49 protein-coding genes, 1 tRNA gene and 1 riboswitch (2 of these 51 running past the window's edge) are annotated in these 57671 nt (G+C 59.8%); of the genes, 10 read left to right on the top strand and 40 right to left on the bottom strand.

The window, feature by feature from the left end; all coding sequences use genetic code 11:
• From GMET_RS07425 to GMET_RS07415, 4 genes are all read right to left on the bottom strand, one after another.
• Positions 1 to 113: the 5' portion of an RHS repeat-associated core domain-containing protein gene (locus GMET_RS07425; RefSeq protein WP_004511593.1), read on the bottom strand. 6772 nt of this gene lie to the left of the window's left edge; the window shows 113 of its 6885 coding nt (coding positions 1–113); its start codon is at positions 111 to 113; its stop codon lies off the left edge, out of view.
• 261 nt (positions 114 to 374) lie between these two features.
• Positions 375 to 1136, bottom strand: coding sequence for a hypothetical protein (locus tag GMET_RS07420; protein ID WP_004511594.1), 762 nt, complete (start codon positions 1134 to 1136; stop codon positions 375 to 377).
• On the bottom strand, positions 1133 to 1273 hold the full coding sequence (locus GMET_RS19285; RefSeq protein WP_081431786.1) for an IS1/IS1595 family N-terminal zinc-binding domain-containing protein: 141 nt from the start codon (positions 1271 to 1273) through the stop codon (positions 1133 to 1135). Before GMET_RS19285 ends, GMET_RS07420 begins: the two co-directional genes overlap by 4 nt.
• A gap of 321 nt (positions 1274 to 1594) precedes the next feature.
• A complete protein-coding gene (locus GMET_RS07415) occupies positions 1595 to 2119 on the bottom strand; it encodes a helix-hairpin-helix domain-containing protein (RefSeq protein ID WP_004511595.1) in 525 nt (174 codons plus the stop codon).
• 363 nt (positions 2120 to 2482) lie between these two features.
• On the opposite strand from GMET_RS07415, the gene GMET_RS07410 reads away from it, so the two are divergent.
• The 4 genes from GMET_RS07410 to GMET_RS18780 all read left to right on the top strand — a co-directional run bounded on the left by GMET_RS07410 (position 2483) and on the right by GMET_RS18780 (position 5219).
• Positions 2483 to 3697, top strand: a complete 1215-nt coding sequence (locus GMET_RS07410) for a PP2C family protein-serine/threonine phosphatase (protein ID WP_004511596.1) — start codon at positions 2483 to 2485, stop codon at positions 3695 to 3697.
• Positions 3694 to 4668: an ATP-binding protein gene (locus tag GMET_RS07405; RefSeq protein WP_238378990.1), complete on the top strand. Its 975-nt coding sequence runs from the start codon at positions 3694 to 3696 to the stop codon at positions 4666 to 4668. Before GMET_RS07410 ends, GMET_RS07405 begins: the two co-directional genes overlap by 4 nt.
• Positions 4669 to 4733: 65 nt before the next feature.
• On the top strand, positions 4734 to 5045 hold the full coding sequence (locus tag GMET_RS07400) for an STAS domain-containing protein (RefSeq protein ID WP_004511598.1): 312 nt from the start codon (positions 4734 to 4736) through the stop codon (positions 5043 to 5045).
• Positions 5046 to 5072: 27 nt separating this feature from the next.
• The gene (locus GMET_RS18780; RefSeq protein WP_004511599.1) at positions 5073 to 5219 is read left to right on the top strand and encodes a hypothetical protein; all 147 of its coding nucleotides are present in this window, start codon (positions 5073 to 5075) and stop codon (positions 5217 to 5219) included.
• A 47-nt stretch (positions 5220 to 5266) separates the two neighbouring features.
• Here the strand turns inward: GMET_RS18780 and GMET_RS07395 are convergent, their stop codons facing one another.
• The 5 genes from GMET_RS07395 to GMET_RS07380 form a co-directional block, all read right to left on the bottom strand.
• Entirely contained in the window at positions 5267 to 7084 is a 1818-nt protein-coding gene (locus GMET_RS07395; RefSeq protein ID WP_004511600.1) for an AMP-dependent synthetase/ligase, read from the bottom strand.
• A gap of 163 nt (positions 7085 to 7247) precedes the next feature.
• Positions 7248 to 8288: an alpha/beta fold hydrolase gene (locus tag GMET_RS07390; RefSeq protein WP_004511601.1), complete on the bottom strand. Its 1041-nt coding sequence runs from the start codon at positions 8286 to 8288 to the stop codon at positions 7248 to 7250.
• Between the two features lie 151 nt (positions 8289 to 8439).
• The gene (locus tag GMET_RS07385; protein WP_004511602.1) at positions 8440 to 9357 is read right to left on the bottom strand and encodes a M28 family peptidase; all 918 of its coding nucleotides are present in this window, start codon (positions 9355 to 9357) and stop codon (positions 8440 to 8442) included.
• A 30-nt stretch (positions 9358 to 9387) separates the two neighbouring features.
• Positions 9388 to 9540: a hypothetical protein gene (locus GMET_RS18775; protein ID WP_004511603.1), complete on the bottom strand. Its 153-nt coding sequence runs from the start codon at positions 9538 to 9540 to the stop codon at positions 9388 to 9390.
• An 84-nt stretch (positions 9541 to 9624) separates the two neighbouring features.
• Complete coding sequence (locus GMET_RS07380) at positions 9625 to 10005, bottom strand: hypothetical protein (protein ID WP_004511604.1); 381 nt, start codon at positions 10003 to 10005, stop codon at positions 9625 to 9627.
• A gap of 282 nt (positions 10006 to 10287) precedes the next feature.
• On the opposite strand from GMET_RS07380, the gene GMET_RS07375 reads away from it, so the two are divergent.
• Positions 10288 to 12078 carry a hypothetical protein gene (locus tag GMET_RS07375; protein WP_004511605.1) on the top strand — a complete coding sequence of 597 codons (1791 nt, stop codon included), beginning with the start codon at positions 10288 to 10290 and terminating at the stop codon, positions 12076 to 12078.
• Between the two features lie 517 nt (positions 12079 to 12595).
• Here GMET_RS07375 and GMET_RS07370 read toward each other — a convergent pair.
• From GMET_RS07370 to GMET_RS07325, 10 genes are read right to left on the bottom strand one after another with little or no spacing between them, the layout of a single operon-like run.
• Positions 12596 to 13549, bottom strand: a complete 954-nt coding sequence (locus GMET_RS07370) for a hypothetical protein (protein WP_004511606.1) — start codon at positions 13547 to 13549, stop codon at positions 12596 to 12598.
• Positions 13546 to 14826 carry a sensor histidine kinase gene (locus GMET_RS07365; RefSeq protein ID WP_004511607.1) on the bottom strand — a complete coding sequence of 427 codons (1281 nt, stop codon included), beginning with the start codon at positions 14824 to 14826 and terminating at the stop codon, positions 13546 to 13548. The genes GMET_RS07370 and GMET_RS07365 overlap by 4 nt, the downstream gene beginning before the upstream one ends.
• A 27-nt stretch (positions 14827 to 14853) precedes the next feature.
• A complete protein-coding gene (locus tag GMET_RS07360; protein ID WP_004511608.1) occupies positions 14854 to 16821 on the bottom strand; it encodes a putative porin in 1968 nt (655 codons plus the stop codon).
• 45 nt (positions 16822 to 16866) lie between these two features.
• Positions 16867 to 17595, bottom strand: coding sequence for a TonB C-terminal domain-containing protein (locus tag GMET_RS07355; protein WP_004511609.1), 729 nt, complete (start codon positions 17593 to 17595; stop codon positions 16867 to 16869).
• A 13-nt stretch (positions 17596 to 17608) separates the two neighbouring features.
• On the bottom strand, positions 17609 to 18016 hold the full coding sequence (locus tag GMET_RS07350) for an ExbD/TolR family protein (protein ID WP_004511610.1): 408 nt from the start codon (positions 18014 to 18016) through the stop codon (positions 17609 to 17611).
• Positions 18013 to 19824: a DUF2341 domain-containing protein gene (locus GMET_RS07345; protein WP_004511611.1), complete on the bottom strand. Its 1812-nt coding sequence runs from the start codon at positions 19822 to 19824 to the stop codon at positions 18013 to 18015. Before GMET_RS07345 ends, GMET_RS07350 begins: the two co-directional genes overlap by 4 nt.
• On the bottom strand, positions 19824 to 29723 hold the full coding sequence (locus tag GMET_RS07340; RefSeq protein WP_004511612.1) for a filamentous haemagglutinin family protein: 9900 nt from the start codon (positions 29721 to 29723) through the stop codon (positions 19824 to 19826). Before GMET_RS07340 ends, GMET_RS07345 begins: the two co-directional genes overlap by 1 nt.
• Before the next feature lie 15 nt (positions 29724 to 29738).
• Entirely contained in the window at positions 29739 to 31406 is a 1668-nt protein-coding gene (locus GMET_RS07335; RefSeq protein WP_004511613.1) for a ShlB/FhaC/HecB family hemolysin secretion/activation protein, read from the bottom strand.
• Between the two features lie 48 nt (positions 31407 to 31454).
• The gene (locus GMET_RS07330; protein ID WP_004511614.1) at positions 31455 to 32675 is read right to left on the bottom strand and encodes a thioredoxin family protein; all 1221 of its coding nucleotides are present in this window, start codon (positions 32673 to 32675) and stop codon (positions 31455 to 31457) included.
• Between the two features lie 20 nt (positions 32676 to 32695).
• Positions 32696 to 33505: a hypothetical protein gene (locus tag GMET_RS07325; RefSeq protein ID WP_004511615.1), complete on the bottom strand. Its 810-nt coding sequence runs from the start codon at positions 33503 to 33505 to the stop codon at positions 32696 to 32698.
• 384 nt (positions 33506 to 33889) lie between these two features.
• Here GMET_RS07325 and GMET_RS07320 point away from each other — a divergent pair, with 384 nt between their 5' ends.
• The 5 genes from GMET_RS07320 (at position 33890) to GMET_RS07300 (ending at position 38878) form a co-directional block, all read left to right on the top strand.
• Positions 33890 to 34132 (top strand): hypothetical protein, encoded by a 243-nt coding sequence (locus tag GMET_RS07320; protein WP_004511616.1) that lies wholly within the window; start codon positions 33890 to 33892, stop codon positions 34130 to 34132.
• 245 nt (positions 34133 to 34377) lie between these two features.
• Positions 34378 to 34578, top strand: a riboswitch (cyclic di-GMP riboswitch).
• An 86-nt stretch (positions 34579 to 34664) separates the two neighbouring features.
• Entirely contained in the window at positions 34665 to 35402 is a 738-nt protein-coding gene (locus GMET_RS07315) for a PEP-CTERM sorting domain-containing protein (RefSeq protein ID WP_004511617.1), read from the top strand.
• A 61-nt stretch (positions 35403 to 35463) separates the two neighbouring features.
• On the top strand, positions 35464 to 36768 hold the full coding sequence (locus tag GMET_RS07310; RefSeq protein WP_004511618.1) for a hypothetical protein: 1305 nt from the start codon (positions 35464 to 35466) through the stop codon (positions 36766 to 36768).
• 78 nt (positions 36769 to 36846) lie between these two features.
• Positions 36847 to 37392 (top strand): PEP-CTERM sorting domain-containing protein, encoded by a 546-nt coding sequence (locus GMET_RS07305; protein WP_004511619.1) that lies wholly within the window; start codon positions 36847 to 36849, stop codon positions 37390 to 37392.
• 145 nt (positions 37393 to 37537) lie between these two features.
• Positions 37538 to 38878: an IPTL-CTERM sorting domain-containing protein gene (locus tag GMET_RS07300; RefSeq protein WP_004511620.1), complete on the top strand. Its 1341-nt coding sequence runs from the start codon at positions 37538 to 37540 to the stop codon at positions 38876 to 38878.
• Here GMET_RS07300 and xrtH read toward each other — a convergent pair.
• The 21 genes from xrtH to GMET_RS07210 form a co-directional block, all read right to left on the bottom strand.
• Positions 38810 to 39793, bottom strand: coding sequence for an exosortase H (gene xrtH / locus GMET_RS07295; protein ID WP_004511621.1), 984 nt, complete (start codon positions 39791 to 39793; stop codon positions 38810 to 38812). The genes GMET_RS07300 and xrtH overlap by 69 nt on opposite strands.
• Before the next feature lie 7 nt (positions 39794 to 39800).
• On the bottom strand, positions 39801 to 40979 hold the full coding sequence (locus GMET_RS07290) for an AAA family ATPase (RefSeq protein WP_004511622.1): 1179 nt from the start codon (positions 40977 to 40979) through the stop codon (positions 39801 to 39803).
• 44 nt (positions 40980 to 41023) lie between these two features.
• A complete protein-coding gene (locus tag GMET_RS07285) occupies positions 41024 to 42583 on the bottom strand; it encodes a GumC family protein (protein WP_004511623.1) in 1560 nt (519 codons plus the stop codon).
• A 22-nt stretch (positions 42584 to 42605) separates the two neighbouring features.
• Positions 42606 to 43838: an outer membrane beta-barrel protein gene (locus tag GMET_RS07280; protein ID WP_004511624.1), complete on the bottom strand. Its 1233-nt coding sequence runs from the start codon at positions 43836 to 43838 to the stop codon at positions 42606 to 42608.
• 25 nt (positions 43839 to 43863) lie between these two features.
• Entirely contained in the window at positions 43864 to 44622 is a 759-nt protein-coding gene (locus GMET_RS07275) for a polysaccharide biosynthesis/export family protein (protein WP_238378989.1), read from the bottom strand.
• Positions 44623 to 45701: 1079 nt separating this feature from the next.
• Positions 45702 to 46271 (bottom strand): flavin reductase family protein, encoded by a 570-nt coding sequence (locus tag GMET_RS07270; protein WP_004511626.1) that lies wholly within the window; start codon positions 46269 to 46271, stop codon positions 45702 to 45704.
• A gap of 26 nt (positions 46272 to 46297) precedes the next feature.
• Entirely contained in the window at positions 46298 to 46951 is a 654-nt protein-coding gene (locus GMET_RS07265; RefSeq protein WP_004511627.1) for a flavodoxin family protein, read from the bottom strand.
• A 233-nt stretch (positions 46952 to 47184) separates the two neighbouring features.
• Positions 47185 to 48426, bottom strand: coding sequence for a DNA polymerase IV (dinB, locus tag GMET_RS07260; protein WP_004511628.1), 1242 nt, complete (start codon positions 48424 to 48426; stop codon positions 47185 to 47187).
• On the bottom strand, positions 48423 to 48677 hold the full coding sequence (locus tag GMET_RS07255) for a hypothetical protein (protein WP_004511629.1): 255 nt from the start codon (positions 48675 to 48677) through the stop codon (positions 48423 to 48425). The genes dinB and GMET_RS07255 overlap by 4 nt, the downstream gene beginning before the upstream one ends.
• Positions 48678 to 48680: 3 nt before the next feature.
• Positions 48681 to 49286: a transcriptional repressor LexA gene (gene lexA, locus GMET_RS07250; protein WP_004511630.1), complete on the bottom strand. Its 606-nt coding sequence runs from the start codon at positions 49284 to 49286 to the stop codon at positions 48681 to 48683.
• 242 nt (positions 49287 to 49528) lie between these two features.
• Positions 49529 to 49789 carry a GIY-YIG nuclease family protein gene (locus GMET_RS18305; RefSeq protein ID WP_011365827.1) on the bottom strand — a complete coding sequence of 87 codons (261 nt, stop codon included), beginning with the start codon at positions 49787 to 49789 and terminating at the stop codon, positions 49529 to 49531.
• A 138-nt stretch (positions 49790 to 49927) separates the two neighbouring features.
• On the bottom strand, positions 49928 to 50467 hold the full coding sequence (locus tag GMET_RS07245; RefSeq protein ID WP_337998866.1) for a hypothetical protein: 540 nt from the start codon (positions 50465 to 50467) through the stop codon (positions 49928 to 49930).
• A gap of 51 nt (positions 50468 to 50518) precedes the next feature.
• Entirely contained in the window at positions 50519 to 50665 is a 147-nt protein-coding gene (locus GMET_RS19280) for a DUF456 family protein (protein WP_420794819.1), read from the bottom strand.
• 131 nt (positions 50666 to 50796) lie between these two features.
• Complete coding sequence (locus GMET_RS07240) at positions 50797 to 52143, bottom strand: DUF6880 family protein (RefSeq protein ID WP_004511632.1); 1347 nt, start codon at positions 52141 to 52143, stop codon at positions 50797 to 50799.
• 201 nt (positions 52144 to 52344) lie between these two features.
• Positions 52345 to 52421 (bottom strand) — tRNA-Met (locus GMET_RS07235).
• Positions 52422 to 52481: 60 nt separating this feature from the next.
• Positions 52482 to 53285 carry an SPOR domain-containing protein gene (locus GMET_RS07230; protein ID WP_004511633.1) on the bottom strand — a complete coding sequence of 268 codons (804 nt, stop codon included), beginning with the start codon at positions 53283 to 53285 and terminating at the stop codon, positions 52482 to 52484.
• A 12-nt stretch (positions 53286 to 53297) separates the two neighbouring features.
• Positions 53298 to 54986, bottom strand: a complete 1689-nt coding sequence (gene argS / locus GMET_RS07225) for an arginine--tRNA ligase (RefSeq protein ID WP_004511634.1) — start codon at positions 54984 to 54986, stop codon at positions 53298 to 53300.
• Between the two features lie 17 nt (positions 54987 to 55003).
• Positions 55004 to 55159 carry a hypothetical protein gene (locus GMET_RS18770; protein ID WP_004511635.1) on the bottom strand — a complete coding sequence of 52 codons (156 nt, stop codon included), beginning with the start codon at positions 55157 to 55159 and terminating at the stop codon, positions 55004 to 55006.
• 50 nt (positions 55160 to 55209) lie between these two features.
• On the bottom strand, positions 55210 to 55542 hold the full coding sequence (locus GMET_RS07220; RefSeq protein WP_004511636.1) for an FtsB family cell division protein: 333 nt from the start codon (positions 55540 to 55542) through the stop codon (positions 55210 to 55212).
• A 14-nt stretch (positions 55543 to 55556) separates the two neighbouring features.
• Positions 55557 to 56498 (bottom strand): UDP-glucuronic acid decarboxylase family protein, encoded by a 942-nt coding sequence (locus GMET_RS07215; protein WP_004511637.1) that lies wholly within the window; start codon positions 56496 to 56498, stop codon positions 55557 to 55559.
• A gap of 12 nt (positions 56499 to 56510) precedes the next feature.
• Positions 56511 to 57671 carry the 3' portion of a UDP-glucose dehydrogenase family protein gene (locus tag GMET_RS07210; protein ID WP_004511638.1) on the bottom strand. It continues 192 nt past the right edge of the window, so only the last 1161 of its 1353 coding nucleotides appear in the window; its start codon lies off the right edge, out of view; its stop codon occupies positions 56511 to 56513.

Raw genomic sequence — 57671 nt, 5'->3', positions numbered from 1 at the left:
AGGCGTCCGAAATCGTCATAGCCGTACGTCACCGTGTCGGCGAATGACGCCCGGCAGAGGCTCAATACCGCCATGAGCAGTATTCCCACAATGAGATACCTGGTTCCCCCCATGATCCCCCCCTGGAAAAATTCATTCAGAACTGATTGTCTGCAGGCACCAAAGGAAAAAGCCCGCAACGAGAGTATTAATCTCTCGCTGCGGGCTTTCTGGGTCTTGAACAATCAAGTCAGCAAAGTACCCGGTCTACGGATCCGCGGAATATGAAGCGGTCCGGACGGCACCCCGATTCCTGGGTGCATACCCTAAGGCATAATTATTACATCAACATTAAGCTTGATTAAATGTTTTGTAACGATGCCCCCAAATAAGTATCAATCCCCCAGCTTCGTCATCCGCAGCGAATAGGAACCATCCTTCCCCTTGCCGTCCTGCCGGGCGATGATGACGCCCAGGTCGTCGGCCTTGATCCAGCGCCGTCCTTTCTTGTGGGAATCCTCAAAATCGATGACACGGCAGCGGACCGGCTTTCCCTCCACTATGACATCCTCGGTTTTGACCCAGCGGTAGCGGCGGGTAACGATGGAGAGGCTCTCGAAGTCGAGAAGACGAAGCGACATCTCCTCCCCTACCCGGCCCATGAGGGTTTCGGGGCACTCCATCGTTGTGTGGTCATAGCGGCTTTTGTCAAACAGAAGGGTTCGCCGGTTGCCGTTCTCCGTCACATCGAGGATGAACCGATCCCTTTCGAGCCGCCCGGTAGCCTCCAGCTGCTGTCCCTTCCTTCGGTCGCTCCGCGTGTAGGTGACTGTCCCCTCTTCCGTCACCAGGGCCGTTTCGTGGCTTTCATAGGATACGGAATAGACCAGAAGGTTCGCCTTCACCCGGGTGTTGGACTCGAAGCGGAGAGCTCTGCGGTCATTGTACCTGGCGTGGGAGAATGACGTTGTAAGACTGCCGACTCGCAGTCCGCGGGAGAATATCTCGTAACGGGATTCGCGTGCGTCGGGCGATGCTGAACAGTCAATGGCTCCGGATATCATCAGCGAGAGTGTCGACAGCAGCGATGCGGCGATGAAGAGGAATATTCTTGCATGTTTGGGGGTGGATACAGTGACACGGTCGACATCGTTCATCGGGAGCAACGACTCGACGGAGACGGGGAACCGGTTTCGAATTCACGGCCGCAGCTATTGCAGACGAAACGCTGACGTCCCTTCAGGGTTTTGCCGAAAAAGTAGATTACTTCTGCGTTGCATGCGGGACAATGCATGGGGGTTCTCCTCGATATTCAGTCAATTTCAGGTAAATCCGGCACGTGCTGAGGGTGGGGTGGCGGGAAGATCCCGTTGCGGAAAAAATGGGAAGGAGTTTCCTCCTTCCCCAACCAAAAAAGGAGTTACGGGTCAAGCTGAAATTAATGTTCGGACTATAGACGGGGAATGTCACGGATGAAGGACAGGAATGTAAAATCAGCGTCAAGAATCGGCGGTCTGAGCCTGGCAACCCGCAAGGGCCACCCGTGGCGCTCCTCCGATCCGTCCAGCCTTTCAACCGCGATCAGCTTTCCGGGGAACTCATACGTGTAGCAGCGTCAGGCAAGAATCCTCTTGAGGGATTTTCGGGCACGCCGGACACCCTTCTCGACATCCTTCATAGTTCCATCCACAAGGCCGGCCAGCCGTTTCTCGGCCTTGGCCAGTCCCTTGGCGGCCCGCTTCGTGCGCTTTTCCAGCTTTCCTTCAACCCGGTCAAAGGATGTCATGATCTTGGTGAACTGTTTTTCGAGCTTCTTGCCCCCCTGGCCTTGCACCTCGTCGGCAAAACGGTCCCTGACGCTGCGCGCGATCTCCTCCACCTGACCGCGCAGGGTGAGTGCCGCGGAACGGAGTTCCTCGACCCGGCGGGCCCGTTCCTTTCCCTTGGACTCGACCAGTTCGGCGGCCTGGGAGAGAATCGAGCCGATCGCCCGGGGATTGATCCCCTTCACAGCCCGCAGCCCATCCTCGCCGAGGGCTTGAAGCTTCTCATAGGTGTCGTGACCGGCCTCAACCAGACGTTTGGCAAGCACCTCACCGATTCCACGAATCTTTTGCAGATCTTGCAGCGATTTTTTCATGTCGATCCTCCGGATGGATTGCATGTGTAGCGAGCTTCCGACAGGAAGCCCCATAGGGAATAATACAGACTCTCTCAGGATTTCAATTAAAACTAAAGAGATTTGTGTCAATCACAACAAGAATTTACACCACTGTAACAATAATGATCCAGTTACGAGGCACCCAGAGCAGCCATCTCGGACAACAGCACGGAACCAGCAGTGTATGCGGGCAATGACCGCCGTGACGACATTGCTTGCCGGCACTCGAAAATATCATTCAATTGTAACGTGACCATCACATTTGCTGCCGATAGTAATTAATGAGACAGCAGTTGCAGCGCTATGCTCTGATGACCCAGCGGTTTTGAGAACGGATAAATCATGACGGATTATTGTGAGAGCAGTGTACCGATTTTGCGGGACATCGCGGTGCCGAATGCCGGAGTCTCCCCGAACGTAACGGTGCGCGAAGTTGTGGAAATTTTTCAGGGCGATGCAACGCTGCTCACGCTGCCGATTATTGACGAAGGTGAGTTCCTGGGAATCATCAACCGCAAGGTTCTGATTTTCAAACACCTCGGCCGACCTTTTACCATGGAACTCTACGGGAAGAAACCGATCAGGGAACTTCTTGATGAGTGTCCGTTTACCATGAATGCGGGAGTCGACGTAAACAGCGCCCTCGAACGGCTTATCGAGGTGGATCCGAGACTGGAAACCGATTCGTTTCCGGTCATGGATGGAAAATGCTGCATCGGCATCGCCTCGGTGGCGGAACTCATGATGAGCATATCCAGAACCCAGGCTGCTCTCTTGCAGACCCTCAATCGGCTTACCGCCCGCATAAGAGCGGAGGTCGACAATGCGAGGAGTATCCAGCAGGATCTCCTTCCCCTCGATTCAGCGCGGTTCAACAACATTGCAATCTCTGCAAGCATGACCACATCCACAGAGATCGGAGGAGATTTTTACGATTACATCCGACTCCCCGATTCAACGGTCTGCATCGTCATGGGTGATGTGAGCGGCCACGGAATCCAGGCCGGGATGGTAACCACCGCGGCCAAGGCGAGCCTTCACACCCTTATCGCAGCAGGCGCCACCACGCCGGCTCGGCTCTTGTCCGGCATGAACAACGCCATTCTGGCCACTGCCCGTCAAAACCTTCTCATGACGTGCGTCGTTATCAGCATAAATCAGCAGCAGCGGATAGCCACCATCGCAAATGCCGGTCATACCTTTCCCTATCTTTACCGCACAATTCCTACGTACATGGAGCGCATCGAGGTGGTTTCCGGGTTTCCCCTCGGATTTGAACGCGACGGAGGCTACACGGAACTGACCATTCCCTTCCGTGAGGGAGACAGACTCATTGTCTATACCGATGGGATAGTGGAAGCCACCGATAGCGCCGGCCGCCAGTTCGGATATGAACGGTTCGAGGCTGTTTTTCTCGAACATCGGGAACTCTCGTCCGACCAGCTGAAAGAGCAGCTCTTCACGGACATTCACTCGTTTGCCGCCAGCGAAGCCCTCGATGACGATGTCGCACTCCTGATCGCCTCGTTCGACGGTTGTGCCCCTGAGGTACCATGAGCATGAACACCCCATCCCTTGCTTTTTTCAGAAATGATGCCGACGAACGGCTTTGGAAGGCCGACCTGGAAGCCATCCCCGGAATGATCTCTATCGTGACGGGAGAATCTCCCCTTTTGTCGGTGAACAAAGCGTGGGGGTTGGCGCCGAGCCCCCAGTTCATCCTGCTGTCAGCCTCCTTTTATCCCGACAGGGGGGTTGGCATCACAACTCTCATCAGGAGCCTCTTTCCCGGCACGGAGATTCTGCTTATCTCGCCGGCATCCGAGCCGTTCCCCGACATCGGCCCGCTCTTCAGGGACGGGATCGTGAACCTTGTCGTGGCGCCGACACGGCTCTCTCCAAAGAGTTACTGTCCCGTGGAATCCACCCTGAGCATTGCCGTTGCATCCATCGCGGCCGGCAGGAATGAGCGGATGTCCGCCTGTCTCAGACAGGGAACAGAGGTCAGCGAATTTACCCTCACCTCCAGTAGCCAGAAAGAAACCCTCATAGGGCTTCTGGAAAAGGCTGTGAATGGTAAGACGACCGAAGCCGAATTCCTGCGGCAACGGGCAGCGCTCATTGCTGACGAGATGATCGAGAATGCCCTTTACGGAGCACCCCGTGATCACCAGGGCACTCGAATCTTCCGCAAGGGTGAACTCCGTGAGATTCTTCCCGACGAGCGAATTGTGTTTCGCTTTGGCTTCGACGGAGAAAACCTGGCCCTGGAGGTCAGAGACGGTTGGGGCAGCCTCCGGCCGGAAGATATCCTTGACCATCTCAGCAAAAACAGGGCACGGGACGGGATTCCGCCCACTGACGGGGGATTGGGCCTGTTTCTCATCTGGCGCTTCGTCGACCACCTCCATGTCTCCATCACGCCGGGAAGAGAGACCGTCGTACGTGGTCATGTGCGTCTCGCCCGCTGCGAAGATCTGCCCGAGGCGAAGGGATTCCACATAACAGCGTTGCGCGACTGCGCCTGAACACTGACATTACAGTGCATCACTCAGGGAGGAGGGAGGCATACAACTAAAAAGGAGGACTAATTATGGGAACAGATTTCCGAGTTGTGGTTACGCGTGAAGGGCTTACCGATGTCGTCCGTTTTTACGGAAACATCGACGCCAGCGCAGAGCAGTCAGTCCGCGAGTTGTCCGCGAGAGTGAATGGGCCGAACGTCCGGTGCGATTTCAGCGATTCCGGCAGGATCAACTCCATGGGGATTGCCTTTCTCCTCAGATTTCTGAAGGATCTCAGGGATGACAAAGATGCCCGGATTACCATCCGGGGACTTAGCCAGGTAAACGCGATTCTGTTCAAGATGACCGGCATTTTCCTCCTGGCCTCCCTCGAACAATGAATTGCCCCGACTCAAAGGAGCACTCCCATGAAGTTACTGAACTGGAAACTGACCATAGGCGGTCTCTCCGAGTTGGATTGTCAGATCGAAAAGCTGCGGAAGCTCAGGGATTCGTACCGTGAAGCAAACGTGGCATACTACGGAAAGGAAATCGCGGACTTGCTCAACAGCTGACACCCCGGCTGACACGAAAGTGATTGCGACCCATCGCATTACCCTGTTCAAGCGGCCTGCACCGCAAACCGCTTGATCTTGCGGGTCGTGGTTTTCGGGAATTCATCCGTGCGAATGGTGATTCTCTTCACCCGTTTGTAGGGTGCAAGCTTTTCACAGGCGGCTTGCACCTCGGCGCGGACGAGCGCTGCCACCTCTTCCCCCGAAAGGGAATTCTTGCCCTGGCTCCTCCGATAGTCATCAAGGGCATCGCCATCGGGGTAGACCATCGCATGGATTTCTTCGGCCACGGCGCCGACCCGCCGGCCATGGACCACCACCTCCGCAATGTACGGGCTTTTGAGGATTTCGTTTTCCACCTCTTCCGGGTAGACGTTTCTCCCGTTGGCGGTAACGATCAGATTCTTGACCCTGCCACGGATCGAAAGGAATCCATCCCCATCGAGAAAGCCGAGGTCGCCGGTGCGGTACCAGCCGTCGACCAGCACTTCGGCCGTGGCCGGATCATCCCGGTAGTAACCCTGCATGACGTTCGGTCCCTTGACGAGAATCTCCCCCACCATTTCGTCATTGGGATCGGTGATCCTGACTTCAACCCCGGCAAGCACCCGTCCCGCCGTCCCCAGCCGCATGGCACCGGGACACTCGGCCGAAATGACCGGCGACGTTTCGGTTATGCCGTAACCCTGGCAGATCGTCACCCCCAGGCGGACAAGTCCGGCGGCAACATCCGGGTCGAGCGCCGCGCCGCCGCTGACGAAAATGGTCCCTTTCCCCAGGGTTTTCCGGATCTTCGCCTTAATCAGCGGGCGGGTCAGGGAGAACGAATAGAGGAGACGCGAAAGGATTTTCGATTCGATATTCCGGGTGATCCGGTCCAGGATCATCCGGTAGACCGCCGGCACCCCCAGAAGGAAGGTCGGCTTCACCTCGGCCAGGTTGTCGCCGAGTTTTTTCAGGGACTCGACAAAGGAGACCGTCCCCCCCAGCGAGAGCGGGAGGAGGATGCCGCAGACCTGCTCGAACACGTGGTTGATGGGAAGAAACGACAGGGTGTGTACCCGCTCGTCCAGATTGAAATGAGCGCTGGTCGCGAGGATGTTCGAGGTGATGTTGGCGTGGCTCAGCATGGCCCCTTTCGAGCGGCCGGTGGTGCCGGACGTGTACAGGATGATGGCGGTATCCAGGGGACTCGGCCCTTTGGGGGAGATGGCGGTTGTGCCACGGAGCTTCTCGTAGGGGAGGATTTTCACTTGATCGGCAGCTATTCCGGCCCCGGCGCTACCCGTGAGTCCCGCCCCCTGTCCCGACGCATCTCCGGAAGCCTCGGCATCGAGGAGCTCGTTGAATTGCCTGGCCAGGGTTCCCATCATGGGACTCTTCTCGTGATGGAGTTGAAGGCTGTCATCCGGCTGCTCCCCGCTTGTTTCGTCTTCGTCCCCTCCCCTATTTCCGTTCCCCCCGTCAAGCGTTACGATCAGGTCGAGAGCGGGGACGTCCTCCCCCATGGCCAGGACAGTCTCAAGGGAAGAACGTTCCGTAAAGAGCACCCGTGCCCCGCTGTCGGAGAGGATGTGCCGCAGTTCGAGACTCTTGAGCTCCTTGTCCACGGGAACGACGACTCCCCCTGCCTTCAGGATTCCCAGGTAGACCATCATCCACCGGGGGGACGACGGCGCCAGAAGCGCCGCATGGTCGCCGGCCCTGAAACCGCTATTCACGAGGCCCGTGGCAATCCTGTCGGAAGCGATCCTGAAATCTCTGTACGAAACATCCTGCCACCTCCCCCCATTCTTGCAACGAAGAGCCGTCTTGTCCGGAAACCTGCGGCAGCTCTCCTCAAGTAAATCCACGATTGTCTGCATAATGAAAGTATCCTCTGGAGTATGATCCGCCGTCCATCCCCATGCTCTTTATCAGCCACAAAAGCATAACGGGGCGGTGCTTCGGGAATGTGTACTCTCTGCCACGTCTGAGTTACTGAGGCAGGGTTCACGATCGGAAAACGGCATTGGGCAGGAGATTCCTTTATCGTTCGCGGTCGGCCATCTGCACCACCTGGCGGATTGCGTCGACAACCGCCATGGCATGCTGACGATGGGTAACGAGGGTGACGTGGTCGGCCCCTTCCACGGTGAGGTGGATGCTGCGCGAAGAGAGGGCGGCGAGCTCCGACTGCAGCTCATGGGAACCGGGAAGCACATCCTTTCCCGCACTGACCACTGCCAGCGGCCTGTCGCCGAGTCGTCCGGTGCTCCGGACCTCGGCGCATACGGCATCCCAGGCAAGGGACTCGTCGCGGGTGGTTTTCAAATGGGTGTAGGAAGAGAGAAACGCCTCCGCCTCCGCGGCATGACGCTCGGGCAATCCCACGGCCCAGGAACTGAAAAAGCCGGTCATGCGGACATACCCGAGCCCTGCCAGAAGCGGGACACCTCTCAGCATCCGGAAACCGGAACTCATGTGCCGGCGGATTGCCGGGCTTCTTCTGTGCTGATCTGGGTGGGCGGCATCAATCAGCACCATCCCGGCCACATCCCCGGGATACTGATCGGCAAAAAAACGCATGAACATACCCCCCATGGAGTGGCCGACCAGCACATAGGGGCCCTCGACCTCTCCGTCATGGAGCAGTGCCCGGAGCCGCCGGGTCACGGTGAGCGCCGTCCGGGGGAGATCGTCGGGGGCGCTCCAACCGAGACCGGCACGATCATAGGAGACGACCCGGGCGAATTTGGCAACTTCGGGCTGAATCCATCCCCAGGCGGAAGACATCCCCCCCAGCCCTGTTTCGAGAACAACAGTGGGCGCACCGCGCCGGTCGGTCGCGTGGAAATGCACGTCGGTGCCGCCGATCTTCAGGAGCCTTCCGGGAGGCGGATACCTGCGCCGGTCAAGGGCCGTGGCAACGGCCTGGTAGAGGCAGCCGACACCGGTCAGGCAGGGAAGCAGCGCGGAAACCATACGGCCATATCCCCTTATGCCCGGGGCGATATTCAGTATCTTGCGAGCCGCGTAGAGCAGCTCATCCCCATGGACACGCATCGGCGGCGCTGACGGTCTGGCCATGGCTCACCTCCGGAGACGCCGGGGGCTTCGGGTTCGTGGACGGAAGCATTCGGTTGCGAACGGGTTACGGCGCCTCTCAGATGTAACAGGTATCAGAGGTCGAGCGATTAGCAAGGGGAGAGCGAAAATTGTAACAATTGAAAGTGAAACCTCACGGCTCTGAGGCCTTGGCGATGTCCAGGAGAAGGGCCGCGGTCGCCCGGCAGACCTGAACCGCAAAATCGAGGTTCAGAGTCTCCAGGGTGTCGCTCGGCTGGTGGTAGTGGGGATTGCGGAAATTCGTGGTATCGGTCAGCATGATGGCTTTGTAGCCGTGGTCCCAGAACGGCGCATGGTCGGAGCGGCGCGAATCGGGCAAAAGCCCGCCGTTTCCGGGGACAACCAGGGGCACCCAGGGGAGCCCGGCTTCACGACTCCCGACTGCCTGCCCGAAACGGTCCACCATGCCCCGGGACGCTTCGTTGCCGATCACCCCGATGAAATTCCCCGTAGCGGGAACCGTGAACGGAATGCCCGCGGGAGTTCGCTGAACAACGGCGTCGCCGGCATAGGCCACCGATTCCAGCACCACCGCTCCTTCGATCTCCCACCCCTCCCTTCGCGCATGGGCCGCCAGTGCCCTGCTGCCACGGGTTCCCAAGTCCCGAGGGTTGTGCTCATCTTCGTTTTCTTCAAGGGTTACGGCCACGAACTGCAGGCAACGCTCGAATCTGAGACACTTCAGGATGGTGGCGAGTTCCAGGAGCACCGCCACGCCACTGGCATTATCATCGGCCCCGGGCGTGGTGGTGACCGTGTCGTAGTGGGCGACCACCAGCACCCGCCGGCCCGATTTGCTCCCCCCGGTATGGGTAGCGATGATATTGGCGAACTCGCGACCGCCGTCCATGAAGAGATGATCCGCCACCGGGTAGCCGAGGGAGCCGAAGGTTTCCCGGATGTATCCGGCTGCCCGCTCCAGGGCTTCGGGCGCTGCCAAGGGATGGCGGACTCCTTCGAGAGCCCTGATGTGATCGCGGATGCGGTCCGGGGTAATGCCGTTCAACAGCCCTTCGTCATGCTCGCGCACTTCTCTTCTCCCTCCGCTGCCACCCCGACTTCATTCCGCCGGACGGCGTTTAACCCGCTTCAGGCCGGCATTTTGCCAGTAGCCACAGATATAACAATGTATGCCGCAGGCGTCGGAATGGGTCAAGAGGGTGAATTCAGCCAGATGAATGCCGACCGTTGCTTTGCATTTGGGACATTTCATGATTCATCTCCTTGAATGGGCAAAGAAAAACCCACAGAGACTATCCCCGCGGGTTATTTGTACTTACGTAATTACATACTGGCATCAATGTGCGGGGCCATCGCCTTCACCCTGCTGAGTGCGCATCGCCGACTTGTGCTGCTCGATGGCTTCCATCTCCCTGACCTTCTCCCCCAGCCAGTGATGGAGCTCTCGGGCGGTCTGGTGATTGAGCACAATGCCCGAGGGGACAAAGCGCACGAGACTCTGGGCGAAGTCGTCGGGCTCGACAGCCGTCTCCGCACCGACCGTGCCGTTGGGGTTGATTTCGTGAGTGATCTCGTTGGGGAGCGGCGGACGCTCCAGATAGAAATTGACCACCAGGTCGCCGCGAGGCGATACGCCGCCATGGGCGCCGTTCACGTAGGCCGGGTTGTAATCGTAAGTGAAGATGTACTTGAAGGTAACTTGCGGTTTGTCCGACACGGGTGTTCTCCTTGCAGGGTGGAATTATAAATCAGTCCGGCCGATGTCCGGCCAGCAGTCAGCCGACAACCTAGCATGGCATCATGACAGACAGGAGTATTCTGCGTTACTTTTTTGCCTCATCCGCCCTGCCTGCAAGCATGCGGCCCGCCCCTGCAATCCGGTTCACGTCCCGATATATATCAGCAAATTGTTAGTCAATTGCCATGAAACCGACATAACCACAAGGCATAGTCACATCACGGGAATACCCGCAGCCAAAAACGAGGAGGAACGGATTCAATGACAGGCAATCGTAAAGCGCTCGCTGCAGCACTGGCGGTAACCGTGATTACCGCCGGCAACGCCCTTGCCGCCGAGAAGTGGATGACCGGCGACTTCCATCAGCATACCTACTTCACCGACGGCAGCTACACCATGAACGACCTGGACGCACCCGGCGTACCCGCGGCGGCAGCCAGAACCGCTCCCTGGAAAAAAGGGGTCATGCCCCAGGGGTTCCGCTTCGGCCTCGACTTCCAGGCGAACTCCGAGCATGGCGGAGTCCGGAACCGGGACGGATTCGGCAACAAGTGGACGACATTTGCTTCCCTCCCCTCCGTCGGGGATCCCAACCCCGCAGCGGCGCCGGCCAACATGTGGCGCTGGCAGTCCCTGCTTCGCACCTCTGACATCCCGGGCTACACCGGCCCGGCCTACCTGGGGGCCTACGACTGGCTCCTCGGCATCCGCGCCAACTACCCCGACAAACTCGCCATGACCGGCATGGAGTGGAACCCGCCGGGGCATGAGCACAGCAGCACCGGCATCGCTGCCGCCGATGCCCGCCCCATCGCCGAGTTCGAATACCGCTTCGACAAGTCCGATTCCGACGGCACCGCCACTACCGCCACGGCCGATACCATGGGGTGGCAAGGAAAGCTCCAGAACAGCGCATACACGGCCCCCGACTACTCCGCGGTACTGGCCCTGAACGCCCTCCACAATAAGACCATCGACGCGGTCAGGTGGATGCAGGCAAACTATCCGGCCACCGGCTGGATAATTCCGGCCCACGTGGAACGGGCCGGCTGCGGCGTTAACGCCTGGTCCATCGCCGCATTCCGCGACATGAACGACAACGGCCCCGCCGTCGCCTTCGGCTTTGAGGGAATCCCCGGTCACGAAAAGGCTGCCAACCGCGGCGAGTTCGGCACCGGCGCCTGTGGGGGCGGCACCTATGGCGGAGCCGGCAAATACATTGCGGAAGTCGGCGGGCTCTGGGATAACCTGCTGGCCGACGGCAGGTATTTCTTCAACTTTGCCAGCTCCGATTTCCATAACGATGCCGGCGCCGATTTCTGGCCGGGCGAGTATCTCAAGACCCACGTGAAGGTGAAGGATCTCGATGATGACGGCATCTACTCTCAGGAAGAGGTCGTCGCCGGCCTGCGGTCGGGGAACGCGTTTTCCGTCCATGGCGACCTGATCAACGAGCTGGACTTCAGGGTCTTCCACGGGGCCGCCCCGGACAAGAAAGCAGCCCAAGGCTACAACAACGCCACCATGGGCGAAACCCTCCCCGTCGAGAAGGGAGACAAGATCACCGTCAAGATCCGTTTCAAAACACCGGCAACCAACAATTGCCAGGCCGGCGTCAACGCCTCTGCCGACTACCAGTGCAAGGCCCCGTCGGTGCACCACGTCCAGCTGATCCAGGGACGGATCAACCCGACCAGGGCAAGCAAGCTCATGGCTGACAATGTGACCCCGAACCCCGCGTTCAATGTCATCGACACCACCGTGGCCGGCGTGGTCAAGACCTTTGACGCCGCTTCCTGGAGCACCGACGCTGAAGGGTACACCACCATGACCTTCACTGTGCCGGCGGTCGAGAACGACATATTCTTCCGCATTCGCGGCACCAATCTCGGCTATGACGTGAAAAAGATGGACCCGACCGGCACCCAAATCGTTTACGGCACCGACGCCGCCGGCAATCCGCTGCTCAACACCCCCGGCACCAACACTGCCGACATGGCCTGGGACGATCTCTGGTTCTACAGCAACCCGATCTTCGTCAAGGCGCAGTAGAAGCTATTCGGAATATGGTAGTAAGAGGCATCTGCCAACGAAAAAACCCGAATCGGGATTTCCCGGTCCGGGTTTTTTCGTAGCAATACAGACAACTGTTGCGCAATAGTCACACCGAACACACTTGGCCATGCTAGCCTTACCGTATGGACATAACAATTTCAGGCCATAATCAGTGTCAGACCGTCAGAACCCCGAACACCAATCTGTTCTACTGCAGGATTGAGGCTGGATCACCACCGACCTGCAGCCATGCCATACTGTTCGGCGACGACTTCCTCTGCCTTCACCCCTGCAATCATCTCTACGCCCGTTGAGCATCCCTCACGGCTTCAGATGACGGGGGCAGTTTTCGCACTTCCGGCATGATTTTGACTTGCCGTGGAGACCATACTGGCGAAACACGGAACAGTACATGGCGATCACCTCCTGAAACAACCGGTATCGTGAAACTCTCTACTTTTCCCGCATCCTGACATCCATAAAGCCGACTCCACCCTGGCCCCCAAGTCACGCATTAACGTACCCCGGTACATTCAATGCTCCCCTCCCCCGCCACCCTCCCGAACCAGAGGACAAGCTCAAGCAAGGCATTGGCCACCGCCTGAACGGTGTAGCGGGTCGGCTTGTCGGCGCTGTCTTCGTCGATGGCATGGATGCCGTCGGAGGAGACCCGGTAGACCAGCTCCGAGAAGCGGTAGAGGGGAGAGCGGTAGTGGAGGAATACCTCCCCCTGAATCTGCTGCCTCCGCATGTCGAAGTTCCCTTTCAGGTGCTCCAGGATGGCGGCCACGTTCACGCTCTTGAGGGGTTGGTCGCCATGCTCGTAGTAGATGAACCGGCGCGGCACCATGTCGGGGCGGTGGCGGTGGAGAACGATGTAGAGCTTCTCCTGGATGCTCCGCAGGTTGGCCAGATTCCCCCGGATGCGGGCAGGAGTGCCGTCGTCCATGGTCAACAGGCAGTCCATGAGCGCCTGGCGGGTGTCGGCACCGAGGTACGTATCCACCACCCGGAAAACATCCGGATAACGCCCGGCAACTTTCACCCACTCAAGCTCCAGCGCCCGTTGCCGAAGGTGCGCGAACATGGCTGACTCGTCGCGTCCCTTTTTGTAGACCTGCCAGATGCCGGCAAAATCCTTCACGTAACGGTCGAAGAGCGCCTGAACGCCGGTCAGGGCCACCACCGGGAGATGGGGGGCCTTCTCGGTGAAATACTTGGTGGCGGCGATGATGAAGCTGGAATCGGGGGTTGCGTCGTCGCGGCGCTTATAGCACTCCACGTCGAGGATTACCCCGCAGATGCCGGCCCCATCGACACCTTCGACCACCAGCTTCCCTTCCTCCAGGCTTCCCGCGTGCAGAAGCCGTATCCCGGCCCTTCGGGCGTCGCGGAAAAGGGCGTCCACGTACCGCTCGTCATCATCGATAATCAGCATGGTGAGCGCAATGCCGCATCCCTCGCTCATGTCACCCGCCTCCTCGGCAATGTCATCCGGAAGCGTACCGGATCATTCCCCAACTTGCTGAACGTGCCGTTGTGAATCTCAATGAATTTGGCAACCCACGCGCCGCCGAGCCCCTTGCCCGGGCTCCCCTTCCCTTTGGTGCCGAAGGCGAGGAAGTCTTTTGTCCTCAACCCTAGGGGAAATGGGAGGCCGTTGTTCTCGTAGTCGATGACGATCTCCTTCACCGTCCGCGAAATGGAGAATCTCACCCAGAGCCCCTCATCACGCTGGAAGCCAGGGGGAAAGCCGTGGACCTCGGCGTTACGGATGAGGTTTTTCACCGCCTGCACAAAGGAAGGACGATGGAGCCGTACGGTATTCACGCAATTGAATTCGGTCCGGAGAGAGAAGCGGGGGTGGGGAAAGAGCGGGATGATTTCCCGGGCGAAAAGCTCGCGCAGGTCCACCTCTTCAAAATCACGATCCTCGATCCTGTTGCCGAAAAGATCCTCCGTGGTGTCCAGTATCTCGCGTATCTGCCGCAGCCCCAGCTCCGTGGCCGCAAGGGCGTCCTCCACCCGCTCTGCGCTGCCGTCGCGGCGGGTGCCGATGATATCGCCCGTCAGGCTGCGGCGCTCCAGGTGGTCGTGCAGATCCCGCAGCGGCGCCAGCGCCATCTGGATGGTGGGGTTCACGCTATGGGCTATGTGACGCAGGATCGTGAAACTGGTCTCCTGGCGCTCCGCGGAAAGAGTGGAGCGGCGCCGCAGCAGACGGCGCTCCAGGAGCCAGTCGAGAAGGGCGCCAAGGGTGATGAGGAGCACCACCGGCACCGTGCCGAGGGGAAGGGGAAACGGAATCGGCACGAAGAGATTGATGCCGATAATGGCAACGCACAGGATGGCATTGAGCGCCACCACCACTGCCACGGAGCGGACGTGAGTGCAGATGAGCGCCGCGGCGGCGACGACCGTAACGAAGGAGGCGGCGGTGGGAAGAAACGGCATCGGCATGAGACGCCGCTCCAGCAGCATGAGCTTCGCGGTCAGCAGGAGCCGGATGAAAAAATCGAGAACAGCGCCAAATATCCCGGTCTGCCCCAGGAAGAATACCGAGAAGGCGATCAGGAGGCCGCTCAGGAAGTTGGCGCCGAAGATGCGGCGGCGGCTGGCGTAGAGGGCCTCGTAGCGGCGGCCGAGCCACCCCGTGACCATCCGTCGGTTAATGAGAGGCCGCCACCGCCGCCCGGAGCGAAGACCCCGGACGGCGGCACGGTCCAGCATGGAGCGCCATTTCATTGGTGCGGTGGACACCCGTTGCAAGAGTTAGAACTTGCCATTGAGGTTGAACTGGAAGACGTCAACATCAAAGGGGCCGGGCTTGTCACGAGTATCGGTTATCTGGTTGGCGGTCAGCCACTTGGTGGAGAGCCAGAAGTTCTTGAGTATCCCCACATCCCCGCCGAGAATCCACCCTTTTGCGTTGGTGCCGCCCAAGTGGAAGTCAGAATCGGTGAACCCGTCGTAGACCGCATCGGCGCCCAGTTTCTTGTAAAAGAGGTAACTCTTCCACTCCCACGGTTTCGTGACAGTCTGGTGGCCCACCGCAAGTCCCACCTGGTATCCGGTGGAATCGTCCTTGACCAGATTATCGCCGGTCAGCTTCCGGGCCTCGTCCAGGTCAAAGCCGAGGTTCTTCACATAATCGCCCATGAACACGAAATGAATCGGGTCCCAGAAGCCGAAATCGACGGCGGCAGTGACGTTGAGTTCCTTAAAGTTCGAGGCCAGAGCAGGAACATAATTTGTAAGTTGAAGATTCCCTTTATCATCATAATAAGTCGGGAAATTCATATTTTGATCAAATACCGTATTACCTTTCTGGGCCTGCCTAAGATCAGCATGAAAAGGACCATTTATTGCTTGATTGAGACTTTCGCTATGTTTGCCTTTCATGTTTTCATAGTGGTAATAGGCAACTCCCACTTTCGCGGATATGTCGTCTCCATGTTTGAATTCCACTCCCGCCTGCGCCCCGTACAGCCATGAGTCTCTCTGGGAATACTCAAATTCCTGAAGAGGGAACACTCCCGCAGTCAAGAAGCCACCAAATGAATCGCTCAACTGCATAGCATACGTAGCAGCAACCCCCTCAAAATTCAGGTCGGGGTCCCAGACCAGATCGGTGGAGAACCAGGGGCTTGGCATTCGTCCGCCCCAAAGGGTAAGGCCGGATACAGGCTTATATTGCAAGAAGGCCAAGTCCAATAAAAAACCGTGCTTGTTGAAGCTATTACCAAGGGTATCATTGGTTGAAACAGGGTCCTTGTCGTTCCCGGTGGCCAGCTTTATGACCGCATCAACCTGATCATTGACCTTTGCATTAACCCCCAGCCGAGCCCTTATGCGAAGACGTTGACGGTCATGTGTTGTATTTATCGTATTCCCCTGTGTGAGCGGCGAGAAAGTATTTGCTTTCAGTGGACTTGGATAAGAGTTTTCCCCTGTATTCCCCTTGGCAAAATAATCCCCCTGATACCGCAGCCGGATATCCCCCGAGAACTTGAAGCGGTTGAGCCACTCGGGAAGCTTGGCGAACTTGTCGCCCAGCTTGTCCACTTTCGTCATCTCCTCGGTCACCCTCCGGTCAATGCTCTCGCCGACTCCCCTGTTGACTTCGTCGATCATGGCGCCGGTAAGCTGGTCGGTGGCTGCCTTCGCCCGGTAGCGGGCCATGAGGCTGGATGACTCTTCCCTGCTCACGAGGCCGATTCCGCGGGCTGCGGCGACCATTTCCGCCACCTCTTGCTCCGATTTGGTGGAGCGTCGGTACTCGATGGCGGTTCCCGCGAAGATATCAGCGGTCTCTTTCCGTTCCATTGCCGGCACCGGGGAATCCAGCTTCCCCTTGGCCTCCTTCCGGATTTCATAGAGCCGTTCCTTGAGAGCCAGGCTTTCCTCGGTGCTGATGATCCCCTGGTCGTTCATGGCGCCGATCAGGTCGGAGGCTTCCCCGAAGGTCAGCTTCACCTGTTCCGCCGCACCGGCATCGGCCGTTACGGCTAGTTCAGGCGGGGTTACGGGCTGTTTTTTCTCCTCGCCGGCAATGCGCCGCTCAAGGGTGCCGGCCTCCTCTTCCGAAATGACCCCCTTCTCCCTGAGGAGCTTTATAAGCTCGCCGATCCCGGCCATTTTGGCGGCAACGGGCGACGTCTCCACCGCGAGGGCCGGCGCGGCGGCCATGAGGGTGACGAGTGCTGCCGCGCTGGTCAGGCGGGTGATGGTACGTTTCATTACAAAGCCTCCGTTCATTGTTCAATAGAAATAAGTGAGTTGTCCCTATCCCAGGGACGATATCTTGATGGTCATGGTCCGGGGCATATCCGCAGGGGGGGCCTCGCTGATCCGGATCAAGCCGAGGGACTTGCGCACCGCCTCATCCATGCGGGTATCGCCCGATGATCCGACAATGCGATGATCCACCACCACCCCCCTCGCATCGAGCGTCAGCTTGACCACGGCCTGGAGTTTCCCCTTGGGAAAACCGCCGTTGTCGTTCAGAAGCGACTTCACCTTGCCCCGGATCTCGTCCTGCACCTTTTTCGTGTACCAGCCGTACCTGGCAAGGAGCGACAACCGGTTCATGCCGCCTCCGCCGCCTCCCCCGCCGCCGAGGGTTATGGCGCGGCCGCCTTTCTTCCCCACGAGGCCGAAACCGTCGGAGCCAGCCCCCCCCTCGCCGTCGACCCCCAGATCGCTTCCGGCCGCAGGACCGTCGTCCGGTGCCTGGCTCGCCTGCTGGGGAGAATCGGGCTGGGCCATGGTGGGGGTCTCAATCTGCTGCGGTTTTGGCATCTCCTTGGGGGGCTCCGGCTCGGGGGGCTTCTCCTTGGGCTGTTCGGGCGGCTTCACGAGTGATACCGTGGTGATCTTGTTCTTCCGGGGAGCGCCGGTATCGGTCAGCATCACCTTGGCCACGAAGCCGATGCCGCCGATGATGACAAGCACCACCGCTGCCGGGACGAAAAAATTCTTCAGCTGGGGCTTTTTCTTCTTGTGCGTTGCCATTGGTCTTCCTCCGCTACTTCACCAGTTTCTGGGTCACGAGCCCCAACTGGCTGATTTCCAGCTTGGAGAGGAGATCGAGCACCTCCACGATGCTCTTGTACTCAACCTTCTCGTCGCCGCGCACCACCACCGGCAGGTTCGGATCGCTGGCCTTTGCCTGGCGCAAATAGGTTTCAAGCTCCGCCAAAGTCACCGGCACGCTGTCCAGGTAGATGGTCCCCTCGGAGGCGACGGTGATCGCCTTGGTGCTCGGCTTGATCTTCCCGGCGGCCGCGCTCGCCTTGGGGAGGTTCACGTTGATCCCCTGGACCGACGCCGTCACCACGATCATGAACACCACCAGGAGGTTCCAGGCCAGGTCCAGGAGCGGTACGACGTTTATCTCGACCGTTTCATCCATGTCATCGGCAGGCGCTTTCATGCTCTCTCTCCGTAGACGCCCTCAACCTTCACCGCGTATTCGTCGATAAAGACGTGGGTGTCGGCGTTCAGGTTCTTCATCCGGTTGGTCAGGTAGCTGTAGGCAAAGAGCGCGGGAATGGCCACGAAGAGGCCGAAGAGGGTGCAGGCCAGGGCCGAGGCGACCCCCGGGGCGATGGCCGTGAGGTTCGCCTCGCCCGATTCGGCAAGGCTGGCGAAGGTGTTCATGACCCCCCAGACCGTGCCGAGCAGCCCCCAGAACGGCCCGCCGGAGATGCCGAGCGTCATGACGATGAGCCAGGAGGAGAGGTTCTGCTTTTCCTTGACATTGGCCTTGTCGAGGGACGACCGGAAGATATTGAGGGCAGAGGGAGAAAGGCTGCTTATCTCCTTATCCGCGCTCTGGCGGGCGAGCCACCGCTCGATTTCGATCTTCCCGGCCTGGTAGATCCGGTACATGGACGAATGCTTCAGATCATCGTCCGTGTCCTCCAGGGCCAGGGGGTCGTGAAGCTCGCCAAAGCTCTCGAGGAACATTTCATTCCCCTTGACAATTTTCTGCAGGGCCAGAAATTTATAGACAAAGACCCCGGCGGCCAGGAAAAGCATGAAGGTACAGAGGCCAATGATGGCCCAGCCGTCCAGGGTGATGCTCTTGGCAATGACCTTCATCAGATGGATGGTGAGATCGGCCTCTCCCTTGCCCCCTGCCTCTTCCTGGGCCAACGACACCAGTTTCCCCTCCTGCCCCTGGCTTCCGGCAGCGGCGGCAAACCACGAGGCCGAGCGGGCCACACTGGCCAGGGTCACCTCATCCATCTCGCCGGCAAAGAAGTTACCCCCCTGGGCGCCGCCGCCGATGGATGCATCGCCCGCCGGCGCGGGCATAGAGGCCGGCATGGCCGACGATGCGGCCTCGCGGCCGTCGAGGTAGATCGCCAGACGCTTGCCCGGCTCCGCAGCCACGGCAAGGTGGTGCCATTTCTGGGAAGCCAGAGGCTGGGTCCGGCCCGTAGCGGCCTGCCCCACCCGGGCGAAGGCAGCACCATTTTGATCAAGGCCCACTACGATGCCCTGGGCGCCGTCACCCCACGAGAAGAGATGGGCCTCACCCTGAAGCTGGGCCGGCTTCACCCAGACAGAGAAGGAGAAGCCCTTGGGGAACGAAAGCGACGGCGACGCCGGAACCACGATCCGCTCCGCCCCCTTGAACGTTGCGCCGCCGCCGATCAGGGCCGGCGCGCCGAGCCCGCCGGCAAACTCCTTCGCGTGATTCTTATACGAAGAGGAATCCTGGGGCGCACCTTGGGTCTCGCTGAAATGGTAGACCAGTGCCTGGGGGGTATCGTAGGTGCCGCCGACGTCCTGGGCCGCCTGGACCCCACTGTTGCCGTAGTACACCCAGATCGTGTTCTGGCCCGAGTTGGGCGCCACCTGGGGCACCTTCACCCAGGCAAGGGCGATCTCCTTCTTCGCGTCGTACATCTCGAAGTGGAACTTGAGGGGTGTCTTGTCGTCGCCGCTCACGAAGCGGACGTCGGAACCGTCGGGCTTCGCGGTGGTGAAGCTGAAGTTCCCCGTGTGGAGCCGGACCAGCACCGCCGCATCGGCAACCGCCTCCTTCACTTCCGCTCCCTGGGCCGTCGTATTGATGGTGATCTTGCGCCGCTGCTGCCATTTCTCGTCCCACCACGCCTCGGCCCGCACCGCGGCCACCGTCATCACCAGCGCCGCCGCTGCCAGCGTCACCCGCGCAAAACGCCCAAACATCCTGCTGTTCATCATGCTCCTCCGTTCAGGTGTGCTCATCACATCTCCTGCTTTTTCTTGTCTTTTTCGTTGCCATCTTCCGAATCGAAGCCAATTACCTTCACGTCGAGCCATGAGGTGACGAACGTTTCATCCTTCTTGATCAGCGACTGGCTCGATTTTTCCTTATCCGCGCCGCCAACGGCTTTTTCCGCCTGTTTGGTACTTTCGGTGAGGCTGCTTGAGCCGCTCAGACCGCCGAGGCTGACGGCGGAGGCCGAGACAGGAACTCCTGTCATTGCTCCGGTCAGCGATTTGATGTTTCCGGCGTTCAGAACGGCATTGGCAAGAACGGCCACACGACCACCGGAAACACCGGCCTCGCCGGCATCGAAGACACCGTTGGGGGCCATGGCGTAAATGCCTCCCGGAGGCGGCGCATCGTCACCGTATGTTACGGTACGCATGCCGCTCCCCAGGGCAGGTGGGGTGAACACCAGCTGGTAACCGGTGATAGTTCCGTCCGCATCTTTTATCGGAGAGATCCGCGGGGGCTTGGCGCTGATGGCGGTCCGCGAGCCGCGGCCGGCGTTGATGTCTCCCTCATCGGACCAGACCGTGATATCTCCTCCCCGGAACGTCATGAGGCGTGACTCATTCACGTTCACATCACCGACTGCAAAAATGTTCGCGTTCCCCCCATTGGAGGTATAGATGCCGGTATTGTCGGAATTGTTTGATTTTGCCGTTCTCCCCACGTTCAAGTCACCGCCGGCAAACGCCGAAACATTTCCTCCAGCGCTCGTACTGATCTCTGAGAACGCCATGTCGACATTGCCGCCGCCCCCTGTGGAGCGGTTACCCGTGAACGGGACAATGACCTTCTCCCTGACAGCGGCAACAATCTCCTGCTGGCCGGCATCTCGCAACTGCCAGAGAAGATCGTAGTACTTCTTGCCGACAGCATATTTGGGGGGATCTGAAACGATTTCATCCTTGTTCATGTAAGGATCGACGAGGAATGCTTTTTCAGCCTCCTGTAGTATGCCGCTCCGCTCCGTCAGTTTTGTCTGGGCAAGGAGTGCCGCATACTTCAGCAACGTAAAATAGTTGTCTTCGTCACCGGGAGGAATGTTCGCCGTCAACCCGGCTGTTACCAGGATGTCTGCTCCCTTGTTGGGCAGTGCCGGATTCTCGGCATTGCCGTTGGCCTGAATGCCACGGCTGTTGCCCAGGTCAATATCGTGCCCCGCCCGGACCACAAAGGCCCCCGGTCCGGCCACATCGAATCCGGTGCCGGTCTTGATGTCGGCGCCGTTCATCGAGCGGCGCTCCTGCATCACGATGTCGCGTCCGGCGCTGATCTCGGTAACGTCCCCGCTGTAGGTGACCACGCCGGTGTTCCCGTCGGTCTCCCTGCCACGGAGGTTTTGCCCCTTGAAGGAGACGTTGCTGATGTCGCGGCCGGCGGCCAGCATCGCCGATTTCGGCAGAATGAAATCCAGGTTCCGGATATCACCATCGGCAGCAACCTGAATTTTCGTGCTGTCGTTCCCGTGCACCGGCACTGCGGCATGGAGGGCGGCGTTGCTCAGGGTCTTGACCCGGTCGATGGTGTTAACGGTGCTCGGGCCGTAGTAATCGTCGGGGGACTGGTCCGACATGAGAGCCTTGGCCTTGACGCCGCTGCGGGGGTCAACAGGGGAACCGTCAACGGAGCCTCCGGCATTCATGACGAGATTGCCGGTACGGGACGGCGCCAGGTACATGTCGCTGTCGAGACGGATGTCGCCGGCGGCGTTCATCTCAACCGTGCCGGGGAGAATCTTCTCCAGGTTGCGGCGGTTCGAGTCGTTGCCGTAGTTGGTGTAAGCGCCGGTGCCGTAGTAGGAGACGTTGCCGGTACTCGACCCGAGACTCACCGCTGCGTTTTCGCCATAGGAGAGGTTCCACTTGCTGAACGCCTTGTTGCTGACGGTGGGATTGTTGACGGTCCCCAGTTCCACGTCACCCTGGGCCTTAACGTTGAATCTGCCGTCGAAGAGTTCCAGCACCGTTTCGGGAGGATTGTCCGTCAGCTTGGCGGCATTGGCCGGCGGTGCGCCGAAGTTGCCGGCGGCAGTGAGGCTTCCTGTACCCTCCTTCACGAGGAAGCGTCCCTTCAGGTCGCCACCGCTGGTGAGCGTCAGGTTCCCCTTGCCGAAAGTCCCCATCTGTCCCGTCATGCCGCCGCCAGCGGCCACGGTGACGTCGCCGCCACCCATGGCGGCAATTCCCTCGGTCTGGGGAGTGGTGGCACTGCCGGTATAGTTGGCGGCCCAGAAACGGGGGATGAGGTCACGGGTGACCAGGTCAGTGTTCTGGTAGGAGTTGTCCCAGGATTTGTCCTTGGCGATGGTCCCCTCGACCGTCTTGCCGGCGCGGATGGCGATATTCCCGCCTTCCCCGAAATTCCAGTAATCGAAGAAACCCGGCTGGGTGCCGTCAGCCAGGATCGCCCCCTGGTATTCGCCCGTGGTCCTGATGGCTCCCTTGTTGACCAGGCTCTCGGCAATGTCGATGCCGATGTTCCCCGCCGCCGACTGGATGGCCGTTCCCCCCTCAAGGGAAAGGTTCCGTCCCACATTCCCCCGGATATTCCCGGTGTAGGCGGCAAGGTTGTATTTCAGGTTGAAGTTGGTCATGTAGCTGGGGATGCTCTTCACCCCCTTGGCGATGACCGTATCCCGGCCCGAAGCAAAATCCACGGCTCCGCTCTCGCTGTAGACCAGCGAACCGTCGGTGGTGAACTTCAGGTCACCGGTCCCCCGTTTCACCGCCAGCGGATTGGCGCCGGCCCGGTCAGAGCCCGCCGCCATCCTGACGCCCCATGAGGGAGCGGCGGTGGAACTGACAAGCGATCTGAGGCTTGCCGTCGGGTGATCGACGATCTTCTTTTCGAGAACCAGATCCTTCTCCGCTTTCAGGGTCAGGTAGCCAGGCTGACCGTTGTAGCGCCAGGTGGTCAGGTCCAGGTCGTTCTTCATGGTCATGGTGCCGGTGCTTCGGACCTCCACATCGGGGCGGTACTGAAAGACAGATTTGGCGTCGTTGTCCATGGCGCCGGCGAGGCGGGTGCGGATGGCGGCGGCATTGGCCATCACCCTGTCGGCCTCGGTCTTCCACGAGGTGGTGTCGGTGGCCATCACCTGTTTGTCGCCGGTATATTCCTTCACGGCAACACCGGCGGCGACGATCTCCCGCGCCCCCCTCACCTGCCCGCCGACATCGATGTTCACGTCACGTTTTGCGGCGTCGTACTGGCCTCGCAGAAGAACCGTCCCCCCCTGGCCGCCGTTGCCGGAGACGTCCACCGTAGCGCCTGATGCGACGATCACCTTTCCGGGCACGGTGCCGGCGGCAATCTCCGTGGTGCTCCTGGCGGCGCTGCCGAGAGTCACGTCACCACCCGACGCGCCCGTGCCGGTCCCCTTCGCCGTTACCGAGCCTCCGGAAGCCACTGTCACGTTCCTGCCGGCGAAAAGCTCCACCCGCCCGCCACCCGTGGCATGGGAGGCGTCCACGGTGCCGTTCACCGTTACGTCGCCGCTGTCGGCGGAAACCTGCACGGAACGGGCTGTGAGAGTCTTGCCGGAGGCCACCGTCACGTCGCCGGTGCGGATTCTGGCACCGACCGCTTCGGTGAAGCCCCCTGTCGTTGCCGTGTCGACAACGGTGCCGAAATCGGCAACCGAACCGTCCATGGCGAGCGAACCGCCCCGACCGGTGCCCCGGGCCGCGCCCTTGACGATCCCGTCAAGCACGACCTGCCCCTTCTCCGCCGTCAGGGATACGCTCCCCGCATCCCCTTGGGCACCGGCGGAAACGTCGACCAGCGCGCCACTCTCAATCCGCACATCTTTCGCATCGGCCTTCAGGGCCACCATGCCGCCGGCAACGTCAGCGGTTCCCCGTGCCAGAATCTTCGCACCATTCTCCAGCCTGATGCCGTCAGTGTCTCCCGCGCCGGTGGCGGTAATGGCAAGGCGACCGCCGGCAACATCAATAGTGCCGCTTTGGCTCACCGACCTCCCTTCGATGGCAAGGGAGCCTCCCGGGGGAGGCGAAGCCGGGCTCTCCACCGATCTTTCACCCTTGGCGACGGTTACCGCACCACCACCCTTTACCGCGAAATCGGCGGGAATGTATGGCGTCATCCCGTCCCTCTGGTAGGCGGTCGCCACTCGACCGGCAGAGAGGGTAAGGTCACCATCCGTGGCCAGGCTCCCCTTGCCCCGGAACGTCACATCGCCTTTGCTCTCAAACTTCACCGAGGCCATGCCGTCGAAACGGAGGTCACCGCCGGTCACCTTCTTGGCTGCTGCATCGTAGCGTGCCCCATCCACCGTGATCGTGTCGGCCGCCATGGTGAGGGACGCGGTATCCGCAAGCGAGGCATCCGTCGACTGGCTGCCGGTGTTGCGCAACGTCAGATTCCGGGCCGAGGCCGTTATTGTGGGGGCGCTTCCCTCCCCTCCTGAAGCGGTGATCCTCGGCGTATCGATAACCATGTCACCGGCTGCATTCAGGGTGCGGCTGCCGGTGAAGGCAACCGCCGACCGCCCTTTGATGACGATTTCTTCCGGGGCTTTGCCGGCACCGGAATCGGCGGTGCCAAAGGCCGACCAGAGCTTCTCTGTAACATGGAATCCCTTTTCCGCTGGCACTGCATCACCCTCGGTGAACCGGATGGTATCGGAGGCCAGGGTAAGCGTTCCTCCCCGGGCATCGATTCCGGCCTGCTTCTTGGCGTCGGTTTCCTGAAGCTCCAGGGTACGGGCATCGAGTGTCACCCCTGCCTCGCCCTTGACCGTTGAGCCGGCACCGAGAACCGCATCGCCGGTGGGCGTGACAATGGCGACGACACCGTCTCCGGCACTTTTCGTTGCAGAGAGATTCACATCCTCGCCGAGGATGACGGAGTTCTTCGCGGCCAGGGTAATGCCGCCGGCGGCGATGGAGCTGCCACTCTCGACCGTAACGGTGTCGGCCTTGGTGGTGTCACCGAGCGTCACACGGCTGAACCCGCCATTCAGGAAGTCCGCAGTCACGAAGAGGCGGTCCCGGAGATTGTCGGGAAGGGCCTCAAGGGGGTTCCCCGCGCCGAAGCCGGCTGGCAGGGGAACCCGCGTCGACTGGACGTTGACGTTCCTGCCGCTCAGTTCCAGCGTCCCGCCCTGGTAGCCCGCAAGGGGACGGGCCGAGACGTTCCCGTCGACGACGGTGCTGTTTCCCTTGAGGGAGAGAGAGCCGGCATCACCCGCCTCCAGGGAGGCAACGGTGAAGTTCCCCTCCCGGAGCACGTCGGCCGCCTGCCTCACCTCGAAGCCGGTGAGTTTCGTGGTGCCAAGGGAGGTAGCATCCCTGCTGACACTTCCGACGACAATGGTATGGTTGTCCCAGCTCTTTGTCCGTTCGCCGGGGTTCATGGCCTTGCCGGTGTCGGTCACGACCAGTGCTCCGGGAAGAAATGCATACTGCACGGGGAGCAGGGTGTAGTACCCAGCCGCCAGGAGGTCGCTCCCTTCCAGGTAGACCCGGTCTCCGGGGAGCGAGACCGAATTGTCGGGAAGAATCACATATCGCCCCGCCTTGCCGAGGGGGTCGCTGCTCCCCTCGAGCCCCGGCTGAAACAGGTAACCGTAAAGGGTGCCGCCGCCGGAGAGATCAAGGGCCGCACCGTCGCGGACGATGACCTCGTTCCCGGTGGCGCTTATCTCCTTGTCAGGGGCAGCCGTTATCTTGTTGCCGAGGAGTTTCGGGTTGTTCTTGTCCACCAGCTCCCAGTAGAGTTCGTGGACTTCCCCGAAGGGGACCATCCCCTCACCCTTGACGGTGGTGACACTCCCCGCGCCCAGATAAACCCGCCCCGTGTCGGGATTGGCCTCCAGTCTGATCGTGCCGGCCGGCGCGGCGAGAGTCCCCTGCTGGATAATGTTGCCTCCGGCCTGAAAGAGGAGCGCCCCCCCGGCCGAAGGAACCGGCAGAGTGCTGCGGACCGTCGCGGGGAGGATGGTGATATCGCGCCCGGCTTTCACGGCGAAGTCCGACGGCACCATCCCCCGCGACGGATAGGCGGGGTCCAGATAGTGCATGGCCGGGTAGATCCGGTCGGCTTTGAGAGAGAGGTTACCCGGCACCACAAGGGAGCCGTGCCACTTCCAGTTGGTCCCGTCCAGGGAATAGGTCCGGTCGAAAAGGCGGATGTCGTTGCGGATATCGGCGCTTACTGCGTCGAAGCGTGAAAGGGTCACGGCCCCGTCCACGTCGAGCCAGTCGCCGCTCAGGGTCAGGATGCCGCTCCCGGTCGCCGCCTGCCGCACGGAGGGGTCATCGCCCGCAAGGGTATTGCGCAGTACCAGCCAGGGTGCCCGCAGGGCCACGGAACGGCCGTCGGTGCCGATCATCTCCGGCGCGTCGAGAAGAATCTTCCTGCCGGCTGTCAGGTTCACATCATCCGAAAAGGTGAGGGATTTCTTGCTGGTAAATGAGAACGAATCGAAGCCGGCGGCGGCGAGCCGCGCAAGCTCATCTCCGCGGAGCGACAGCCCCTGCTCGATGCTCTGGGAAAGGAGCGAGAAGGAGCCCCCCCGCAGGCCGGGCAGGAACGCGGCAGACCGGAAGTCGGCACCAACGAGATTTTCGGGCTGCAGCGGGTCGGAGTAGACGAGTTGAACCTCGCCCGGCGCGCCGGCAACGGTCCGGGCGATGACGGCGCCCCTGCCGGTCCTGGCGTAGCTGGTGGCGGGGGCGGAACCGGACACGTCGATAATGGCGCCAGGCATGAGGTTCAGGCTCACCCCTTCCACCCGTACGGTGCCGGCATCGTAAGCCGTATGCCCCAGGGGAAGGTTGGGCATCAGCGGCTTCAGGTCCGCCTTCAGGTAAGCGGGCGCCAGGATGCGGGCCGTGGGCCGCAGGATGACGGAACGGGACTTGGCGGTCAGGGTTATCTTCCCGGCCGCTGCCGAGAGGGTTCCGGCCACATCCACTTCCGGTCCCGACACGGAAATCTCGCCGGAATACGGGGTCTTGATCGTGGCATTTTGCGCGATGACGACCTTGGCGTCATCCACGCTGGGGACCGCCGTCGGATCGTTGCGGTCCAGGTTGGCGCCGGCCGCAAGTTTCACTTTCGACGGACCCACAAGATCGTCGCTTACCGAGCTGCGGGCCACTCTGCTGCCACCACGGGTAGAGGTGAATTCCTTCACAGCCGAGGGGGCAAGGTTCGCCCCTTCCGCCACGGTCAGGTTCCGTTCGGCCTTGTATTCGATGGAACTGAAGCCGGAGCCGGCAAACCGGTCGTCTGCGATGACGGTCTTTGTGCCGTCGTTGCTTATGGCGGAAGGATTAGCGGCAACCACCACCTCGCCGGCGTGGACGCTGATGCCGCCACCCTTTTTCCCCACGAGGGAGTAACCGGCAATATCGCCATCGAGGTTGACCCGCTCCCCCTGGATGGACACCGAACCGGCATCGCCCCCGGTTACCTTTCCTTTCGTGTCGATCACGTGACCGCCGCTCACATCAACGCTTGAACCGGTGGCCACATCCACACCATGCCCCTTGGCGGTCCGGTCGAATATCTTCACCGTCCCCCCGTTGGTCCTGACGGCCTCCATTCCCTGAGTCTTCACCCTTACCGCCGGTCCGTTGTCGAGCACATCACCGGCGGTGCTGATCACGCTTCCCGAGGCAATGGTGATCCCTTCATCGGCAACCGCTGCTGCCTTTGGATTTGCCTCCCCCCCCAGGGTTTCGTAATTGGTGACGTTGTTCTGGGTCACCAGGTTCACCGTGCCGCCGGCAACGTCGATGTTACCCTGGTGAACGATGCTACGGGCCGTCAACGACAGCTCCCCGCCGGGCTGGAGCTGGACAACTGCTCCCTGGTCGGTCTTGATGGTGGTGTTGGAGCTGACTCGCAGCGTCCCGATTCCCGAGTCATTGATGGTAGCTGCCGGCAGGTAGGTGGCGCTGCGCTGGGCAGCGAGGTCGCTGTCGTCGGTGAAATCCGCCGGAAGCAGTGCGACATTCGCCGCGATAACCGTATCGCCCAGCACGGCGTCTTCGGCGTCGGGGGGTTGGTTGGTGGACTTCTGTCCGAACTCTGCAGTACCGGCAAGGGGGAGCTTTCGCCCCTTGGCCGACTGCTTGCCGGTTCCGTTCACCGGCTCGGCCTGCAGCGTCTGGAATACCCCCCGGGTGACCGAACCCTTCATGGAGCCGTCCATCGCCATCCGGGGCGCCACCATGACGAGACTGCCGGCATCGGCACCTTCGGAGTGGGCAGCATGGAAGGACTCCTTGGTGATCTGGCCATCGTAAACCAGTTCCCGGGGAGCCGTGGCAATGTCGTATTCCTTCCCCTGGGAGGTAAGCCGGGTGGTGGTGTAGCTCCCTTCAGCGTAGTTGGTCTTGCCGCCGGAAAAGTTCAACTCCGCCCCATTCCGGACAATGACATCACCCGAACGGGCCGATATCGCGATATCGCCACCGGTCACGCCTCGTTCAAGGGCCGTCTTCTCCCGCTTTCCCAGTTCGCCGGAAACATCACCGATGCTCGCCCCCTGATGGGCGTCGATGGAGACGGTCTTCCCCTTGAGGAAACCACTCTTCTGGGTGAACTCGTCCTTCAGGATCTCGGAGGTGTAGGTGAATTCGATCCGGTTCGCGTCGGCCGCGAGATTGACCTCGGTCCCGCTCACGTCAACCCTGGCGCCATTTGACAGATAAACCCGCTCATCGGCTTCGAGAACCACGCTCCCCGACGGGGCCGAAACCGTTCCCTCAATGTCGATCCGCTTCACCGGCACGCGCGGGCCGTCCGGCGCCGTATCCACCACCGGCATGAGACCCTTGAGCTGGATGTCGCCCCCCTTGAACTCGAAGGATTCATGGGCCGTTTCAGAGGAAGCGGAAACGGGGCTTTCCGTTCTGCTCCCCTTTCCCAACGAGATTGAGTCGGTGGCCAGAAGTTCGATGACGCCATTCTTCTTGATGGCGGAAACGGCCCGTGCAGTGCCGTCCTGAACGACCTGACGGCCATACATGCCGATGACGCCGGAGTCGGCCGTCATGGTCCCCTCGGCCCGGTTCACGGCAACACCCGGATTGGCAGTAACCTTCACGAGATACCGCCGCTTGCCACTCTCGTCGGGGGCAAGCTCCACCTCATCGCCGGCCGCGAGGCCGATTTGACCCTCAGGCGAAACGACCTCCCCGCGGTTCTCAGCCTGGGAGCCCATGAGGATCGCGGCACCCTGCTTTTCAGTGGTTATCTGACCGTCGTTGGCCACGGCACCGGCCGTGTAGGTCTGCATGGCCACATCAGGGGCATCCGGAGTCCCCTGCTGATTGCTGAATTTCAGGAGGCTTTTATCGAAGTTCTCCCTTGTGATGTGGAGCGACGATGCAACGATGGAGTTGACGTTCACCCGCGCATCCTTGCCAAAGAGAATCCCGTTGCGGTTGATGAGGTAGATCTTCCCGTCGGCCTTGACGGTTCCGAAGATCTGGCTCGGGTTGGCATCCCAGATCCGGTTAAGGGCCGACCACTCCTTGTTCTGGTTGAACCGGACCGTGGCGTCCCGGCCGACGTTGAAGGAGTTCCAGTCGATGACCGCCTTGTCGGCGCTCTGGTTCACGGTAAGGAGATTGCCGGTTGTGTCGACCGCGGCATTGGCCAGAACCCCGCCAGGCTTGAGTTGCGGCAGAGTCGTGGCCGTGGGGGGAATGAGATTGGACAGGACCCGGGGGATACCCGAACTCTGGACGGCTGCGGCCCGGGGGACACCGGTTGTCTGCGATGCTGCGCGGGGCACTCCCTGGGCGCTGGCCAGCACCGGCGACAGCGCGGTGGTCGTCGCCATGAAGAGGGCGATGGATCTGGTTTCGATTGAATGTTTCCTGCTCATATCCTTCTCCCGTTGCTAGAACGCGCAGCTGACCCTGAAATGCACCCGCTGGTCCCCTTCCTTGATCCGGTCCGAATCGGAGAGGGCAACTGCGAAATCGACCTGGTATTCGAGGAACTTGAACAGCATCCCCCGCACGCCGGCCCCGGTGCCCTGGAGGGTCTGGCTGCGGTTCTCGCCGGGAAGGGGCTTTTTCAGCTCGACGGCTGCCATGTCGTAAAAAACGTAGGGGGTCATGCTCATGGCGCTTCCCAGAGTAATGTCAGGCACCCGAAGCTCAACGGTGCCATGGAAGCCGTTATCGCCCAGGGCCTCGCTCTCCTTGTACCCCCGCACGCTGTCCATGCCGCCGGCCACGAACTGCTCGTTGGGGATAAGCGGTTCGCTGGAGAGCTGTCCGTCAATCCGCGCGCGGAGCCCCATGCCGAGGGGAAGCTTCTGCTGCCGTTCCAGCCCAAGGATGGCGGCCAGATAGTTACCCTTGGCTTCGGAGCGCTTGACGGCCATTTCCGACTGGTCCGTCACCGCGCCCCGGAAAGCAAAATTGAGACCGGCGTTGAAGAGGGTGTACCCGGTGGAATCCTGAAGCGACGCATCGTAGGCCGTTGACAGCGGCAGGTAACTTACGCGAGTTTTGAACCCGGCACTCTCGTCAAACCTCTTGTAGTCGATGCCCAGGGTGGCGCTGTGGTTGTAAAGGCCCTTGCCTGCAAGCGGAATCAGGTACCGCCCACCCACGATGATTCCCTTACCGAGAACCTGCATATCCCCAAGGGACGCAAAGGTATTGGTATCGGACCAGACGCCGTAGAAGACGATCCGCCGGTCGTCATGCCACGGATCGGGAAGGACGTAGGAGCCGGAGAGGATCTGGACCTCCCGTGTTTTCTCGGGTGCGGTCTGGTACTGGAGCCCGACGGAGTGCTCCCGCTGCCAGAGGTTGTCGTAGCGGATGGCTCCATTGAGCCGCAGGGCGGAGGTGTCGTGGCTCGACCGGTTGTTCAGCTCCAGGCTGCCGTGCAGGGGAAGCTTCTCCTCTATCTTCAGCTCCACGTCCACATACCCCACTTCCCTGGAAGGCGCCATGGCCGGCGTGATCTTGAGGTCCGGATTCCGTCCCGCCTTGGTGAACTCGGCCTGGAGGGTCGGAACATGGGGGATCCCGCCGGGTTGGAGCGAGGGGAATTTTCCTAGGATCATTTCCCGTGAAAAATAACGGTTACCCGTGACAGTAACCGTATTGATCCGCTGCTCGACCACCTGTAGCCGGATAATCCCTTCCTCCACCGACTGCTCGGGGATGTTCACGATCACCGTCGGATAGCCCTGATCGTGGTGGAATTTCTCCAGCGCTTCCCGGGCCTTTTCCACGTCATCGGCGGTCTTGCCGTCACCCACGAAGGGGGCCATCACCTCCTGCAATCTGTCCGAAGCGAAAAGGGTATTCCTCTCCACCAGTATGGTGGTAATCGCAAAAGTTACCGGCTGTTCCGCGGGGGCGGGAGCGGAGGTTGCCGCCGGCTCCGCGGCCTCTTCCGGGCGTGCTTCGTCCCGGGCGGCAGGGGGCTCGTCGGCGGCATACACATCGCAGAGAATCGGCAGAGTGGCGAGGATCCCACACATGAAGGCAATACGAAGCAGGGGCCGCAACCGGTCGGGTATCGGCGGAAATATAGTGGTCATGGTCGGTAAGCCTTTCAGATCATTGAATTGAATGGAGGAGTCTGTGAACTACAGCAGCGCATTCAGCTCTTCCCGCAGGCCGGCGGCATCGCGGAAGCCGTCCAGCTTCTTCGCCACCTTTCCCTGCCGGTCGAGGAGTACGATCAGCGGATAGCCGTCCTGGCCGTATTGTTCCTTGTATGCCTTCTCCTTGTCCGAGTTCACCCGTATCCAGACAAAACGGTCGGAAACCGCCTTTATCCGCGGATCCTCCGCGGTTTCGCCAAAGAGCTTCTTGCACCACTGGCACCAGTCGGCGTAGAGGACCAGCACTGCGGGCTTCTCTTCTTGTTTCGCCTTCTCAAGCCCCTGATCGTGATTTTCGAGCCACGGAACGGATATGGCCGCGAGCTTCTCCCCTTTGGTCAGCGAAACCACTTCAAGATCGAGCACCACACTCCGGTCGGCCAGGGGATGGTTGAAATCCACCGTGAAGTTTTCCTCGCCGGCTGCGGTGATGGTCCCCCGTGCCCCACGGAACTCAAAGGGAGCGCCGATGGTGGGGACCAGACGGATCTTCACCGACTCCCCATCCACCTTCGTCTCCACGGCGCCGAAGCTTTCGGTGAACCGCTCGCCGTCCCTGGCGAGGAGTTGCAGCTTTGCCTGCTGCTCGGTCACCTCGATGACCCTGGCCGGAAAATAGGGAACCACCGGAAGTTCCTTTCCCACCACCGGCAAGGCACCGAAATTCTTCACGTAGTCAGCCGCCGGAATGGCGACTGTCCGGGGGAGACTCTTCACCGTCGCCATGGTGACGACCCGCTGGGGGTCACGGGCACCGAACGCCTTGTCGGCGGAGAGAGACAGATGCTTCTTTTCCCCCGGTGCCATGCCGATGACCGCCTCTGCCACCCCCGGAAGATTCCCTTCGCCGCCGGCAACGATCTCTTCGGGGCGGTAGCGGCTTCGGGCCGTGAATGCCACGGAGCGCGGGCGCCCCTTGTCAGCGGCCACCGACTCCTCGGTGGTTGCCACCAGGGCACCGTCGGCCGTGGTCATGGTATAGCGGAGCGTCACGAGATCGCCGGCTTTTGCCTTCCCTTCAGCCTGCGGCAGGTCAACAGTGACGGAGCCCGTGCCATTGCCGAGCGCATCCTCGATGGCTTTTGTCAGGACCGCATCGGCCCCGGCCGACTCCCCATTCCGTGGTTCAGCCGCCAGGGCCGGGATGGCCACCGCGACAACAAGCATCATGGCAACTATTTTTGACGTGGCTGTTCTGTTCATCGTGGCCGCTCCCTTGTCTCTCAGCGTTTCCCCACCTGCTCCGACCTCTCCGCCTTCACGTCGCACCGCAGCGACTCACCGCCAAAGGGATAGCCGTAGTCGATGGTAAAGAACCGCTCGTTCACGTCGCTGATCCTTCCCGCCAATGGGCCGCTTCGCACGATCCGCCCCACGGCGGCATCGATGACGATCTCCCACTGGTCGCCCCCGTCCCGCACAGTGCCCGGTCCGAAGGGGGTCTGCACCACGCCCCCGTCGGGGAGGGGGAAACGGATGACCACCTCTTTGTCGGTAACCTCTTCGACTATCCCCGGCAGGGCCGGATCGAGCACGAACCTGCGCCCTTTCTCCGGCTCGCGGCCGGTCCTGGTGAGATATTCCTCCCTCCCCAGCCGCAGCTCCTTGGCTCTTTTGCGGACCGTGGCCATCTTCAGGTAACGGTCTCCGCCGGACAGTCCTTCCAGGGGGCCGCCGGCCAGTTCAACGCTTGCCACCTCGCCGACTCCCTTGCCCACCACCGCCCCGGCCAGGCCGGCTGCCAGTTCGTCGTCAACACCCCTGTCCTTCGCCTCGGGCCTGGTTCCTGCCGTGAGTTGCAGGGGTGAATAATCACGGGAAGGAAGAAAAAGCGGCCCCTTTTTGACTCCGTTGTTTCCCGCCGCTTCCCGGACATTGGTTGCCGCCAGGGCACCGGTACCGTCGAAGCAGGTATAAGTAACCCGCACCGGGTCGCCGGCCTTGATCAATCCGCCCCTCTCCGGAGCGGCGCAACCTGCGACCAGACCCACGGCAACGACAGTAAAAGCATACTTACGTGCATATCTATACATATGACTACCTCGCCTTTCAGCTCATCCATCGGCACCCTCACGGACCGACGCACCCTATCAGCTGTTTGTTACAGATTCGCTTCGGACATGATGATTTTTTCTTAAAACCGGCTTTATCTTGCCGGCCAAATCGTGAAATCAGTCTAATGATTTGAAATTATTGATTATTGCCGCAACAGGGATTTTCGCCCTCTCTTTTCCGGCGCAATTCATCAAAATTTCAAAGAACTGTCATTGACTCGCAACAATCCGCTGCTAGAGTCCCGCTTCGTTCCATCTGGCCGGGTCGAAACGGAACCGGGACGTCCATAAAAATATTTAAACTAATTGTCATGAATCTTTCGTTTGCCTGTAATAAACCGCTGCTAAGCTGGAGCGCGTCACATGGCAAAGGCCAAAACCGAGAGGCATTGCAAGGGAAGAGCGGAGACGACATTGAACGTGGAACGGCAGAACGGAAAAATCCTGAGGCTCAGCCGGTCCGAGAAATACCAGCGGCTGGTTGATATGCTCAATGACCTCTCCAGCAATGAATTCACCGGCTACATCAAGGTAAATTTCAGCCAGGGGGGTATCGGCCGAATCGAGAAGTTCGAGGAAATCAGCTTCAACAGGGCCGGGGACTAGGGACCGGGAACCTGGAAAAACCGCTTCAATAGCGTAAACGCATTACACGATTAACCCAATAACGCCGGGTACTTTGCCGACCTGCCGGACAGGAAACGGAAAGCCCGCATCACGAGCGCCCATGGCGCCTGATGCGGGCTTTTTTGTTGCCGTCTGCCCGGCCCAAACTCATGAAAGGAGGTGTTGAAAGGAAAAGACCGTATACCGGACGGTATTACACGAAGGCCCCGCGCCTTCGACGATGCACCAGTAAAGGCCAAAACACGGGTAACCGTGTGACGGAAAGCCTACGGGTCCACGAGACGGATTCGATTTTTGACGGAGACCAAGGCGGCGAGGAGGAGGCGACGGAGGCGTACCTGAAGGTACGTTGAGGAGCCCCGCACGAGCCAACGCCGGTATACGTCAGAAGGCGAATCCGGCCGATGGATGGCCGGGTTGCCTGGGGCGGTAATGGAACTGACAGGACGTCGAAGCAGCACCAACACGCAGGACACACCCAAACATTATCGAACTCAGGAGGATCAAGAAAATGAAAAAGAAGATGATTGCCCTTCTCGCGGGCGCACTGATGACTGCAGCAATGGCCGGGAATGCCATGGCGTACTTTGAGCAGGATCACCTTGTTCGGGTAGTGTACGATAAAACCGTGATGACGGAAGTTGCCACCGACCTCGGCAAAGTTCAAGACATCATCGCAGCCGCTAAGAATGGTCCAGTAACTCTTGGCGCCGGTGCCGACTCCTACCTCGGGGGCGCACTGGCCACCTCGGCGCTGTCCAACCTCAACGTTGCATACTATGCCGTGAACGTCGCCAACAAGGACCTCTGGCTCTCCAGCAAGACCGACACACAGAGCATTGCCACTACTCAGTGGGGCACTACCAGTTCAATGATATCTAATACTCTCGGAATTTATGCACCATCTGCCACTTCAACTGTAACGCTTGCAATGGCCAACCCATCTTCCTACTGGAACAAACTTGACGGCAACGGCACCAGGGTAGGCAAGTTCAACACCACGTACACCGTCGCTAACGGCGAAATGAACCTTGCCGCCCTTGCCACGGGCGGTGAAGCGAAGCAGAACCTTTTCTTCTGGGACAACCCGAGCCTTACCTCCGGTGCTGCCGGCGCCAAACAGGTCACCATAAAGACCCTTTCCACTGGCGGTACCCAGGTAGCGTCGAACGTTCCAGTCCCTCCTGCACTTTTCCTCATGGGCTCAGGCCTCCTCGGACTCGTCGGTATCCGCCGCAAGAAGCAGTAAGCACAGCATCAATCCCCCCGGTCACCCGGGGGGATAACCAATACATAAGGAGACTAATGCAATGAAGAAGAAAACCCTCAAGACCATGGTCGCTGCAGCGGCGGTCCTTTCCTCCGCCGCCATTGCCCAGGCCGCCACCGTCGATATCAACATCTACGGTGCCTCCGCCCAATACCTCTTCTGGAACACAGCAGCCTCCAATTTCCTCACCGCCAAAGGATGCACCTCCATCACCAAGGCAGAAGACAGCAGCAAAAAGCACGGCATTACTTCCGGTAAGGCCTGTTCCGGTTTCGGCGGCAACGACGTAATCATTCGTTACTCCTCCAAGGCCTCCTATGAGTCGGTCCGCTCCCTGAAGGGGACCACCAACCCCGACGGCTGCCCCAACGCCTACCAGCGTAAAATGGCCGACTCGGTCACCGCTCCCAACACCCTTACCTGCCAGACCATTACCCTCGGGGCGTCCGACGTATCCGGCGAGGCTTTTGTTCAGGAGAGCCATGGCCAGAAGTTCGGCCCCCTTGGCGGCGGTCTTGTTGATAACGTCCTGACCGGCGAGAATGCTTCCGGCCTCACTTCTTACAATCCCCTCGTTGTCCCCTTCGGCTTCTTTGTGAACAATGCCGTAACTGCCAAGAAGTGCACCACCGCTGCCGGGGCCATGTCCGGGGAATACTGCGCCAGCGACGCCGACTGCGGCGGTACAGCCGGATCCTGCGGTGCTGCCAGCACAATCGACAACATTACCCGCCTCCAGGCGGTATCCATATTCTCTGGCACGATAGCCGACTGGTCCGACTTCGGCGGCTACTTCACGGCTCAACCGGTTGTTGCGTGCCTCCGCCACGCCGGATCCGGCACAGCAGCAGCCCTCGACTTCTCGGTGGTCCGCGGCAATGGTTGGGGTAGTGGCCTCGCCAGCTTCGAGAACCCCGGCGCCGTCTGGTTCAACGAAGGCTCCACCGACCTCATCAAGTGCGTAAACGGTAACAGCACCGCAACCCCCTCCGGCTCCGCAATCGGCGCCATAGGCTATGCAGACGCCGACCAGACCGTTGGTGCGGCCGGCACCAGCCAGAACGTGAAGGCTGTCAAGTACAACGGCCACTTCGGTACCCGCTACAGCATCCGCAACGGCGTCTACGATTTCTGGACCACCCAGTGGGTCTATGAGGACGCTGCCCGCACCTCCCTTGCACAGCGCCCGGTAGTCGACGCTCTGGTAGCTTACGCCTCCAGCCCGGCCAACGTCCCCGCCACCAAGGCCAAGTACTGGGCCACCAAGGACGAGATGAAGTTCTTCAAGGGCTCTGAAGCCGAGTATCCTTATCTTCTCGGTGCCATCAACCCGCAGCTTCCCTAACCCCGCCCACCTGCGGTGTATCTTCGAGGGGCCTCGACCGAGGCCCCTCTTTTTCCATTCCGGATCATGGAGGAACCAATGAAAACAATCACCGCCACAATCGCCGCGGCCCTCCTGCTCGGACTTGCCGGCAATGCCCTGGCGGCATACACCGATTTCTCCTCAAGCGCTGATGTTAAGCTTCCCGGCCTGAACCAGAGCCTGAGCGGTGGCAACGCCATTCTCACTGTCATCAATCCGATTGAAGATAGAAAGGACAAGGGGATCATCACCGTCATTGCTCCAGCTGAAAAAACCGGCATCGTGACCGTCGTGGAACCCATGGACTTTACCTTCACCCAACTCTCCTACTCCCAGGGATTCTTCTTCGACACATCGGACACCTTCGGCGCCGGCGGAAGCCGCATGGCGACGATAGGTTCAAGCAGCATACGAAGCATGAGCGCATTCTTCACCCAACAACCACTCCCCCCTATTATCACCGAGGTCGCCCCAAGCGGCCCAGGGATCGTTACGGTCATAACACCCGCCAACGCCACCACCGTCCCCGTCCCCCCTGCCCTCTTCCTCATGGGCTCGGGACTTGCGGGCCTCGCCGGCATCCGGCGCAAGCGCCAGTCTTGACCTCCATGGCGGCCCCTGTCACAGGGGCCGCTCCCACCCAAAATCCACGCACATTCACACACTTTCGGCCCCGTCGTAACACCGAAGAGAACTTCATCTGCCATTCTTAAGCATGAATCAATCCTCCCGCCAAATGGAGACTGTCATGCCCGCACATCGTCTTCCCGTCATCCGGAAAATCCTCGCCGCCACATTCCTTGCCGCCCTTTTCAGTCAAAGCCCCGCGTCAGTCGCTGCCGCTGCGCCCGTTGAACCACCGGGCATGCGGCAACGGCTTTCGTCCGGCGCTCCCCAGGAGATGCTGATCCTGCTCGATGAGGGTGCCATTGCCAAATCCCACGTTATCGGCGCACTCAGGGCCGAGGGGGGAGAGGTGGTAACAGATTACTCCCACCTGCCGATGCTCTTCGCCAGAATTCGATCCACAAAGGCCCTTGACCGTCTCCTGACGGCTCCCGGCATCCAGGCTGTGTACGAAAACCGCGTCCTCCGGCCCCATCTCGCCGAGAGCCTCCCCCTCATCGGCCAGCCCCCACTCGCCGCCATCGGGAAAACCGGCAGCGGCACAACCGTGGCGATAATCGACAGCGGGATAAACTATACGCTGCCGGCCTTCGGCTCCTGCACCGCGCCGGGGGTTCCGGCCGACTGCAAGGTGGCGGCATCGGTGGATATTGCCACCAACGACAACGCCCTGGACGACCTGGGCCACGGCACCAACGTGGCCGGTATTGTCGCCGGTGTCGCTCCCGGTGCGAAACTAGCCGTTCTCGACGTGTTCAATCCCGACGGCACCTCTTCCGATGCCCTGGTTATCGCAGGAATCAACTGGGCCATTTCAAACCGGGCAACGTACAATATTGTGGCCATCAACATGAGCCTGGGGGATGGTAGCCGCAACACCGCAGCATGCAGCAACAGGGGGACCAATCCCTACGTGACCCCCATCAATAACGCCAAGAGCGCGGGAATCGTGACAGTCATCTCGGCAGGGAACGAAGGGTATACAGACGGCATCTCACGCCCCGCCTGCACCCCGGCCGCGGTGTCGGTGGGTGCGGTGTACGACGCGAACGTGGGAGGGATCAAGTGGACCGCCTGCACCGACGCGACCAGCGGTGCCGACAAGGTCCCCTGCATGTCGAACACCGCCACGTTCCTCAACATGCTGGCGCCGGGGGCATTCATCACTGCCGCCGGCTCGACCATGGGCGGGACGTCCCAGGCGGCGCCCCACGTGGCGGGTTCCGTGGCGGTACTGAAGGCCCAATACCCCAATGAAACGCCGGACCAGCTCATCTCCCGTCTCATTTCCTCGGGAAAACCGGTGACCGACCAGCGCACCGGCGGGGTCTTCCCGCGGCTCGATCTTTTTTCGTCAATGGGGTTGCCGGACTCGAATTTCGTGCCGGCGATGTCACCTTGGGGTATCGGCCTCTCGGCGGTCTTTCTCGGCGGAGCCCTGGCGGTGCGCAGACGGTCTTGATACCCCATGGCACAGGATGAACCACAGCAGAAACGGCAGGAGATATCCGAGGATTTCATGAATGGCCACGGAGGCAAGGTAGGCCTCCCGGATGCCGAAAGCGGACAAGAGGATGTTACAGACGCGGAAGAGCTGATGCCCCACGGCCAGCAGAGCCAGCCCCCCTGCAAGGAATACGGCTTTTCGCCGGATCGGGATGGAGCCTGTCGCCAGGACCAGTGACGCGAAAAGGACGCTGTTGAAGGTCTGGTAGTAGAGAGGACGCTCGACGGGAAGCTCCACGGGCCTTCCGGCCATTTCAAACAAAAACCTGAGCGGTATATCGCCCACGGCAACGTACCAACGGTTCATGAAGAGCCACGGAACGAAGAGAACCACCGACCACGCCAGTACCCCGGGAACAAACGGAAAGGTTGCAACCCCATCGGCGGAGGCCCACCGGCTCCAGAGAATCGCCCCGAATAACACCACGCCCACCATGAGTATCTGACCGACGTAGACGTGAACCGCCTCGAAGAGGGCTGGAACCGCCGCGCCCGTGGCAATGACAGCGGCAATGCGAAGGACATTGATTGAGTTGAGGATGGGAATACCGGCCAGGATGCCGGCAGCCTTAGCGCGGGGAGAGGCGCCGGAACCAAGGACGAAGGAGGCAAAAAGGATGGCGGGGTTGATGACGGAGCATTCCGTCACGACCCGGGCAGAGAAGCCGTCGAGCCGTACCAGGGTGCCTGCTGCCTGGGCATGGCGCCCCATGAGCCCCAAGAGTTCCGCCGTCATGATGGCGGTGGTGCGGTTGAGGGGCTCGAAGACGGCCTCCGGGGCCAGGAATTCAGCCAGAAACAGGACGAGGGCAACGACCGCGAACCTGATGGCCCGGATCGTGCCCCCGTCATGACCTGCGGCGAGTTCCACGTCTTTGCTACGCGTCGCCCCTGCGCCGGCGGTTCAGCACCACCCCCAGCACCTTCTCCCGGGGGAGCATCCTGATCGCCCGGGTGACTTCGGACATGGGGGTCTCGCCCGCCTTGACGGTGACGACAATGTGATCCACCAGCGGCGCGAAGGCCAGGGCGTCAGCCCCGCTGAGGACGGCCGGCACGTCGAAGATCACGTACCGCTCCGGGTAGCGGTGCTTCATGTCTTCCACCAGTTCCTTCATGCGGGGTGAACCGAGCAGTTCGCTGCTTTCGGTGATGGTCCTGCCGCCGGATATGAGAGTGAGCTTCTCCACACCGGGCCATACCATGAGATCGGATATGGGGCAGTCGTCCAGCAGATAGTCGTTGAGTCCCTTTTCGCCCCCGATGCCGAGCAGTTCGTGGATCCGCTGGCGGCGCAGGTCGCAATCGACCAGGAGAGCCGTCTGACGGAACTCCTTGGCAAAGGTGAGGGCCAGGTTGATGGCGGTGAGGGTCTTCCCCTCGCCCGGAAGGGCGCTCGTGATCATGATGGTGTTTCCGCCCCGCTCGCGGCTGCGCTGGAGAATCTGGGTTCGGAGCACGCGGTACGATTCGACTTCGTCGGCGTCGGACAAAAAGGCGACACATTTATTTCTCGCCACCAGCTGCGGGTCGAGGCGGACGGAGCGCGAGACGGTATAGGCCGGCGACACCCAGCCGATCTTTTCCCTGTTGACGACGGAGGGCTGGCGCTTATCATCCGTGTGATCGATGCAAGGCTCTTCGGGGCAACTTACTCCAGCAGTGTCTATAACTTCGTCCGGTGAAACCACCGGTTCAGGCGCCTGCACGGCGAGATTTCCGCAACATGTGTCCACTTCAGCCATTGGTTGCGTTGCCTCGTATTGTAGATCTGCAGCAGTCCCTGAATCTACTGTCGCAGGAAGCGCGTTCTCCCGACGGGAAGAGATCAGACCAAAGGCAGTCTTTCCCATCCGCCCCAAGGTGGACAGCTTCCGTTTAGGCGCCGTTTCGGCCCGCTGCTCCACCGGTTCGAAGACAACCGCCTCTGTTTCGGGCGCCGGCAGTGCCGCCTTGAGCCGGGGCGCTTCGGTTGAAACAGCTTCCTGGCTGTCGGAACGGGCCGACTCCAGGACCTTTTTTCTCATCCGTTCAAGAGCTGTCGATGTTTCCGCCATGTCACTCTGCTCCTTTCCAGTCAGGTCTCAGCAGGAACGTCCTGCTAGACGGAGAGCCGCCGCATCATCTTGGCCACGATGATATCCAGATCCATGACGAAGAAGTGAATAAGCGGAATCGCCACAATGATGACCATGGCCACCCCGGCTGCCGCCATCCGATAACGCCGCTTGCGGACGTCGGTTTCCTCCAGGGTGACGATCTCGGGGATCGCGGCGAGCACCGGCAGGGCCGTGGCCCGTGCCAGGGTTTCGATGCCGTGGGCGGACTGATCGCCGTATTCCCTGAAGGCGGCGGTGCCGATGCCGGCACCCAGCCCGAGAATCAGGCCGATAACGAGGATGGCCGGCACATTGGGGCTCACCGGTTTCTCGGGGAGCCGGGCCGCGTCGATGAGGGTGAAGCGTTCCCCCATCTGCTCCTTTTCGAGGCCATGGGCCACTTTGGCTTCCATGAACTTCTTGGAGAGATCGTCATATTTGAGCTGAAGGTTGTTCCGCTCCACGAGCAGCACCTTGTACCCCTCCTCCACCTGGGGGAAAGCCTCCAGGCGGCGGCGGTAACTGTCGCGCTTGCCCTGGGCCAGCTGCACCTGGCGCTTGACCGATTCGATCTCGGACCGGGTGCTGGCCAGCTGGGCCGAGAGGGTCACGTAGGCAGGATTGTCGGGCTTGCTTTCCATATTGCGTCCCGACCCCTTGAGCTGTCTTTCAAGGGCGGCAATCTCGGAGCGGGCCTTGATCACGTCGGGATGGGCATCGGAGAGGCGGGTCTTGAGGTCCACAAGCTTCACCCGCAATTCCCGCAGCCGCCCCTTGTCGGTGTTGGCGTCGTCCGTGGGGATACTGGAAAGCTGGGCCTCCAGATACCCTTCCTTCTCCCGCAGCATTCGCAGCTGGTCATGGAACTGGTCCACGTCCCGGTCGCTCCGGTCAAGTGTCTGCATGTTCAACTGGGCAAGCTCGGGCAGCGCGCTCACGTTGCGCTGCTTGTAATCGGCGATCTTTCTCTCGATCTCCACGAGCTTTGCCTGAACATCCTTCATTTCCTCTTCCATGAACCGGGTGGCTCCCAGGGTCTGCTGCTCGCGAACCCTGAGGTTCTCCTCCAGGTAGAGGGATGCCAGGACGTTCGACACCTGCTGGACCGTTGCCGGGCTCTTCCCATCGTAAGAGAGGGAGAAGGCGATGGTGGCGGCGGTGGGCCTGCCGGTGCGGCGATCCACAACATCGGCGCTGATGGTCTGGAATTTGATGTCCCCGCGCATCTGGGAGATGATCTCTTCGGTGGTCTTGCTCTTGCGCAGGTCGCTGTAGAGATTGAAGCGGTTGATGATCTCCAGGAGTTTCGTGGAGCTCATGATCCGCTGGTTGATGGTCTGGAGACGCTCCTCGGCGTAGCTCGTCACGGTGGTCATGACGAAATCGCGGGGAATCTCCTGCTCCTCGATGAGGATCGTGGAGGTGGAACGGTAGATGCGCGGCAACACCACTGCGGCCACGAGCGTCATCGCAAATATGACCGCAGCCGGAACGATGAGGCTCAGCCTGCGCCGCTTTACGATCCGTACGATATCGCCGAACGATTTGATTTCTGCTTCCATCTTACGCCTCGCACTTTCTCAATTATTTCTCCAGAAACGGATACCGGTAGACCAGGCTCATCATCACACCGTTGCGCTCCGCCGTCTGTCCGGACACCCCGTAGTCGATCCGTGCATAGCCGTACCGCGCCTCCAGGGAGAAGTCCCTGCTCACGTTGTACCGGGCGCCAATCCCCGCATTGAAGGTGGTCTCGTCGATTTCGCCCGCCGAGAACTCTCCCCTGTCGGAGCGGTTCAGAAAGAACCCGGACGACAGGAAGCCGGTCAATTCTTCCGTGAAGCGCCGACTCAGATCGAGGGTCAGGCCGGTGCGGCGGCTTGCGCCCGATCTCCCCGATGCCGGCACGATTCCCTGGCTGAAGGCAAGGGTCCCGGCAGTGTACTCATCCCTGTAGCTGACCCCGGCCTTCCCCGTCCCCCCCCAACTGTGCTCGCCGTTACGGACAAGCGATGAGCCGGCAAGAGTGTCGAATTCCGACGTGGTGTAGCTGGCCCCCAGATTGGCAAACAGTTTCCAGAGCTCGGTGTAGGACCACGAGATCCCGGCCATGGCCAGGTACTGCTCAACCTTTGTGTCCGTGGCCTCCCGCGTCTGGTAGTTGCCGTAGCCGAAAATGAGGCTCCCGGTCAGGTCCGGCAGGTAAGCGCTTAGATTCCGCTCCAGCACCACGGAGAGATCGTGGGAGCTGTTCTGCGTGTTGGTGCGGTCATTGAAGTCATCCTGCAGATACGAGTACGAAAGGGCCGTGGACATTGTCTCGCTCAGGATGTAATTGGCCGTGGCCCCGTATTCCTGCCGGTGCCGGGTGACCGGCTCCACGATGAGCCCTGTCCGCTCGATGTCCTGGTCGGGGCGGTTGTTCAGCTCATACTTCGCTGACGCACCCAGGGTCAGAAGCTCCGTGAGCCGGTAGCGGGCACCTCCCCGGTAAAGCTGGTTCAGCGAATTGCCGAGCCTGTTCTCATCGGTGTAAAAGATCTGGTCCAGCTTGAGCGTCAGGTCGGCATCGAGCCGCTCGGTCCGTTCCGTTGCCTCGAATCCGCCCGAAAGAGTGGTGATAAATGAACTCTTCCGATCGTCGGGAGACATGAACAGATTGTCGATATACTCCTGTTGCAGGGCCGTCGCACCCAGGAGACGGAAGTCGTCAGCGAAGGCGGAAACGGGAAGCATTGTAAGGGCAGTTCCGATCAGGGCTGCGGCGGCAGAGATCACCTGCACGGCCGAAACCGGTCTGCGGCATGGCAAAGACATGGCAAGCCTCGTCGATTAAATCGGATCAGGGGACGACGATCAGGTCACCGCGCCTCAGGACAATATTCTCTTCCAGCCGGTTACCCCGGGACACCTCGCTGTAGGCAAAGGAAAAGATGACGGTTTTCCCCTCGTCCTGGCGGAAAATCTTGATGTCATCCTTCTTGGCAAAGGGATTTACCCCGCCCGCCATGGCCAGGGCCTGTAACACGTTCACAGGCGAGCTGATCGGATGACGCCCGGGAGAATTCACCTTTCCCACCACAAAGATCATCATGCTGTTGGCCTGCCGCACCTCAAGGGAGAGGGTCAGGTCGGAAAAGTAGCTCGAAAGGCGCGTCCTGATCTCATCCTTGAGTTGCTCCACGGTCTTCCCACCCGCCTTGACCACACCGATAAGGGGAAACGAAATGGTCCCGTCGGGAAGCACCACCACCGTCTTGGTCAGGCTCTCGTCGCGCCAGACCGCGATATCGAGAACATCGCCGGCACCGATGACATAGGCATCGCCAGCCTGCGGGGGAACCGACGTGGGCTGATCCACCCCGGCAAGCACCACGGGATTGGGAGCAGGCACTTCCTTAGTCGCCGGCATCTCACCAGTCGCAGGCACTTGATCGGCAACACTGGTACCAATGGCGCCCTGCTCCTGAACCGGAATCGTAGTATCATCAGCCACGGTCTTCGCTGGCGATTCCGCAACGACAGGCTGCCGGTTTTCAGTAGTACCGGGATTCTCCGTTGCTACAGCAGCGACGGCTTTTTCGGCAGGCTCGGTGGCCATCAGAACGGGAGACCCGGGCTCGTTGTCGGACGCAACAGTTCCAGTCGCATCGGTGACAGCGGGCGGAACGGCGGCACTGTCCGAAGGAATCGAGTCTGCAGCGGAAGATTGGGGATTTGTCTCGGCTGACGATGACGTAGCCGGGGCAGTCTCGGCTAACGCGGCTGTATCGGAATGTTTTTCCGAGTCTTGAGAGGGAACGGGAGGAACTTCTGCCTTGGGGGGAGCAACAGGTGGCGGTGCAGGCGCGGGACGGGGGACGGATTTCACAATACCGCCGTGGGGGTCGTTCCAGAGCCCCCAGGATGCGGCATGGACAGGGCTATCCCCCACCATCAATGTGGCGGATGCCGAGATAGCAACGAAAACACCGAAAATTGCTGTGGTACGTGACGTCATGAAATCCTCGTATCAGTCGATTCTGAACGCATTTCTAAAACGTCATGACCGTACCACCTCCGCGTTACATGTTTATGTCAGGTACATTAAAATATCCAAAATAGTGCCGTTCGTTTGACGTACCAGAGTTTATTCAGATTATCGATTTCGTTTACCGCCGGATACCCAGTGACGTTCCAGGATTTCGCCCCAGTAATAGTTCTTATTTCTGCCATCCACGGACATGGCCATTTTCATCTGCTTCCTGTGGAGTTCTTTCCTCGCCACTATCGGCCAGGCGGACATGACGTCATGGAGCGGCGTCATGCGATAGGCACCACGCGGCAGCTATTTCGGTATCAGCCAGCCCGGAGCAACGATCCCACGTGAAGACGTCTTGGAGCGGTCCAACGGATAGAGGCTCTTTTCAAGGGAGGGAAGCGCGGTGCCGAGGAAGGTGTCTCCAGCGCGACCGCGCGCCCTATTCCGCTGCCCGAACCGGTCACTACCACTGATTTTCCAGCAAGATATCTGGTCATTGTGCTCCTGCACACATTTCAGGCTACGAGGCTTCACAGGGCCAGTCGATAAAAGCTTTGCCGCGTCGGCGAGGGACATGGGCTTGACATTCAGTTTCAGGGCGCGACCAAAATCATTTCTTGCCGTGGGCCTTTTTCCGTGGATCCGCTAGACGTTGCTCATCATAACAATTTCTTACCCACGGAGTATGCCCTGTCAAGCAACGGCCCAACAGCATGATACCCCCTGTGGGCGGTATCAAAGACCAGTGGCTGTATCTTGAGGATGTCGGGAAGACCGTCCTCGCTCAAGATGTTCTTGTCTGCCTTCACATCAATGATCTCGCCAATGAACTGGGTGTGGATCCCTATCTCCAGCGTATGGAGCAGGCGGCACTCCAGAACTACCGGGAACTCCTCCGCATACGGAGCGTCCACCAGTTCGCTTCTGACAGGGGTCAATCCGGCAACGGCAAATTTGTCAGCGTCACGTCCGGAGGCGATGCCCACGTAGTCCGCTTCCGCCATGGTCGCTTCGTTGGCAATCCCCACCGTGAATGCCTGGCGCTCGACGATGCTGTCATAGGTGTGTCTGGACTTGCGCACGGATACCGTCACGCACGGCGGATCGGAGCAGCAGATGCCGCCCCAGGCAGCATTCATCAGATTTGGTTTGCCTGCGTGGTCGTATGTCCCCACCATCAGGACCGGTGTAGGGAACAGCAGCGTCTTGGCACCGAGTGATTGTTTCATGTGGTCTCCAATCTATGTTTTCAGTTTTACCCTCTGGCTGATCTTGCCAATCGGGCGCCCAACTCTGAAGCTTTTCTGCAATCTTCCGGGAACACGTCCCTGCGCCGCTGCCGGCGCTCTTCGGGATCGAAGTAGTTGAACACCACCTTGTCGTAATCCTCGAACTGGAGTGTTTCATAGGAACAGAGCGTTTCCGCCTGACCGAAAATCCGAGCCAGGTAGTTTTCGTTCATCCCGATATGGATCGGGTACTGATTCTCCTTCATGATCTCTTCCGAGACGTTCATGGTGTAGATGAACGCGGTCGGAATATTTCTGGTGAAGAGTGAGCTCGGTGGCCGGGTGTATGCCAGATACTGGAAAAGGAGCCGTTCCATGAAGGAACGCATCTCTCCTGTCACGGTTCCGAAATAGATGGGCGAGCCGAGGATGAAGGCATCAGCGGTGGCGAGCTTTTCGAGGGCCGGCGTGAGTCCGTCTTTCATGGCACATTTGCCGTAGCTCTTGCCCTCCTTCAATTTGCAGGCAAAACAGCTCGTACACCCCTTGAAAGTGAGATCATAGAGATGGATAAGCTCCGTTTCCGCCCCCTGCGACGCAGCACCTGAAAGCGCATGTTCGAGCAACATCGCGGTGTTCCAGTTCTTCCTTGGGCTGCCATTTACAGCATAGACCTTCATGCAAATCCTCCTTGAGAGATCAGTGATAATGGATTATCAGCGTTGCAGTTCTTTGGGGAGAGACTCCAGTCAGCCGAGGTGTATGAACCCCCGGAGACCAATCATCATGGCCTCTGCTGCATCATGCCTCAGAGAGGTCGGCCGTGATGGGCTCTACAAATCAAGAAATATACTTTTATTTTATCATGCCTCGTAGAAATAATCGGGATTACCAGTGTCTGAGGTTCGGGTGTTCACTTCACATCCACATTCCTGATCCCCTCCGGCCGCCAGGCGGGGGAGATGACGTGGGAGCCCTTCTCCTGGCGCCGCTCCTTGTCCAGGAGGCTCCCAAAGGTGACGGCGAAGTCGCCGAACCTGTCGTTCACCTGGTCCATGGCCCCGGCCAGGAGCACCTTCTTCCGCTCCTCCTCGAAGAGCGGCAGTTGGTTCGACTCGTAGCGGAGGTTACTGAGCCTTACCCCCAGGAGCCTTACCGGCTGCTCCAGGACAAGAGTATCGAGGATGGCGACGGCGGCCCGGTAGATGTCATCGCTCTGGTTGATGTGGTGGGGGAGCGTTTCCTGCCTCCCTACCCAGGTGTCGAAGTCGGCGTAGCGGATGGAGAGGGTGACGGTCTTTCCCCAGACGTTATATCTGCGGGCCCGGCGCCCCACCATCTCGGAGAGTTGGAGGAGCCACCTAAGGATCTCCCGCCGGTCCTCGATGTCGTGCTCAAGCGTCGTCGAGTGGCCCACCGATTTGACTTCCTCGGCCTCTTCGTGGGGGACTACCGGGGAGTCGTCGATCCCCTGCCCCATGAGGTGGAGCTTCTCGCCCACTATCCCGAATTTGCGCATCAGCCGGTCCACCGGGTAGCGGCCCAACTCGCCGCAGGTTCTGATCCCCAGGAGGTTCAGCTGGCACTCCATCTTGGCGCCGATACCGCAGAGTTCCTTGATCGGCAGGGTTTCGAGGACCGGGGCAACGTCGTCGGGCTTGATGACGGTGAGGCCGTCGGGCTTTTTCATCTCCGAGGCGAGCTTGGCGAGGAGCTTGTTGGGGGCGATGCCGATGGAGCAGGTAAGGCCGAAGTGGTGCCGGATCTCGGCCTTGAGGAGAAAGGCGATCCGCTCGGCGCTGGAATACAGGGAGAGGGAGCCGGTGACGTCGAGAAAGGCCTCGTCGATGGAGAAGACCTCCACCAGCGGGGTGAACTGCTTCATCATCTCGACGATCCGGGCGGAGGTGTAGGTGTATTTCCGGTTGTCTCCGGTGACGAGGATGATCTGGGGGCATTTCTGTTGTGCCTGCCAGACGGTCATGCCGGTTTTGACGCCAAAGGCCCGGGCCTCGTAGGAGGCAGTGGTGATGACGGTGCGGGCTGCGGAGCCGATGACGGCGATGGGCTTGCCCCTGAGCGCGGGGTCGTGCTGCTGCTCCACGCTGGCGAAAAAGGCGTTCATGTCCACGTGCATGATGACCCGGCCGCTCACACGACCTCCGCATCGGCCGCTTCCAGGGTCCAGAGTTGTTCCCGGGAGTTGTAGATCAGCTCATAGAGGGCAGTGCCGTCGGTAACGGCGAAGTGAAGCAGGAGGGCATTGCCCGCAATGTGCCGCCAGCGGTAGGTGACCTTCTCTATGGCGTGTTTCTGTTGCCGCCAGTCGAACCAGACCGGGTGGATGGACGGCCCCGGGCCAAAGACGGCCCCGACTCTGATCTGTTCCTGTACCCGCTGCAGCATGGCTTATTCCAGGGTCCGGAAGATCCCGACCACCTTGCCGACGATCGCGACCTCACCCTCCCCTTCCCGGATGATGATCGGCTCCATGTTCGGGTTGCGGGGCTGGAGGCGAATCTGTCCCCGCTCCCGGTAAAAGGCCTTGAGGGTCGCCTCGCCGTCGACCATGGCGACGACGATGTCGTTATTCTCCGCAGTGGGCTGCGGACGGATGAGGGCCAGGTCGCCGTCGAGGATGGCGGCGTTCACCATGGAGTCCCCTTTCACCCGCAGGAAGAACTTTCCCCCCTTGAGCTGGGCCTGGTCGATGGCCAGATACCCCTCGATATCCTCGATGGCCGGCTGGAGCATGCCGGCCCGCACCACGCCAGCGATCGGGAGCGATGCCGATTTTGATCCGTGGCCCACGAGGGAAATGCCGCGGGAGTTGCCAGGGTCCCTGCGGATGTACCCTTTGCGTTCCAAGGCGGTGAGGTGTTTCGATACCCCAAGGGTGCCACTTATCCGCAGATGGGCGGCAATGTCCCTCATGGTTGGGGGATAGCCGTATTGGGTGAGGTAGCCTTCGAGAAATCGGAGGACTTCGTTCTGGCGAGGGGTGAGTTCTTCCATGGCGCTGCTCCTCTATAGGTTCACATGTGCCAACCTATCACCAGAGGAGCAGCGTGTCAAGCGGGTGGTGTGTGAGGGAGGTTACCCCTGGAAGAGCTTGAGCATTACGCATGGCGTGGCCAGAGAGAAAATTGTTGACCATGTCGAAAGCTGTCTTGATTCATTATCGACGCACGTCGGTACCGACAACGACATGTCCGGCCATGTTATCCTCTTACCCGGCTACACACCTACACATGTACTTACCTTGCCCGCAAAGACGTTGTGGTGATCAGATTCATTTTCTCGGTACGGCCCATGGCCTTGATCTTCGCTTCCCTGCTGGCGGCTGACGAGCGGCTGTGGTCGTTTTCAAGATAGACTACCCGCAGCGGTCGCCGTCCCCGGAAATACTTTGCGCCAGTCCCACCTGCATGCTGGCGGAACCTCCGGTCAAGATCCGTAGTAATCCCGGTATACAACGAATTGTCGGAGCAAAGGATTATGTAAACCTGCCAGCTCACTTTTAAACACCCGCCAATCTGGTCGTCAGATTGATCAGTCTCCGATTGGGATTGAGATTACTCACCGCCGTTTCCAACGCTCTGTGCTAACCGATAATTGCCATACCGATCTTGGGACTGCGCGGAGCTCTCCCATGGCTACGCCTTCTGCAGGATGACCAGCTTGGAACGGATGAAGCGCACCAAGGCCGGAACGCAGAACATCGCAACAAGGATTATCAGCATCGTAATGTTAGGGTCGTGGATATAGGAATTGAGACGCAGGGTGCTGATCGCGATAACCGCGAAGTAGATCATGTCCCCAGCAATGGCGAACGCCCACCCTGCGATAATGCCGTGTCCGGCCGCAAGAGCCGAGGCCCGACCTGTCATTGGGTCAACGCCGAAGGCAATCATGATGAGAGCAATCGGACCTGCGCCAGTACCGCTGAAATGGGAGACGCTGCGGGCTGTCGCTGCTTTCATAACCGCACCGATCCGGGATAAAAAGGAAACCTTCCCGCAGATGAAGGCAAGCAACCGGAGAACCGGTTCAAAGGCAAGCGCCAGGATGATGTCCGATGCCAGATAAAGCAGTGTCGTAAAAGGCCACGCCACACCTTTGGTCTGGGCGAGCATGACGCCGGCGGGTATCCCGCCACCGACCGGAATGAGGAAGAGTTTCAATACTGACAGCATAGTCGCTGGTGAGGGGACTCTAGGAATCATTAAAACCCACCATTAATTCTTTCATATAAACCACTTCACGAGAAAAAGTCCGATCATGGCGAAGCCGATGGCCAACTTGCCGGCCACGCCAATTGCCATGCCCACCACAGTGCCAAAACCAACCCGACTCGCTTCGTTCAGTCTGAGTTGTAGTGAAAGTTCACCGATTACCGGCCGAGTATAATACCTGGCATCCCCAGAAACAAACCGACAACGCCACCCAGAGCAGCGCCATCCATGGCCCGCCTGGAACCACCACAGTCGGTTTCTTCCTCCTGCCGAGAATCATCACACCAACCTTACTCCCCGTAACGGGACCAGAAACTGCTTTTCCGGCCGTGGTTCAGCCGGAGATTCTCCTTGTAAAAGTCATGGGACTCAAAGGTGCGCCAGTCGGTAATGGTCCCGGCGAGTTTATCGAGCTTGCGGAGATACCGGGCACCGTGGGGATAGGTCTTGGTCTGGGCCCGGCGGAGGATCGAATCGAGCAGTGCCCGATACAGCAAGGAAGCGCAGAGGTGGCGACCGCTCTGCTCCATGGCCTCGGCCAGGGGGAGAAGCCCGCTGTAGTCGTCGCCGTTAAGCGCGTCGGCATGCCTGAGGAGATAGTTTTCCGCGTCGTCGGGGCGCTCGACCTCCACCAGAAAGGCGGCATCCCCCGGAGAGAACCGATCCTCCCCGAGAATGGCGGCAACTTCCCCTGCCACTACGGCATCCCTCTGGTCACTGCCGATTACGTCCAGCAGTCGCGTCAGGGAGGCAAGGCTTCTGTGACGCCTGAAGATCCGCCAGGCGACGTCGGCCTGCCGAGCTGGGTTCCCCAGTCGGCCATGGACCTCCAGCAGCAGCGAGTCCCGATCCTCCGCCATGAAGTTCTCCGTCACCGGAATCTTCTCGAGCCACGCCAGGGCCGTCTGCCCGTCGCCGCTCTCCAAATATACCCGGGCTATGTCGACGCAGGCTGCGGTGGAGAGACTCCCCCACGAGGCGCGCCGTGTCCGCTCGAACAGGGGGGCATCCTTGAGCTGCCGGGCAAGGGACTCGGCCAGCCCCAGCCAGTGCCGTTTGTGGTATTCGTCGCTCTCGCCGTCGGCCATTTTCTGAAACCGTTTCACCATGGTCCGGATGACCGGCTCCGGCAGATAGTCGATGGCGCATTTGACCAAGGCATCCCGCACCCCATAGTCATCGGTACGGCTCACCTTGTAAACCAGATCCCCCAGCCACTCCTTCTCGTCGCAGCGGGAGGCGTAGTGGACGAAGAGTTCTCTGGCATCATGCCGGAAGACATCACCCACATGGCCGCTGGAATCGTCGCAGTTTCCCAGGGCCCCCTTGTCGCACTCGTAGAAGGCGGCAACCAGCTCGGCGCCCGTGCGGGGATCGGAGACTCCCGCCTGTACATCCTGCAGGAGGGCAAGCAGTTCACGGGCAAAGGCCGCGGATTCACCCCACCGGATGAAGCGGCGGCTGCGCTTGATGCCGGCCAGTCTTTTCCTGAAGCGCTCGATATTTTCCCAGGGGGTAGCGATCATCCGTTCCACCAGATCGTCGGCAGCATCATCGCGGGCGGCCAGTTCCAGCAGGGCGTCCGCCAGCCGCTCCGGGGTCAGCGTCAGCAACCGTTGTTTGCGGTCAGAATTCATGGGAGATGTCCTTCACTCTTCCGGGCCCCTGAGATTGCCGAGTTCTGGGAGCGGTACGTGGACCGGCTCACTCAGTCCAAGGGGTGGATTGCCTTGACAGGAGTAGGACTCGCAACTATCTATTTTGCCACCCAAAGCAAAACATGCGTCAGGACAACAAAAAAGGCACTTAGCATTTTCAGCTAAGCGCCTGTTATTGTTTGGTTGCGGGGATAGGATTTGAACCTATGACCTTCGGGTTATGAGCCCGACGAGCTACCAGACTGCTCCACCCCGCGTCACAAGAGATTTGTTTATACTATGAGCACGATCTCGAGTCAATAAAAAAATCACTCTTACTATTCAGGAATTATTATTGCTGCCTTACCGAGCTGTTTTGCAAGCTTCGCGGCAGCCGACTGATCCATTTGTTTCCCCACCCGTACGCGATACCATGTCCCCTTACCGGGAACGACGGACTCAACAACATAGGCAGCAAACCCCTTTTCCTGTAACCCCGATTTGATGGCGTCTGCTTCCTTGCGTTCCCTTGCGGATACCACCTGCACGGAGAATTTCCCCTTGGATACCGCAGTTTTTTTCGCCGATACTTCTTTGGCTGTTTCGCCGGCCGCCTTCGGGCGTTCAGCATTATCTGCAGCCGCACTTTTCTCTGGAGATGAGACAGGAATGGCAGGTTTGTCGGCTTTTTGCACCATCACAGCTTCTGTCTGTCGCGGCAAAACCTGGTCATTTTTTGGCAAAGCCTCAGTGGCTGTTTTTGCGGGGGATGCGGTTAGCACCTTTGGCATTTTGGGATTCATGCCGCTCCCGAGAATAATTTTTCCGCCCTTGGGTAACGTCTCGTAAAAAGTCAGAGATGGTTCCTGAAGCGCAGGGGCTGCACCCTGTTTGGCGGTCACCGAATCCTTGGCAGTTGAAGAGGGTTGCTCCTGAGGGCCGTTCTTCGGCGCGACAGAAGGGGGTGCCTGGGCATTTTCGACCTTAAGGCTGCGAGGAGAAAGCAGAAAACGGTCCGTCAGAACACCAAGGGCAAAGGAGCAGACTGCAACCAGGCCGAATGCTATGACAAAGAGGCCGACGGGTTTCGATTTTGGCCGGTTTTTGTTGACCGGTTTCCGTTCACGATAATCAAGGACCATAAACCCTTCCAGCTACATCTTTTCCGGTGCCGAGACACCCAGGAGTGCAAGCCCGTTCTTCAGTACTTGAGCAACGCCCTTGAGGAGGAAGAGCCGTGCCGAACTCAACTCCTTCCCTTCGCCTATGACGCGATTTTTATTGTAAAAAGAATGGAAAGCCCCTGCCAGTTCCTGAAGGTAGTAGGTGATCCGGTGTGGCTCGAAGGACAAGGCGCTTCCTTCGATAACTTCGGGGAAAGAGCCGATGAGCTTGATGAGTTCAATTTCTTCCGGTGTCTCGAGAAGATCCACATGGGCATCAGGGAAGGACGGAACGCTGATTCCACGGTCACAGGCGGCCTCGAAGATGCTGCTGATCCGTGCATGGGCGTACTGGACGTAGTAAACCGGGTTTTCGAGTGATTGCTGTTTGGCCAGATCGATATCGAAAACCAGTTGAGAATCAGGTTTCCTCATGAGGAAGAAGAATCTCGTGGCATCACGGCCCACTTCGTCGATCAGATCTCGTAACGTAACATAGCTACCGGCGCGCTTGGATATTTTCACCTCTTCACCACCGCGCATGACCGTAACCATCTGGTGTAGAACGTACTCGGGCCACTCTTGAGGGATTCCTGCATTGAGGGCCTGAAGACCGGCACGCACGCGGGTTATGGTGCTGTGGTGGTCCGCTCCCTGCTCGTTAATGACGCGGGTGAAGCCACGTTCCCACTTGGCCAGATGGTAGGCAACATCGGGGACAAAGTAGGTGTAACTGCCGTCCGACTTGCGCATGACCCGGTCCTTGTCGTCTCCAAAGTCCGTGGTCCGCAACCAGAGGGCGCCGTCCTGCTCGAAGGTATGGCCGTTCTCGATCAGACGCCTGACTACCTCTTCAACACGACCTTCGGTATAAAGGCTCGATTCAAGCGAGTAGACATCGAAATGCACGTCGAAGGCCAGGAGGTCCTGATCCTGTTCGCGCCGCAGATAGGCCACGGCAAAGCGACGGATCGCGTCAAGGTCATTCGGGTCGCCGGCGGCAGTGACGTGCTGGTCACCGGCATCTACGGTTTCGCGATTGAGATAGGAGCGGGCCACGTCCTTGATATAGTCGCCCTGATAGCCATCGGCCGGCCACCGGGGGTCTCCCGGCTCAATACCGAGACAGCGTGACTGAACGGAAAGCGCAAGATTGGCGATTTGGGCACCGGCATCGTTGTAATAGAACTCACGGGTCACATCGAATCCGGAAGCTGACAGAAGGCGACAGATGGTGTCACCGATGGCGGCACCCCGTCCGTGGCCGATATGGAGTGGTCCCGTGGGGTTTGCACTCACAAACTCCACCTGCACCTTACGCTCTTCACCCGCGCAGCTGCGCCCGAAGCTCGCCCCTGCCGCCTCCACGACCGCAAGCGTTCTGCTCCATGCCTCGTTCTTGATTCTGAAGTTGATAAAACCGGGGCCGGCTATATCGATTCCCCCGATGATACCACTTTCACCATTTTCAATATGTTTGACGATTGTCTCTGCAATCACCCGCGGCGCCTTGCGCTCGGCCTTCGCCATGGACATGGCGACGGTACAGGCAAAGTCGCCGTGCTCGGCATGGGCCGGCTTCTCTATGACTATGGCCGGCATCTGGTTCGAGGCAAGAGAGCCGTCGGCAAAACACCGCTCGATTCCCTCGGCGACCAGAGAACGAACCCTATCCTTCATTGTTCCCTCCAGTTGACTCATTGTATTTCATCCGATTCTTCGTCCGGAACCTTAATGGAAACGTCACGGCTGAAATCGGGACAGCGCGCGCCGCCATCGGTGACGCAGAATTTCTTCGCACATGTTTCGCGCCAGGCGCAGACGACACATGCCTGCCTCTTTGAACTGCTCATGGTTAATCTCCTGATGACAAAAAGGAAAGAGCGGATTCTCTCCGCTCACCCTATCGCTTCTTCTCGACCGCCGATGAAACCGGCTGCTGAGTCTTGGCCTGGGCCTTGTCCGACGACGGGAACTGATAGACGACTTCATTGGGCCGCACAAGCCCGAAATCCTTTCGGGCAATGCTTTCCAGGTAACGCCGGTCGGTCTTGAGCGCTTCTATCTCGCGCTTGAGTTTCTCATTTTCACCCCTGACCTCGGTCACCTTCTCCGCAATTTCCTGTTTCTCCCTGCTCAGGTGGTAGATGCGCAGAAGTCCCCGCTCGCCGAAAACGGTGAAGAAGAGAATGAAGAGTATGCAGCCGGCAGGGACGAGGTACATCCGCTTCCGCATGCTTCCTCCTTTGGTCATGAACCCGAACCGGCACCGAGGCCGGAGAAATAATCAACTGTCTTTGTGAGACCCGTTTCCAGGGGCACGATAGGCTCCCATCCAAGCGTCGTCCGGGCGAGGGTTATATCGGGTTGGCGCTGCTTGGGGTCATCCGACGGGAGAGGCCTGAAAACAATCTGCGACTGGGAACCGGTCAGTGCGATTATGCGCCGGGCAAATTCCAGGATAGTAGTTTCACCGGGGTTGCCCAGGTTGACCGGACCGGTGAAGCCTTCACATGACATCGTCCGGACAAGCCCTTCCACCAAGTCGCTCACATAGCAGAAGGAGCGGGTCTGGCTGCCGTCGCCATAGACCGTTATGTCTTCCCCTTTGAGAGCCTGAACAATGAAGTTCGACACCACCCTGCCGTCATGCTCGGCCATGCGGGGGCCAAAGGTGTTGAAAATCCGGACGATGCGGATGTCGACACCATTCTGGCGATGGTAATCCATCATGAGGGTTTCCGCAACCCGCTTCCCTTCGTCGTAGCAGCTGCGGATTCCGATGGGGTTAACGTTCCCCCAGTAGGTCTCGGGCTGCGGATGCACCTGGGGATCGCCGTAGACTTCAGAGGTGGAGGCCAGAAGGATTCGCGCCCGGACCCGCTTGGCGAGGCCAAGCATGTTGATGGTCCCCATGACGCTTGTCTTGATGGTCTTCACCGGGTTGTACTGATAATGGACCGGCGAAGCGGGACAGGCCAGATGATATATCTGGTCCACCTCCAGAAGAATCGGCTCGGTTATATCGTGGCGGATCAACTCGAAACGGGGGTTTCCCAAGAGCGGCAGGATGTTTTGTTTGCTCCCCGTAAAGAAGTTATCGACACAGAGAACCTCGTGGCCGTCACTGACCAACCGCTCGCACAGATGGGAGCCAATGAACCCTGCCCCGCCGGTTACCAGAACACGCATTGCTTGCTCCTGCTAACCGGTAAAGGCCGAACCGTTACGGCCGATGGAGTGGTACGTGAAGCCGATCTCCTTCATCCGCCGCGGATTGTAGAGGTTCCGGCCGTCGAAGATAACCGGGGCGGTGAGGCTTGCGCTGATGCGCTCGAAGTCAGGGTTGCGGTACTCGTTCCACTCCGTAATGATGGCGAGCGCGTCGGCCCCCTTGAGAATCTCGTACTGGTTGGTACTGGTGTAGGTTATCCGGTCGCCGAAGATCTTTTTCGCTTCCTTGACCGCTTCGGGATCGTGCGCCAGGACCGTGGCGCCCATTTCGAGGAGCTTGCTGATGATGACGATGGAGGGAGCTTCGCGCATATCGTCGGTGCGGGGCTTGAACGAGAGCCCCCAGATGGCGATGGTCTTTCCTGCAAGGGGTGACGCCCCGTTGTCCCGGGAGAAATGGGCGATCATTTTGTCTATGAGGATCGCCTTTTGCCGTTCGTTGACTTCCTCCACCGACTTCAGCAGGACAAAGTCGTACTCGCATTCCTCGGCGGTCTTGATGAGGGCCTTCACGTCCTTCGGGAAGCACGAGCCGCCGTAACCGACGCCGGGAAAAAGGAAATCGTAGCCGATCCGAGAATCGGATCCGATCCCCTCGCGCACGGCTGACACATCCGCACCCATCCGCTCGCAGAGGTTCGCTATCTGGTTCATGAACGAGATGCGGGTGGCGAGCATGGCATTGGCGGCATATTTGGTCATTTCGGCGCTGTGGACGTCCATGACGATAAGGCGGTTGGTCTTTCTCATGAAAGGGGAATAGAGCTCTTTCATGATCTCTGCGGTACGGACATTGTCGGCACCGATAACGACCCGGTCGGGCTTCATGAAGTCGTCGATTGCGGCGCCTTCCTTGAGAAATTCCGGGTTCGACACCACGTCGAACTCGTAGGCGGCACCGCGGCGATCGAGTTCCTCCTGGGCGGCCCGTCTCACCTTATCAGCGGTGCCAACCGGTACCGTCGACTTGTCGACGATGATCTTGAACCCCTCCATGTTGCGACCAATTTCCCGGGCCACGGCAAGAACATGCTGAAGATCGGCCGAACCGTCTTCCCCCGGCGGTGTCCCTACGGCTATGAAGCAGATGAGTGATTCCTTCACCGCTGACGCCAGGTCGGTAGTGAAGGA

The sequence above is a fragment of the Geobacter metallireducens GS-15 genome (genome assembly GCF_000012925.1).
GTDB classification, from domain to species: domain Bacteria; phylum Desulfobacterota; class Desulfuromonadia; order Geobacterales; family Geobacteraceae; genus Geobacter; species Geobacter metallireducens.
This window is presented reverse-complemented; position numbering and strand designations above follow the sequence as displayed.

Coding starts and splice junctions, on each gene's coding strand:
- GMET_RS07315 (WP_004511617.1), top strand. CDS start 34,665: ATGAAAAAGAAGATGATTGCCCTTCTCGCGGGCGCACTGATGACTGCA.
- GMET_RS07310 (WP_004511618.1), top strand. CDS start 35,464: ATGAAGAAGAAAACCCTCAAGACCATGGTCGCTGCAGCGGCGGTCCTT.
- GMET_RS07280 (WP_004511624.1), bottom strand. CDS start 43,838: ATGTCTTTGCCATGCCGCAGACCGGTTTCGGCCGTGCAGGTGATCTCT.
- GMET_RS07340 (WP_004511612.1), bottom strand. CDS start 29,723: ATGAGCAGGAAACATTCAATCGAAACCAGATCCATCGCCCTCTTCATG.
- GMET_RS07375 (WP_004511605.1), top strand. CDS start 10,288: ATGACAGGCAATCGTAAAGCGCTCGCTGCAGCACTGGCGGTAACCGTG.
- GMET_RS07290 (WP_004511622.1), bottom strand. CDS start 40,979: ATGGCGGAAACATCGACAGCTCTTGAACGGATGAGAAAAAAGGTCCTG.
- GMET_RS07275 (WP_238378989.1), bottom strand. CDS start 44,622: ATGGCCACCGAGCCTGCCGAAAAAGCCGTCGCTGCTGTAGCAACGGAG.
- GMET_RS19285 (WP_081431786.1), bottom strand. CDS start 1,273: ATGCATTGTCCCGCATGCAACGCAGAAGTAATCTACTTTTTCGGCAAA.
- GMET_RS07360 (WP_004511608.1), bottom strand. CDS start 16,821: ATGAAACGTACCATCACCCGCCTGACCAGCGCGGCAGCACTCGTCACC.
- GMET_RS18780 (WP_004511599.1), top strand. CDS start 5,073: ATGAAGTTACTGAACTGGAAACTGACCATAGGCGGTCTCTCCGAGTTG.
- GMET_RS07245 (WP_337998866.1), bottom strand. CDS start 50,467: ATGCTGTCAGTATTGAAACTCTTCCTCATTCCGGTCGGTGGCGGGATA.
- GMET_RS07420 (WP_004511594.1), bottom strand. CDS start 1,136: ATGAACGATGTCGACCGTGTCACTGTATCCACCCCCAAACATGCAAGA.
- lexA (WP_004511630.1), bottom strand. CDS start 49,286: ATGGAAGAACTCACCCCTCGCCAGAACGAAGTCCTCCGATTTCTCGAA.
- GMET_RS07285 (WP_004511623.1), bottom strand. CDS start 42,583: ATGGAAGCAGAAATCAAATCGTTCGGCGATATCGTACGGATCGTAAAG.
- GMET_RS07255 (WP_004511629.1), bottom strand. CDS start 48,677: ATGCTGCAGCGGGTACAGGAACAGATCAGAGTCGGGGCCGTCTTTGGC.
- GMET_RS07350 (WP_004511610.1), bottom strand. CDS start 18,016: ATGAAAGCGCCTGCCGATGACATGGATGAAACGGTCGAGATAAACGTC.
- GMET_RS07270 (WP_004511626.1), bottom strand. CDS start 46,271: ATGAAACAATCACTCGGTGCCAAGACGCTGCTGTTCCCTACACCGGTC.
- GMET_RS07325 (WP_004511615.1), bottom strand. CDS start 33,505: ATGTATAGATATGCACGTAAGTATGCTTTTACTGTCGTTGCCGTGGGT.
- GMET_RS07215 (WP_004511637.1), bottom strand. CDS start 56,498: ATGCGTGTTCTGGTAACCGGCGGGGCAGGGTTCATTGGCTCCCATCTG.
- GMET_RS07230 (WP_004511633.1), bottom strand. CDS start 53,285: ATGGTCCTTGATTATCGTGAACGGAAACCGGTCAACAAAAACCGGCCA.
- GMET_RS07415 (WP_004511595.1), bottom strand. CDS start 2,119: ATGAAAAAATCGCTGCAAGATCTGCAAAAGATTCGTGGAATCGGTGAG.
- GMET_RS18770 (WP_004511635.1), bottom strand. CDS start 55,159: ATGAGCAGTTCAAAGAGGCAGGCATGTGTCGTCTGCGCCTGGCGCGAA.
- GMET_RS07305 (WP_004511619.1), top strand. CDS start 36,847: ATGAAAACAATCACCGCCACAATCGCCGCGGCCCTCCTGCTCGGACTT.
- GMET_RS07405 (WP_238378990.1), top strand. CDS start 3,694: ATGAGCATGAACACCCCATCCCTTGCTTTTTTCAGAAATGATGCCGAC.
- GMET_RS07335 (WP_004511613.1), bottom strand. CDS start 31,406: ATGACCACTATATTTCCGCCGATACCCGACCGGTTGCGGCCCCTGCTT.
- GMET_RS07390 (WP_004511601.1), bottom strand. CDS start 8,288: ATGGCCAGACCGTCAGCGCCGCCGATGCGTGTCCATGGGGATGAGCTG.
- GMET_RS18775 (WP_004511603.1), bottom strand. CDS start 9,540: ATGAAATGTCCCAAATGCAAAGCAACGGTCGGCATTCATCTGGCTGAA.
- GMET_RS07300 (WP_004511620.1), top strand. CDS start 37,538: ATGCCCGCACATCGTCTTCCCGTCATCCGGAAAATCCTCGCCGCCACA.
- GMET_RS07220 (WP_004511636.1), bottom strand. CDS start 55,542: ATGCGGAAGCGGATGTACCTCGTCCCTGCCGGCTGCATACTCTTCATT.
- GMET_RS07410 (WP_004511596.1), top strand. CDS start 2,483: ATGACGGATTATTGTGAGAGCAGTGTACCGATTTTGCGGGACATCGCG.
- GMET_RS07395 (WP_004511600.1), bottom strand. CDS start 7,084: ATGCAGACAATCGTGGATTTACTTGAGGAGAGCTGCCGCAGGTTTCCG.
- GMET_RS07330 (WP_004511614.1), bottom strand. CDS start 32,675: ATGAACAGAACAGCCACGTCAAAAATAGTTGCCATGATGCTTGTTGTC.
- GMET_RS07265 (WP_004511627.1), bottom strand. CDS start 46,951: ATGAAGGTCTATGCTGTAAATGGCAGCCCAAGGAAGAACTGGAACACC.
- GMET_RS07370 (WP_004511606.1), bottom strand. CDS start 13,549: ATGAGCGAGGGATGCGGCATTGCGCTCACCATGCTGATTATCGATGAT.
- GMET_RS07345 (WP_004511611.1), bottom strand. CDS start 19,824: ATGAGCACACCTGAACGGAGGAGCATGATGAACAGCAGGATGTTTGGG.
- GMET_RS07240 (WP_004511632.1), bottom strand. CDS start 52,143: ATGAATTCTGACCGCAAACAACGGTTGCTGACGCTGACCCCGGAGCGG.
- GMET_RS07365 (WP_004511607.1), bottom strand. CDS start 14,826: ATGAAATGGCGCTCCATGCTGGACCGTGCCGCCGTCCGGGGTCTTCGC.
- GMET_RS07355 (WP_004511609.1), bottom strand. CDS start 17,595: ATGGCAACGCACAAGAAGAAAAAGCCCCAGCTGAAGAATTTTTTCGTC.
- GMET_RS07320 (WP_004511616.1), top strand. CDS start 33,890: ATGGCAAAGGCCAAAACCGAGAGGCATTGCAAGGGAAGAGCGGAGACG.
- argS (WP_004511634.1), bottom strand. CDS start 54,986: ATGAAGGATAGGGTTCGTTCTCTGGTCGCCGAGGGAATCGAGCGGTGT.
- GMET_RS07400 (WP_004511598.1), top strand. CDS start 4,734: ATGGGAACAGATTTCCGAGTTGTGGTTACGCGTGAAGGGCTTACCGAT.